Consider the following 57,671-nt stretch of genomic DNA (forward strand, 5'->3'; position numbering starts at 1 on the left):
CCGAAGGTCGAGCTTTAGTTTTGTCGCTTTGGAACATCGGAACGACGATGCAAAATATCTCCTTTGAAAATTTTTTAACTTTGTCAACAAACTGAAAGGCCATCTTACGGCCTTTTTTATATTATAGGAAGATATATGCCGTTTTCATTAGATTCTCCTTCTAAAACCTCTTTCAGTATATTTATCCCTTTTTCTATCTCCTCCAGCTCACAAGAGGCAAAACTTAACCTTATAAAATTGTTTTCTTTTTTTATTGCAAAAAACATATCCCCTGGAACTATAAGTAAATTTCTCTCTAAACATTTAGAATACAAATTTTTAGCAGAAATATTGTTTTTAAGCCCTAACCAGTAGTAAAGGCCTCCTTTAGGATATTCAAACTCTACATAATTTTTTAATGTTTGAAGCCCTTTACCCATCTTTTCAAATCTTTTTTTCATCACTTGTTTTATTTCCCCAATATGGCTTTCCCAAATATTTTCTCTAAGATATAAATCAAAGGCTCTTTGCATTAAACCTGAAGTAGATAAATCTGTCACATATTTTGCTTTTAAAAAACTACTTACTAACCTTTCAGGAGCAATTATAAACCCTAACCTCAAGCCAGGCATGTATATCTTTGAGAAACTTCTTATATAAATGACTCTGTCATATTTATCATAGGCTTTAAGTGGCAATATCTTTTCTTCTGTAAAACTTAAATCACTGGCAAAATCATCCTCTAATACATAAGTCTCGTATTTTTCCGCCAGCTCTATCAGTTTCTTTTTTTTATCCTCACTATAGACAATGCCGGTCGGATTGTGAAAATTAGGTATAGTATATATGAACTTAGGCTTAAACTTCTTTAACTTATCCTCTAATTCCTCTAAATTTATGCCATCTTTTTGCAAATCTACTTCTAAAATCTCTGCTCCTCTCGATTCAAAAGAGGCTAAAGCCCACGAATAGGTGGGTCTTTCAACAATTATGCTATCTTCAAAATTTATTAGCGCTTTCGATACTACATCTATACCTTGCTGTCCCCCAGAAATTACCTGTATATTTTCAACATAAGTAAATATTTCATCTTTCTTTACAAATTCTTTTATAGATTCTCTTAATGGTTTATATCCTCTTGTGTCTTGATACTCAAATGCATATCCTCCATCTCTTCTCAATACTCTATTGATTAAATCTCCAAAATCCTCCACTGGAAAAAGCTCTGGATTTAAAGATGAAGAAGCAAAATTTATAATTCCTTTCCTTAAGGGAATTTCTCCTTGGTCTGTTAATTTAAAGGTTTCATCAAGGTCCTCTTCTTTTTTTATATCTTCACAGACATAAGTACCACTTCCTACCTTAGTATGTACATATCCATTTTGTTCTAGAAGCTTATAAGCGTTTATCACTGTAATATTGTTTATTCCCAACTCCTTTGCAAGACTTCTTATAGTAGGGAGTTTATAACCGCCTGGCAGGCTGCCATTCTCTATAAATCTTTTTATTTGGCTGTACAACTGAATATACAAAGGTACATTTTTACTTTTATCAATTGTTATTTTATTCATATCCATCCCTCACAAAATTGTATCGCTACAATTATTATACCATTATCATGGCAAAAATTCTTTTTAATTTTAAAATGTATTATAATGGATATGGAAGAAAAAATAATATAAAGAACAAAATGAGGTGAGATTATGTTTTTACTTTTAAAAGGAGGAGAAGTTTACTCTCCTCAGACTTTAGGTAGAAAAGATATTTTAATTTGCAATGGAAAAATAATAAAGATTGCTAATGAAATAAAACCCATTAAAGAATTTGGAAATGTAGAAATTGTAGATTTGCAGGGTTTTATCGTAGTTCCAGGTTTCATTGACCAGCACGTCCACATCGTAGGAGGCGGTGGAGAAGGGGGACCAGTCACAAGGACACCTGAAATAACTCTATCTGATATCACAAAAGGTGGAATAACTACAGTTGTAGGCCTCTTGGGGGCAGATGGAATAACCAGAAGCATGGCTTCTCTTCTTGCAAAAGCGAGGGCTTTAGAGCAGGAAGGCATAACTACCTACATATATACCGGTGCTTATGAACTTCCCACCCGCACTTTAACAGGAAGTGTAAGGTCTGATTTAGTTTTAATAGACAAAGTAATAGGTACTGGAGAAATTGCCATTTCAGATCACAGGTCTGCACAACCAACTACTGAAGATTTAACAAAACTTGCTGCAGAAGCAAGAGTTGGAGCACTTTTGGGTGGTAAACCTGGAATAGTTCACTTACACGTTGGAGATGGAATAAGAGGATTGTCCCCGTTATTTGAAATAGTGGAAAATACTGAAATACCTATTACGCAATTTATTCCTACTCATATAAACAGAATAGGACATTTATTTGAACAAGGATTGAAATTTATAGAAATGGGTGGCGTAATTGACCTTACTTCTGATATAAAGCCGGACGCCCACACAAAAACTGCTTTAACCCCTAAAGAAGCAATTAAAAAAATTATAGAAAATAAATTGCCAATAGAAAAGGTAACTATGAGTTCTGATAGCAATGGCAGCATTCCTGTATTTGATGAAAATAAGCAATTGGTAAAGGTTATGGTTGGAAGTACACAAACTTTATACCGCGATTTAAGAGAAGTTATAGTGGAAGGGATACTGCCAATAGAACAAGCAATTAAAATAATAACAGAAAATGTGGCAAAAATATTGAATTTATATCCAAACAAGGGATGTATCAAGGAAAAATCAGACGGGGATATAGTAGTATTAGATAGCAATTTAAATATTCATTCTGTCATTGCAAAAGGAGTATTTATGATCAAAGATAAAAAAATAGTAAAAAGAAGCATGTTTGAAAAATAAAAGGAGGCGATCTCACGCCTCTCAGTTTGTTGACAAAGTAAAAAAATATTCAAAAGGAGATATTTTGTATCGTAGCTCCGATGTTCCAAAGCGACAAAACTAAGCTCGACCTTCGAATTCCGGCAGGGTACCGGGCACAATCGACATCCTGTCTCAGGTGCCCGCCTTCGCCATCCTTGGCTTCGGCCCTGCCTCCACCCTTGGTCTTGCTAAGTTTTGTTATCGCTTTGTCACAAGTCACTCCTTCTACAAAATATCTCCTTTGCGAAAGTTTGTCTACAGTCTGAGAGGCGATCTCTCTCCTCTTATTCTTTATATTCTTGCAATATCATTTCAGCTATTATTTCCATTGGAATTGACATATCCATGCTCATCTTTCTCATAATTTTATAAGCTTCCTCTTCACTCAATCCCTTAGCTTTCATAATATATCCTTTTGCTTTTTCAATCTTTTTTCTCGCTTCAAGTTCATGCTTTAATTTTTGAATTTCTTCTTTCATGCTCCTAAACTTTTTGTAATTTTCTATAACAAATTCAACTGTCGACAAAAGTACCCCTCTGTCTACTGGCTTTAATAAATAAGAAAATACAGAATATTTTCTTATTTCCTCAAGAAAATCTCTTTGAAGAGTAGAAGTCATCAAAATTACAGGTGCTATATCATCTTCATTTATAATGCGTCCAACTTCAAAACCATTTATATTGGCAAGATTCAAATCCGCTATAGCTAAATCAGGAGCGAGAGCACGACAAAGCCTTATAGCACTTCCGCCATCTCTCGCTTCATAAACCAAGTGCCCATTCGCTAATAACACATTCTTTATGAACTGCCGAGACAAATCGCTACTGTCTGCTAAAACAATTCGCCATTGGCTCATCGAGACACCTCTAATTTAACTTAGAATTTAGAAAGATATTGATCTAATTCCCACTGAGTAACGTATATTTTGTACTCATCCCATTCTGCTCTTTTAGCCTCCAAAAATTTTGTATACACATGATCGCCTAATGCTTCTTTTATAACTTCATCCTTTTCTAACTCGTTTAACGCTTCTTCTAAAGAGCCTGGTAGTCTTTCAATCCCTAAGTTTTCCAATTCTTCTTTATTCATATGGTATATATTTGCATTTACAGGTGGTGGCGGTGTTATATTATTCTTTATACCATCTAACCCTGCTGCCAATGCAACAGCCAAAGCAAGATAAGGATTGCTGGTTGGATCAGGACTTCTAAGCTCTATTCTTGTAGACTCTCCTCTTTTAGCAGGAATTCGTATTAAAGGGCTTCTGTTTCTTGCAGACCAAGCAATATTTACAGGAGCTTCATAGCCTGAAACTAGGCGTTTATAAGAATTAACAATAGGGTTAGTAATAGCTGTCATAGCTTTTGCATGTTTTATAATTCCTCCTATATAGTTATAACATATTTTACTTAGCCCTATAGGGTCAGAAGGGTCATAAAAAGCATTTTTACTATCTTTTGTAAGCGACATGTTCATATGCATTCCAGAGCCTGCGATACCAAAAACTGGTTTTGGCATAAAGGTGGCGTGTAGCCCATGTTTTTGAGCAATTATTCTTACGACCATTTTAAAAGTCATTACATTGTCAGCAGTAGTTAATGCATCGTCATATTTGAAATCTATCTCATGTTGTCCTGGTCCTACTTCATGATGAGAAGCTTCAATTTGAAACCCTAGTTGCTTAAGAGTGGATACCATTTCTTTTCTTGCGTTTTCCCCTAAGTCCACGGGTGCCATGTCAAAATAACTTGCATCGTCTTGAGTTATTGTTGTAAGATTACCCTTTTCATCCGTCAAAAAGAGATAAAACTCGCATTCAGGTCCTACATTAAATTGATAACCTAATTTCTTTGCCTCTTCTAAATTTCTTTTTAAAACATAGCGAGGGTCTCCTTCAAAGGGAGTTCCATCGTAATTGTAAATATCACATATGAGTCTTGCCTCTACACCAGAGTTTGTCCTCCATGGGAAGATCACAAACGTATCAGGATCCGGCCTTAAATACATGTCTGATTCTTCAATTCTCACAAATCCGTCAATTGAAGATCCGTCAAACATAATTTCATTATTGAGAGCCTTACTTAATTCTTCTACTGGAATAGAAACATTTTTCATTACTCCAAAGATGTCACTAAATTGAAGATGTACATATTCTACTCCATACTCATTTGCCAGTTTTAAGACATCCTCTTTGCTATATTTTTTTCCCATAATCTTCCTCCTTTAATTAATTAAGGGCGCACTCAAATAGGATACCACCACCCCATTTGAAGACGCCCTTGCCTTCCTTAGAAAATATTATTAAATTTTAACTAAGAAATATTATATCACTTTTTTCCCACATTGCAATATAGTTTTAATAATTTTTTATTATTTTTTCTCTACAAGTATGTCAATGCCATCAATCCAGCCAGAAACTACATTGAAAAGCCACGCTCCAAAAGCACTAACTATAGAAAAAATTATGCCATAAACTATTCCGCCAATGAGACCGCCAACTACACCTACACCAAAAACTCCAAAACTATTTGCAAAAAGTCCACCAAATAAACCACCAATGAGTCCCAGAATTAGGCCTATCACAATCCCGTAAATCAAAGTAAATTTAAAAACCGACAAAACAGATATTTTTTTGAGTTTATAATTCCACATCTTAACACCTCCTTCCTTTTTGAAATTTTAAAGGTTTACGTTATAATTATATTATATCCAAAAATAATTATGCCTGTCTGTAGTTTCAGGGGGGGTTTTATGAAAAGTTTTACAACAGTTATTCCATTTATAAAAAAGCACAAATGGGATTACATAATAGGTATAATTTTTTTATTAGCAGTAGACTTGCTTCAAATGATAGTTCCCCATTTATTAGGTTCAGTAACTGATTTATTTAAAAATAAAGACTTAACTCCAAAGGTATTGTTAACGTATTCTTTATGGATAATAGGTATAGCTATTTTGGTATTTGCTTTTAGATTTATTTGGCGTATGAAAATAATGGGGATGTCAAGGTTTTTGGAAAAAGAACTAAGGGAACAACTTTTTGCTAAGTTTCTTGAACTTTCGCCACAATATTACAATGAACACAAAACAGGTGATTTAATGGCTCATGCCACCAATGACGTAAACGCCGTCAGAATGGCAGTAGGACCTGGAATTATAATGTCTGTAGATGCATTATTTTTAGGTATTTCTATAATACTTATAATGGTACTTACAATTGATCCGAAACTTACTATTTTAGCTTTACTTCCTTTGCCCGTTATTGCACTGGTAGTCAGCCGTTTTGGCAAAGTCATTCACTCAAGATTTTTAAAAGTTCAAGAAGCATTTGCCTCTTTAACAGATAAAGTTCAAGAAAGCATATCTGGTATAAGAGTGATTAAAGCTTTTGTTCAAGAAAAAGAGGAAATAGAAAATTTTAGAGGAGAAAATCTAAAAAACTTTAAAGCAAATATGGATATGATTAAAATCTGGGGATTATTTGACCCTACTGTTCAATTTTTAGCAGCATTAAGTTTTACAATAGCTTTGCTTTATGGCGGAATACAAGTTATAAAAGGAATAATCACTTTAGGCAATTTTGTAGCATTTACCAGCTACTTGGGAATGCTTATCTGGCCTATGATGGCATTTGGCTGGGTAATAAATATTTTTCAGAGAGGTTCTGCCTCTATGGAAAGGCTAAATATAATTTTCAGTGAAGTACCCGAAATAACAGATAACTATGCCGATCCAAATATTACAGTAATTGACGGAAATATAGAAATAAAAAATCTCACATTTTCTTATAAAAAAGGCCTACCTCCTGTGTTAAAAAATATAAATATAAGTCTTCCAAAGGGAAAAATTTTAGCAATAATAGGTAAAACCGGCAGTGGTAAAAGTACTCTTGTAAATTTACTTGCAAGACTTTATAAAGTACCACAAGATACCATATTTATTGATGGGTATGATATCAATGAAATACCATTAAAAGTTCTAAGACAAAACATTGGTTTTGTACCTCAGGACAATTTTGTATTTTCAGATACTATAGCCAATAATATAGCCTTTGTCAATGGAGAGCCTTTAGAAAAAATACAAGAATTTGCTACAATAGCAAATGTCCATAAAGATATAATGGACTTTCCAAAACAATATCAAACAATTGTAGGTGAAAGAGGAGTAACTCTCTCAGGAGGTCAAAAGCAGAGGATAGCTATCGCAAGGGCTTTAATAAAAGAACCAAAAATCCTCATTTTGGACGATAGTCTCTCTGCTGTAGATACAAACACAGAAGAAACCATACTAAACAATTTACGCGAATATATGAAAGATAGAACAACTATAATCGTCTCTCATAGAATCTCTACCATAAAAAACGCTGATGAAATTATAGTATTAGATAATGGCGAAATAGTTGAAAGGGGAACCCATGAAGAACTTATTAAGCTAAAAGGTCTTTATAACAGCATATATGAAAAACAACAATTAGAAGATGCAATATTAAAAGAGGTTTAAGGCGGTGATAAAATGGAATACCAACAAGAAGAAGTAATGACCAAACCTTTTGACATTAAAATAATGAAGAGGCTTTTAGCATATGCCAAACCTTATAGATTTTACATATTTACAGCAGCAGTAGCTATACTTCTGATAACAGCAGCAAACCTCTTAAGACCATATCTTGTCAAAATTGCTATTGACAGCTACATAAACAACAGTAAAATACCAAAAAGCGAAGCGATAGATGGTGTGTTACATATAGGAATTATATACCTTATAATAATAACTACAGCTTTTATCATAAATTATGGTCAAGTTTATCTAATTCAATACACAGGGCAAAAAATAATATTTAATTTAAGACAACAAATATTTGAACACATACAAAGTTTGTCATTGTCATTTTTTGATAAAAATCCTGTCGGAAGATTAGTGACGCGTGTCACAAATGATACTGACACTTTAAATGAAATGTATACTAGCGTTATAGTTAATCTTTTCAATGACATTTTTATAATCTTAGGCATAATAATTGTCATGCTAAGTCTTAATGTAAAACTGACTTTAGTAAGCCTTTCTACTGTCCCTCTAATTATTGGAGGAATGTATATATATAGAAAATTAGCTTCACAAGCTTATAGGCTTGTAAGAGTTCGCCTCGCCAGAATAAATGCTTTTCTTTCAGAACACATAAGTGGGATGAAAATTGTACAACTTTTTGTAACAGAGCATAAAAAAAGCAAAGAATTTGAAAAAATAAATAAAGATTATTATGATGCTAACATGAGGCAACTTACAATTTTTGCAATATTTCGTCCTTCGATGGACGTAATATATTCTTTAACTTTGGCTCTTTTAATCTGGTATGGTGGTAAAGACATAATATCTCACAAAATTGAATTTGGCGTACTTTACGCTTTTGTAAATTATTTACAACAACTGTTTCAACCAATTTTTGATATATCAGAAAAATATGACATACTTCAATCGGCAATGGCTTCAGCAGAAAGAATTTTCATACTTTTAGATACAAAAGAACAAATAAAGGACCCTGAAAAACCTATTCCTTTAGAAGACATCCAAGGAAAAATAGAATTTAAAAATGTTTGGTTTTCTTACAGCGGAAAAGAGTGGGTATTAAAAGATATAAGTTTTGTGGTCAATCCTGGCGAGACAGTAGCTTTTGTAGGGGCAACCGGTGCAGGAAAAAGCTCGATAATAAGCCTTTTGAGTCGATTTTATGACATACAAAAAGGAGAAATTTTAATTGACGGAATTGACATAAGAAAAGTAAGGCAACAAGATTTAAGAAAACATATAGGTGTTGTATTACAAGATGTCTTTCTTTTTACGGGAGATATTAAATCAAACATAAGACTAAACAACAAAAACATAACAGACAACGATATTTATATGGTGGCAAAATATGTAAATGCTCATCACTTTATAAAAAAACTTCCAGAAGGCTATGATTCAAAAGTAACCGAAAGAGGCTCCACTTTGTCAGCCGGTCAGAGACAGCTTTTAGCCTTTGCAAGAGCTTTAGCTTTTAATCCAAAAATATTAGTATTAGATGAAGCAACGGCGAATATTGATACAGAAACAGAAAAACTTATACAAGATGCATTAAAAAAACTAACAAAAGGCCGTACTACCCTTGTAATAGCCCATAGACTATCTACAATACAGCACGCAGATAAAATAATTGTAATTCACAAGGGACGCATAAGAGAAATGGGTACTCACAACGAGCTTTTGCAAAAGAAAGGTCTGTATTATAACTTATATATGTTGCAGTACAAAGATCAATTAATAGAAAAAGAAGCATAAGTAGCATACTAAGATTTAAGATGGACATACTATTTTTGAGGTGATAGTATGAGAAAATACTCTAAAATAGTATGTGCCATTTTTATTTTCTTGCTTTTATTCAACTTATCAGGCTGTAAAAATAAACAACAAAATAAACATCAAAAAAAGCCTCAAACAAGTCAAAAAACAGAAGTACCAAAAGAACTATCTAAAATAGAAAAAGATATAGAAAAAATAATAAAAGAAGCTCAGAAAATAAAGGAAAAACCGCAAAGTGATCAGGAAAAACAAAGTGATAAAGAAAAAAAAGATAAAAAGGAAGAGGATAAAAAATCACCAAAGAAAACTCCTGAAGATAAATCTTGGGAAGAAATTAACAAAGCAATAAAAAATATTCATACAGATTGGAACTCATTAACTCCTTTAGTTACTAAAGAAGGTGCAAAATTAAATCTAATAAATAGTATGGGTGCCGCTATAAATGACCTTACTATTATAGCAAATAAAAAATCAAAAATTGATGTTTTGATATATGCAAATAATGTGTATAAATATATTCCTGATTTAGAAGACCTTTTTCAATCAGAGGCACCTACTGACATAAAAAGATTAAAATTTTACGCTCAAGATATTGCTTTTAAAAGTGAAGTGCAAAAGTGGGAAGAAATTTCAAAAGATTTGATAGATATAAATTCTGTGTGGCAAACTTTGAAGCCAAAACTTCCTAAAGAAGCAAAAAATTCAGCTGACAAATTTGAGGCAGGAGTTGCTGAATTACAAAAAGCAATAAAATCTCAAAATAAAGTTTTAACTAAAATAAAATCAGACGTACTTTTACAAGATATAAAATCTCTTGAACAAACTGCAAAGCCTAAAAAGTAAAAATTTACTTTTTAGGCTTTTTGTTCATCTGTAATCCTTATTTTATTGACTTCATATAATAATAATGATATATTTTAAATTAAATAAACCTGCTTTAATGCAGTGTATAATTGAAATATCGTCATAATTTTAGAACTTTAGAGGAGGATAATAATGGGAGTTAATGTGGCAATTGTAGGAGCTACCGGAATGGTAGGTAGGACTTTTCTTAAAGTAATGGAAGATAGAAATTTCCCAGTTGACAAACTTTATTTATTTGCTTCTTCAAAATCTGCAGGTCAAAAAATCACATTTAGAGGTAATGAATACATTGTAGAAGAACTTACTGACGAAAGTTTTAAAAGAGACATTCAAATCGCTCTTTTTTCTGCCGGTGCAACTATAAGCAAGCAATTCGCTCCAATAGCTGCTTCTCATGGCGTAGTCGTAATTGACAATTCCAGCGCTTGGAGAATGGATGAAAATGTACCCTTGGTTGTCCCTGAAGTAAATCCTCAAGACATTTCATGGCACAAAGGAATAATAGCAAATCCCAATTGCTCTACCATTCAAATGGTAGTTCCTTTAAAGCCTCTTCACGACAAATATAAAATAAAAAGAATAGTGGTATCCACCTACCAAGCAGTGTCTGGAGCAGGTAAAAAAGGTGTAGATGACCTTGAAAGAAGTTTAAAAGGAGAACCATGCCAAGTATTCCCTCATCCTATTGCAAACAACTGTATTCCTCACATTGATTCTTTCGCACCAAACGGATACACAAAGGAAGAATTAAAGATGATAAACGAAACCAAGAAGATCATGGGAGATAGTTCAATAAAGGTATCTCCAACAACAGTAAGAGTCCCTGTTGCAAACTCTCACAGCGAATCTGTCAATATAGAATTTGCAAGGCCTTATGAAATGGAAGAACTAATAGAAGTCTTAAAACATGCCCCGGGAGTTGTTGTGCAAGACGATCCTCAAAATAATATTTATCCTCTCGCAACTTATGCTTCAGGAAAAGATGAAGTTTTTGTAGGTAGAATAAGAAGAGATGAGACAGTTTACAGCGGTCTTAACATGTGGATTGTAGCCGACAACATAAGAAAAGGAGCGGCAACAAACGCCGTTCAAATAGCAGAACTTTTAATTAATAATATGTGAAAGGAGAATAATTATGCCTGTTTTTAAAGGATCAGGTGTCGCTATTGTTACTCCATTTAACGAAGAGGGCGTAAATTTTGAAAAACTTGCTGAGCTTATTGAATGGCACATCAAAGAAGGAACTGATGCTATCATCATATGTGGTACCACTGGTGAAGCCTCTACAATGACACAAGAAGAGCAACAAGCGGCAATTAAATTTGCAGTAGAGAAAGTCGCCGAAAGAATTCCAGTAATTGCAGGGACCGGTTCTAACAACACTGCCCATGCTGTTGAAATGAGTGAATATGCTCAATCTGCAGGTGCTGATGCTCTTTTAGTTATAACACCCTATTACAACAAAACAACACAAAAGGGATTAGTGGCTCACTTTACTGAAATAGCAAGACACGTAGATATACCCATTATCATCTATAATGTCCCAAGCCGGACATCTCTCAACATGCTGCCAGAAACTTATCTTGAATTGAGTAAACATGTAGACAACGTAGTTGGAGTAAAAGAAGCCAGTGGTGATATCGTACAGGTAGCTGAAATTGCCCGCATTATGGGTAAATCTTTTGAAATATACTCAGGAAATGACGACCAAGTAATACCAATAATGTCTTTAGGTGGCTTAGGCGTAATATCCGTTACGGCAAATATAATCCCGGCAAAAATACATGAAATGACAACCGCTTATTTAAATGGAGATATTGAAAAGGCAAGAGACATGCAGTTAGAACTTAATCCTCTAAATAAAGCCCTTTTTATAGAAACAAACCCTATTCCAGTAAAGACTGCTATGAATTTAATGGGATTTAATGTAGGACCTTTGCGTCTCCCACTGGTTGAAATGAGCGATAAAAACTTAGAATATCTGAAATCTGTTCTCTCAAAGTATGGTTTATTGAAGGAGGCAAATTAATGATTAGAATAATAATTCATGGCTGTAACGGAAAAATGGGAAAAGTCGTAGCAAAGTTAGCAGCAGAAAGTTATGATTTTAAAATAGTAGCAGGAGTAGATAAAAATATCTCTCCTCTCGACTTTCCTGTTTACAGCGACTTAAAAGATGTAAAAGAAGAAGCGGATGTAGTAATTGACTTTTCATACCATGAAGCTGTACCTAATTTAGTGAAAGCCGCTCTAAAAAAGAAGCTTCCAGTAGTCATTGCCACGACAGGACTCAGTGAAGAAGAATTAAAGGTCATAGGAGAAGCATCAAAAGAAATACCGATTTTTAAATCTGCTAATATGTCCCTTGGAGTGAATATTCTTATAAACCTTGTAAAAGAAGCTGCAAAAATCTTACAGCAGGATTTTGACATAGAAATAATAGAAAAGCATCACAATATGAAAAAAGACGCTCCAAGTGGCACTGCGTTAATGATTGCAGATAGCATAAACCAAGTGCTAAATGACAAAAAGGAATACGTGTATGGACGCCATACTAAAACTGAACAGAGAAAGCCAAACGAGTTAGGAATACACGCAGTAAGGGGCGGCACAATTGTGGGTGAACATCAAGTAATTTTTGCTGGTCACGATGAAGTAATCACCATAAGTCACTCTGCCCAATCCCGTGAAATTTTTGGCTATGGTGCCCTACAAGCTGCAAAATTCATAATAAATCAAAAACCTGGCTTATATACGATGGAAGACCTTGTGAAGAAAGGATGATAGTATTTGAGTACAAATGATAATTTGACAAATCCTTATGAAATTGCAAGATACATTAAAGAGGCAAAAAAGTCAACACCCGTTAGAGCTTACATACAAGGGAATATAGAAATTGAAGAAACCGAAGAATTAGGAGTATATGGCTGTGACAACTTTAAAATCGTCTTTGGAGAACTAGATGTCGTTGAAAAATTGATTGAAGCAAATAAAGACAAAATAAAACATTATCGCTTAGAGTACGACCGCAGAAATTCTGCAATTCCTTTGCTGGATATTAAGCATCTTGACGCGAGAATAGAACCAGGTGCAATAATTAGAGATAAAGTCAAAATAGGCAAAAACGCTGTGATAATGATGGGGGCAGTAATAAACATAGGTGCAGAAATTGGTGAAAATTCTATGATAGACATGAATGCGGTGATAGGAGCAAGGGGAATTATAGGTAAAAACGTCCATGTAGGAGCAGGAGCTGTCATAGCAGGAGTGTTAGAACCACCAAGTAGTGTACCAGTTGTAATTGAAGATAATGTACTTATTGGTGCAAATGCAGTAATATTAGAAGGAGTAAGAGTAGGTCATGGGGCTGTTATAGCAGCAGGATCAGTTGTAATAGAAGATGTACCTCCTAACACTGTAGTCGCAGGAGTTCCGGCAAAAATTGTAAAAGTAGCTGATGACAAAACTCGTGAAAAAACAAAACTCATGGAGGACTTGAGAGGTTAAATAAAGCACCCGATTTTTCGGGTGCTTTAGTATTCTATACCGTATCTTGCTGGTATCCCCTTTTCAAAGGGATGTTTAATTGCTTTCATTTCTGTAACCAAATCCGCCCTTTCCATAATTTCTTGAGGAGCACTTCTACCTGTCAAAACGAGTTCCATCTCTTTAGGTTTCATATCTATTAATTTTAACACATCTTCTACAGTATACACTTTACTATGTATTGCAGCCATTATCTCATCTAAAATTAAAATATCGCACTTTTTGTTTTGGAGGACATCTACAACAAATTCATAGGCTTTCTTCATATCCTCAGCAAGAATCTTCTTTTCCTCTTCATTTAAATTCCAAAAAAACTTTTCTGTTGATTGAAACCTAAAAACTTTAAAATTTTCAATATTCTTAAGTGTATGAAGTTCTCCTGTATCTGTTCCTTTCAGAAATTGTACCATGTATACTTTAAATCCTCTTCCCACTGCCCTTATGCCAAGACCAATAGAAGCCGTAGTCTTTCCTTTGCCATCTCCAGTATAAACTTGTATAAGCCCTCTCTCCAAAACTTATTCCCCCTTTGTCCTCTGTTACTTCCATTCTAACTCTTTTGTAATTCTTTTTCAACCACTTCCATCCTTGTAATAGAAACCTCATAAGCTACCTTCGTAACTACTCCATTTCCTAATTTTTTTTGGTATTCCCTACTCTGTACTCTTCCCCACAAACGTATACGATCTCCTATTTCCAACTTCTCAGAAAACCTCGCATTTCTCCCCCACGCTATGACAGGTATGTAATCAGATTTGTTATAAGGCCTATTTACAGCAATTAATAAATCAGTTATTTCTCTGCCAAAAGGAGTAGTTCTATAAACAGGTTTTTTACAAATAAAGCCGTCCAAAAAAATTTCATTCGGATTTTTCACTACTTCATCTTCCGACAATACCATCATGTCTCGAGCAAATATGGTCAAAATCAACTTATTTTTCCCCTCTTCTGGAGATTTTCTATTGTATGACCTCAATTGTCCTTCAATCTTTACCCTTGTGCCTACCTGTAAATTCATACCTTCAAATAAACGGTTAGAAATAGTAACAGGAAGATAATCTTTCGTTTCACTCAATCTTGGAACTTCCAAAATAAAATTAAAAAATTCTTCTCCATATAGTTCATGACTGTACTCTAAATCAGTAAAAATTTTCCCTACCACTACAACTACGTTGTTCTCCAAAAAGTTGCCTGCCATGTGTTCACTCTCCCCTTCCCCTTATGTGTCCTTCTAAAAATATATATTAAAATTAGCAAGCAATTATGACAGGTGGCAAAAGTAATCGTTAAAAATTATCTTTAAAATTTATCACTGTTCACTACTCTCAAAGGTTTTAACCACATTTTGTATATCTTTTATTTCATACCCCAAAATTAATAATACAGTTATTACAAATAATGAGTTATATATATTATACTGTCCAGGAACTTTTATTTCAACAGGTATTTCCAATGGCTCTATTAATTTGCCTTTTAAATTAAAAAAAGACCTTTGTACGCAATAATTAAATTCATAACCTTCTTCTTCATAAGATATTGAAGAAGCAGTAATGGAGGACTTTGGATTTAAACCACATGTTATAAGGGTAGAATTTATTCCCTGTGCAAAGAGTTTATTTGATAGCTCATCATCTGCATTTGTTATCATAATACCGCTCGGAAAATTATAAATATAATTTTTTAACTTGCGAAAATCCTCATCACATAGAATATCAGAGATAATTAAAATATCCGCTCTCTCTTTATAATTCTTTAACTCTTCTATCACTATTTCTTTAGAATGTACACAGTAGGATAAAAATTTTATAATTGAACTTTTTTCTGAACTTCCTCCTACAAATATATATACCATATAATCAGCTCCTATTTTTAATGCTATTCTTATTCTTTTACAAAAGTAAAATTTTATAATGTAAAATATATGCAATATAGGAAGGCTTATGCCTTCCTATATTGCAAACCAGTGGTGTCCTATCACATTTGTAATTGTCCTTGTCCATATCCACCAAGAAGTTGAAGTAGCTGGATTGAAGAAGTATAGGGCTCCTCCTGTTGGGTCCCATCCGGCTAAAGCTGCATCTGCTGCTTTAAAAGCTGTAAGGTCAGGTTCATGATTGAAAAATTCTCCGTTTGCCACAGACTCAAAAGCATCTGGCTGATATATAACTCCTGCTACAGTATTTGGGAAAATACCGCTTTTTACTCTATTCAAAATCACCGCACCTACAGCGACCTGACCCTCAAAGCTTTCTCCACGCGCTTCAGCATAAATCATTTTTGCGATTAAATATCTGTCAACAAGATAATTGTAATAAGCACTATTTTCATCTACTGGCACCACTAATTCTTCACCAGGATATATCAAATCGCTCCAATTCCCATTTGCCTGTTTTATGTTATTTACATCACTACCATACCATTTCGCTATTAAATACAATGATTCACCTTTTGAAACAACGTGGATTTTGTCGTAAGCGTATGCCGAAGTAATTCCTCCGACTAGCATTATAAATATCATTAAATATGCTACAGAAATTTTCAAAATTTTATTCTTCATCATGAGTTTCCTCCTTTCTATTGTTGCGCAATAGCAGGAGTTAATTCGATTACAATTATAAACTCTTCTCTTAATATTGTCATCCTTCGTATTTCCCGATAATCCACCATTAATTAAAAATATCTCCGTGATGATATATTATAGTGATATATTCTTAGATATACTAATCTATGGAAAATTCCCATTTTTTCTAAAATTATCCTCCAAAATGCTTTCTAAAAAGTTATTAATACAATCGATTATTCCCTTTTCAAGTAACATCCCCTTAATTCCCCTTTCTTTTAATTCATGATATTTCATAGCGATAAATTCATAAAAATCATATCTATCTATTTTCTTTTCTTTTTCAGGAGAAATGATTAAAAATTTATCAAAAACTACTCTATCATTTAGCCCTAGTTTTAAATAATTCTGAGGTAACAAAGTAAGATCAATTTTTAAAAAATTCCTATTTGTCCCATAGTTCATTAAAAAAGCTTTAGAGCAAATTAATTGAAGGAGGGATTTCAATTCCCCAATATTTCCCTCATATTGCAAAGACAAAAGCAAAGAAATTACTTCCGGATGTACAACAATATTTAAGTTTAGGCGTTTGGCTTCTTCTTTAAAAAGATAAATAATCATTTCAATTTTTTCTTCAAGAGGTCTCTCCTCAAAGGAAGGAAGTTGAATGACAACGGGTATTCTCCTCATAAAAGTCTTTAAAAGAAAGGAACCTGGTTTCTCTGTAGTAGCTGCTATAATCATTAAGTTAGCCCTTCTTTCAACAGTATCTCCTAATCTTTTATACACTCCTTTGTCAATAAGGTAAAAGAGCATCTCCTGGCCCTCTGGAGGTAGGCGGTGAACCTCGTCAAGGAATAATATCCCTTTATCGGCTTTTTCGACTAAACCTATCTTATCTACATCAGCTCCAGTATAAGCCCCTTTAACATGTCCAAACAAATGAGACATAAGAAGTTGAGGATTGTTATAGTAATCCGCGCAGTTTAACACTTCCAGAGGTCCTACCCTACCATTTTGAAGACTGAATTTGTACATCATCTCCGCGAAAAAAGATTTACCAGAGCCAGGCGGTCCTATGATAAGAGTGTGGAGCCCATAAGGAGGATATAATACAGCTGCTTTGGCCTGTTCTATTTGTCCTTTGAGGCTGCCATCATGTCCTATTATATTTTCAAAAGCACATTCTTTTCCTTTTCTTAAGTGTAAAAAATCAATTAAGTCTTTTAGAAGCATTTCTTCTTTAACCTTATTCCCTAAAAAATAAGCTAATCTATCTTTTTCAATATAATACACGGGTTTTGAAATAATTTTAACTATTTTCCCTTCTCTTACAAGATGATTTAAAATAAAAGACACATTGGGTCGAGCCATTTTTAAGAGTTGTGCTACTTCTTCTGTAGTGATTCCACCTTTTCTACTTATCAAAAAATTTTGAATATCAAATTCTTTACTTTTTTCTACAATAATATTATAAATTTTTTCCTTATTAGTCATATAAAACACCACTTCCTTAATTTATAAACCTCCTACCAAAAGGCAGGAGGTCATATATAAATGTTGGTAGCCCGGCTATCATAGCAAAACTATTGCATTAGACCCGTAGCTTTGCGTCCCCGCCTTTCGACGAGTTTGCCTTTTTCAACAAAAATTTATTTAATTTCCCTATATTACTATTTCGACATAAATATGAATTTTCCTTCTATTTTTAAAAAAGATTTTTTCTACATAATTCGTTAAATTTATACTAATTTCTAAATGTATGTGTTTATCCATTCTTTTGTGTATAAAAATGTGTATAAAAAATTATACATTTTAAAAACTTTTATACATTTTGTCCATATACAGTGAACTGGCATAAAAATTGCTTGAGTTTTATTATAGAAAATAAATCTTACAGAAAGGAGATGATAAATAGAAGAAAGAAACAGTTTCACTTAGCGACTAGAAGGGCTGACTTAAATTTAAAAAAATATTAAATTTTTAAGGAGGTAAGAAAAAATGAAGAGCCGACAAACATTAAAAGCTTTACTGGCCTTTGTGTTAATTGTAGCTTTAATGTCGCTAAGTGGAGTATTAGTCCAAGCTCAACCCAACTTAACAAACTTATCTGGCGACTTTCCAGCAAAAAATTACCCTCCTCAAATTCAAAAAGTTTTGATGCAAGATTCTAACAAAAACAAAATCTTTGATAACCTGGAAGCAAAGCTTACTGATAAGCCTGACAGTGCGGAATTCCCTGTCGTAATAACCTTCAACAAAAACATAGATGATAACGAACTATTGAATATTTCTAAATCCATTGGAAAGTTTAATATAAAGCACAAATACAAAATTATTCCAGGAATTGCTGCTACTTTAACTAAAGGACAAATAAACGCTTTGTCAAAATTGGATATAGTAAAGCAAATTGAGTATGATGAGCCTGTATATGCGACATTAGACACCGCAACAAAATGGTTTGGCGTTACAAAAGCGAGAAGTGACTTTGGCGTAACTGGAAACAGAGATGGTAATCCTTCCTCTTACTCCAAAAATGATATAGTAATAGCAATTATTGATACAGGCATTGATGGTTCCCATGTTGACCTTGCTGGTGGCAAAATAATAGGATGGCGAGATTTTGTAAACGGTAAAACTACCCCTTACGATGATAATGGACATGGGACTCATGTAGCAAGCATTGCAGCAGGAACTGGGGCGGGTAACAGCCTTTATACAGGTGTTGCACCTGGTGCGGCTTTGGTAGGAATAAAAGTACTTGATTCGAATGGAAGCGGAAGTATGAGTACCGTAACGGCAGGAATTGATTGGGCTGTTCAAAACAAAGATGTATACGGAATCAAAGTCATAAATTTAAGCCTTGGAACTTCTACAAGTTCTGATGGAACTGACTCTACCTCATTAGCAGTAAACAGCGCCGTAGATAACGGAATTGTAGTAGTAGTTGCAGCTGGAAATTCAGGTCCTGCAAGGTACACCATAGGATCACCTGGTGCAGCGGAAAAAGCCATAACTGTTGCAGCAATGGCAGATGTAGGAGAACTTGGATTCAACCTTGCAAGCTTCTCTAGCCGTGGTCCCACAGCTGACGGAAGGATAAAACCTGACATTGCAGCACCTGGATATAATATAACTGCCGCAAAAGCAAATTCTATAAATGGCTATGTGACATACAGTGGTACAAGCATGGCTACACCTTTTGTAGCAGGTACAGTAGCCCTTATGCTTAGTGCAAATATAAACCTTGCACCAATTGATGTAAAAAATATAATAATGACTACTGCAAAAAGTTGGGGGCCTCCAAGCAAAAACATTGACTATGGTGCAGGAAGATTGGATGCATATGAAGCAATTAAAACAGCTGGAAATTTCACAGGAACTAATATATCTGTGCCAAACCATTATTATGCTAAAGATTCGCTCCCTGGGTCTGGTTACAGTGACATTTGGACATTTAACGTGACAAACACATCATATCCTATCGCAATAACTTTCATAATACCTGATTGGGCAAACTATAACCCTGATTTCGATATATACCTCTATGGCCCAACTGGTACTCTTATTAAAAGTTCAACTGGAACACAAAGGCAGGAAACAATAACATATATTCCAACACAAACGGGAACCTATTACATCAAAGTATATTCATACAGAGGCAGTGGAAATTATTACTTTGATTTAAGTACGGGCGGCGGTTCACTCACCCTTTCAAATAACGACATATAAAAATTAAAGAAGTATGGTGCCGATTGGCTCCATACTTCTTTAATTTTTACGACTTTCTACTTTATTTTCTCTTTTTTCAAGTAAAATTTTTTCGTCAAAGCAGTAGATTTCTATAGGTTCTCCTTTTAATAGTGCAAACACAACACTTTCTTTGGTTAATTTGATATTTATTTTTCTACCTTTGTATCTCACATTAAAAGAGAGCAAATTCCATTCTTTAGGTAGTCTCGGCTCAAAATGAAGTTCATTTGTATAAACCCTCATTCCACCAAAGCCATTCACAACTGCACTCCATGTTCCTGCCATAGAAGCAGCATGAATTCCATCCTTAACATTGTCATTGTAGTCGTCCAAATCCATTCTTGCAGTCATCATAAAGTATTTATAAGCTTTGTCAGTATATCCTATTTCATTGGCTAGTATGCTAAATATAGCTGGCGACAAGGAAGAGTCGTGAGTGGTAATAGGTTCATAATAATCGTAATTCTTTTTAAGTTCATCTTTAGTAAATTTTTCTCTCTGTAAAAACATCAAAAGCAACACATCAGGCTGTTTGCATATTTGATATCTATAAATATTTAGGTAATGCCAGTGCAACAAAAGTGGAAATTGATCTTGTGGTATTTGATCTACTGTTATCCTTTCTTTATATAAAAAACTGTCATCCTGTGGTATAATGTCAAGTTCATTTGAATAAGGAAGGTACATATTGTCAGCAGCTTTTTTCCACGCATTAATTTCTTGATCTTTTAGATTTAACTTAGAAGTAATTTTTTGGTATTTCTCAGGCACTTCTTTTTTCATTTTATTTGCAATATTATAGGCATATTCCAAATTCATTTTTGCCATGTAATTGGTATAAGCGTTATTATCAACCAATGCAGTATACTCATCTGGACCAGTGACACAGTTTATGCAGAATTTATTGCCCTTAAGAGGAATATACGCTCCTAAATTTTCCCAAAATCTTGCAGTTTCAAATAATATTTCACATCCATAGTCATAAAGAAAGTCCAAATCATTTGTAGCCTCCACATATCTTTTTAAAGCATAAACTATATCAGCATTTATGTGATACTGTGCCGTACCAGCCGGAAAGTATGCAGAACATTCAGGCCCATCTATCGTTCTCCAAGGATACAAAGCTCCTTTGTGACCTAATTCCTTTGCCCTGGATCTTGCTGCATCTAAAAGATTATACCTGTACATTACCAAAGCTTTTGCAATTTCGGGCTTTGTATAAAGAAAGAAAGGCATTATATAAATATCAGAATCCCAAAAATAATGGCCTTCATAACCTTCTCCCGTCAGCCCTTTTGCTGCAATATTTGTCTTCCCATCTCTTCCGACAGATTGAAGTAAATGAAATTCATTAAAGCGTATGCCTTGCTGCAGAGCTTTATCTCCTTCTATGATTACATCAGCATCTTCCCAAAAAGAATTCAAAAATTCTTCCTGCTCTTTTTCTATCGTTTCAAAGCCGTCATTTTTGGCTTTTTCTATTTCTTCTAAAGCAAGAGCAACCAATTTATATTCATCAAAATCCTTTGAAGTGTAATAGGAAATAAATTTATTCAATGTGTATGAGGTGCCTTTTTCAGCCTCTAGATCTACAATTACTTTTACTCCATCTTCTTCTAAACTATTTGAGACTTCATATTTACTATCTCCCACTAATGCATTGTCTATCGCGCAAACATAGGAGAAATTGCTCTTTTGCGTTTTTTGAACAATCCATCCTTTTAAATCCTCTACACCTTTATCTATAGTCTTTAAAACTTTTCCTTTTAAATTTGAACCTACTCTTACATCTTTACTATCATTTATATTTGAAACATTTCCGTCAATAGCGGAAATAAATCTAATTTTCCCACTAAAATTTACAGGTTCCACAGTAAAAGAAATTGCCGCTAAATGTTGCCTATTTAATGATACAATTCTCTTTATTTTTACCTCTAAAACTTTTCCTGTAGGGGATTCCCATTTTACTTTTCTTTCTACAAAACCTTTCTTCATGTCAAGTACTCTCTCATAAAATAGGATTTTCCCTTTTAGTAAATCAAACTGTTCCCCATCTACATACAATTTTATTATTTTACTATCTGCCACATTTAACATTGTCTGACCTATTTTTGCAAAACCATATCCCCCTTCAGGGTAAACTATATCGTGTATTTCATAAAACCCATTGATATAAGTCCCATTAAAAGAGGTATTTTTAGGCCCTGAATATCCTTCTTCAAAAGTTCCTCTTATTCCAATATATCCATTTGCTAAAGCAAAAATAGTTTCATTTCTGTAGTTAGTGTCTATACTAAACTGCGTCTCTCTTATAACCCAATCTTCAAAAGGGTAAATTGGTTTCTTCGTTTTGTTGGCCATATCCATCCTCCACTCTTACTTTAATTCAAAATTTTGGTCGGAAACAAAGTCGTTTCCGACCAAAATCAATTTAAAGCATTTACTTGCTTTCTGCGGCTTTTTTAGCTTCTTCTATCATGTTGTGATATTTATCAAGAGTAGGTTTAATAGGTTTATTTTCAAAGATTATCTCTCTTAGTGCTCCATTTATAGCCTTGTCTACATCAGCCCAGTATACAAGGTTTGGCCTCGGTTCTGCATGTTTTAATGCTTCATTTATAGCTTCAAAATATGGTTTCTGCCAATCTGCAACTTTACCATAAGCATCGCTTCTCATTGATGGCCATCCCAATTTAGCCACAAGTTTTTCTTGAACTTCTTTACTCATGAGATACTGCATAAACTTTATTGCCATCTCTTTATTAGGTGCACCAGTTGGTATTCCTATAACTTCTCCTCCTAAAACGTGGGACTCTTTAACCGGACCTGCCCAACCGTGATATGCCAAAATGTTCTTTTTACCATACTGCTCTACAAGAACGTTTGCGGTGTAAGGCCAATTTTCAACTAAATATACACTATCTTTTGCGAGATATTCTACAGGTGTATTCCAGTCAGCTTTCTTTGAGTCAGGAGAGAGGTATGGCTGTAATTCTTTCAAGAATGTAAATGCTTTTATTGAACCTTCATCGTTCAATACTGTTGGGTCACCACCAGCAGACCTTATAAGGTCAAACATTTGAACTGTGCTGTCAGGCCCCAAATTTTCTTTAATTATAACTCTGCCTATACCCTCTTTTTCTTTAAAAGTCTTTGCAACCTGTAAAAGCTCATCCCAATTTGTAGGTAGTTTCAAACCATATTCTTTGAATTTATCTGCGTTGTAAAAAGCTATCTCTACATTTGGTCTATAAGGCATAAAGTACAATTTTCCATTAAACTCTCCAACTGGAACAAGACTTGGTATTACTTCCTTGGGTATCATGTCTCTATACTGAGACAAATCTTCCACAAGCCCTTTTGCCACAAGCGGAGCAAGTTGCATGTTATCTTGAGTTATAATATCTATATCCATCGCATTTGCTTTGTGCATAGCATCTAACTTTTTAATAAGGTCTCCTGCTTCAATTTGAAGAGGCTCAATTTTTACACCATACTTTTGCTCAAATGGTGGAAAAATATCTTCCTTCATCACTTTCCACTCTGCTTCTCCAAGTCCCATTGAAACTTTTAAGACTTTTTTCCTCGCATCTGACACATTTTTACTCCCGCATCCTGCGATAAGGGTACCCAAAAGGGAAAGAACCACTAATACTGCTATTACCTTAGCATAAAACTTCCTCATAACTTCAGAAAACCTCCTTAAAATTTAATTTTTTATTTATATACAGTATCCGAAAAATTCGGATACGTATATACTAACCTTTAACAGCACCTGCAAGATATCCACTCTTCATATACTTTTGTAAGAAGAATGTCACAAGCATTACAGGGATTGTGAGTACTGCTGCATATGTGGCAGAATCAAAAATTCCTCCTCTTTGAACATAATAGTAAGTTTGAAGAGGCAAAGTCCTGTCTGAAATAGTCAAATAAAGTGCATAAGTAAATTCATTCCAGGAATTCAGCCATACAAATATAGCAGTAACAGCTATGCCAGGAAGTGCAATTGGCATTATAATCCTCATCAATGCCGTCAATTTACTTGTTCCATCAACTAATGCAGCTTCTTCTAGGTCCTTTGGTATTGTCTCAAAAGTTCCAACCAATATCCATGCTGCAAAAGGTAAATTTACAATAAGGTGTGCCATAACCAATCCTAGATAAGTGTCCATTAAATTTAATTTTATAAACTCAACTGCTATCGGAAGAGCAATACCTACATCAGGAAACATCCTTGTAAAAAATAGTGATAATACTACTGCGTATTTTATTTTTGATGGCATCTTCGCTATAACATAAGCCGCTGGAGCAGCTATTATAATTGCAATGATGGTAGTCATTGTTGCCACTACAAAACTTTTCTTAAAAGGAGGCCATATATTTCCTGAAAGAAATACATCTTTCCAATGGTCCAAAGTGAAGCGAGTAATAAAAAAATCTGGATGAGGCTTTAATATATCACTTGGCACTGCAAAAGAAGTTATAAAAAGTATATATACTGGTATAATCATTAATATTGCTGCTATTATAGCTATTGGAATATACGCTGTATTTGAAATCTTTTCACTAATATCTATTTTTCTCATCATTATTCCTCCTTAGTACCAGCTATTTTTAAGTAGCTTACTATAAATACTGCTATTATTAGGAGCAATATTGTAGATGCTGCCGCAGATGTATAGGCATTTGCATAATTGTTATACTCATCATATGCAAAGGTAGAAATAACAGGAGTAGCACGACCGGCAAGAACAAGTACAAGTTCAAATATTCTAAAAGCATCTATCGCTCTTAATATCAAGGCCATCGTTATAGAGGGTTTTAAAAGTGGCAATGTCACATATTTAAAAGTTTGCCACGCAGTTGCCCCGTCAATATTGGAAGCTTCATAAACTTCATCTGCTATACTTTCAAGACCAGCCAAAAGCAATAGTATAACCAGTGGGGTAACTTTCCACATATCAGCTACAGAAACCATAAGCAATGTCTTAAAACCACCGCTCGCCCAATCCACAGGAAGTTTAATTAAGTGTAATTTTTCTAAAAGTTCATTAAAATAACCATTCAATCCGAAAATATATGTCATAGCGACACCTGATACAAGGGTAGGAACTCCCATAGGAACCAACATCAAAGACCTCAAAAGCCCTTTCCCTTTGAAACTTCTTCTTAAAATAAGCGCAATTACAAGTCCTGCTGTCATTTCCAAAGTAAGGCTTATAAATGTAAGAGCTACTGTGTTAAAAAAAGCCTGTTTAAATTCTGTTTTACCTATAATCTCTTTATAATTTGCCAATGTGAATGCTTTAGTATACTGGTCTTGAAAGCTTAAAGTAATAGTTTGAATGATAGGGTATACAGTAAAACCTAAAATATACAATAATAATGGTAAAAGCATGGCAATTTCAAGTTTGTATTTCTTTACGAAGTTTACATAAGACATGCCATATTCTCCTTTCGTAAGCTTAAAATCTTCACTGCGCTTTTCATATTAAAATTGTAAGCGCTTACAATTTAAAAAAAATAAAACAAAGATTATTCTTTTGGAAATTTACAAGAATTTCTTACTACAATTTTGTGCTCTAAAATTGTCTGATACTCATCAATATTTTCCCCATTTAACATTTTTATAAGCATTCTAGCTGCAACAGCCCCTATTTCATACATAGGCTGTGATACAGTCGTAAGAGAAGGCCTTGTAGCTTCTGACAAGTCAATATTATCAAAGCCCATCACAGAAATATCTTCAGGACATGAAAGTCCACTGTCAAACACTGCATTTATTACCCCCATTGCCATAATATCACTTATCGCAAAAATAGCAGTAGGTCTCATTTCGCCTTTTAACATTTCCATCGCCGCATTATATCCGCCTTTATACTTAAAATTTGCTTCTTTAATAAATTTGTCATAAATTGGTAAGTCATTATCAATAAGAGCTTGCTTATATCCCCTTAACCTATCCACACTATCTATGGTTTCCTTCATATCGTCTAAAGGACCATGAATAATTCCAATCCTCTCGTGGCCTAATGATATCAAATAATTCACTGCATCATAAGCCGCTTTAAAATTATCAATTCCTACATAAGGCACATCAAACTTTGTTGTTCTTCCTGCAAGTACCACCTTTATATTGTCATTTTTAAAGACTTCATAATGCTCTTTTGAAAAATAGTCACAATGAAATATTATTCCATCAACCCACCGATTTTTTAGCATTTCTATATATTGAAATTCTTTTTCTCTTTTATTGTCTGCATTGCACAAAGTAATATTGTATTTATAAATATTGCAGACATCTTCAATACCTCTTACTACTTCTGCATAGTAAGGGTTTGATATATCAGGCACAATTAACCCTATAGTGTTTGTCTTCTTCATCGCCAGGCTTCTGGCGGGCATACTGGGTTTGTATCCCAGCTCTTCTGCTGCTTTTAAAACTTTTTGCCTGGCTTTTTCACTTACTAAAGGGCTATTATTAAAAACTCTCGAAACAGTTGCAATAGAAACACCTGCTAATTTTGCTACATCATCTATTGTCGCCATTTTGACACCCTTTTCTTAATTTACTGTAACCGCTTACAGTTTATATTATATTATGATTCTTTTAAAAATGCAAGAGTTTTTTATAAAAAATATTCCCCAAATACAGGGGAATATTTTCACACTACAGCAATTCTAATATTTTATCCGCTTCACTTAAATCCTTTAAAATTAAGTCTGCTTCTTTCACCGTTTCAGGATTGCCTACTCCTACTGCATACATCCCTGCTTTTTTTATTGCAGTGATGCCCGCAGCAGAATCTTCTATTCCAATACACTTTTCAGGAGAAATGCCAAGATGGTCTGCTGCATTTAAAAATATCTCAGGGTCAGGTTTTCCATGCTTAATTTCATTTGCATCCACTATATAGTCAAATTTATCTTTTATTTTTAAATTTTCAACAACAGTAAAAGCGTTTTTACTGACAGAGGCAATTGCTGTTTTAATGCCTCTTTTCTTAAGCTCTTCAATGAATTTCTCCACTCCCGGCAATAGATCCTTAGGTGTAATTCTCTTTATCATCTCTTTATAGTACTCATTCTTTTTATTTGCATAATATTCTTTTTCTTCTTGAGAATATTTTTTATCACTTTTCTCTAAAATTATCTCTAAAGACTGTAAGCGGCTTACACCTTTTAATCTCTCGTTTATAACTTCATCAAAATATATCCCCAACTCATCAGCGAGTTTCTTCCATGCTAAATAGTGGTATCTTGCAGTATCTGTAATAACACCATCTAAATCAAAAATTACTCCTTGATACCTTGCCATTTTATTCCTCCTTCGTTGCTTATTTTAATCCCGTTGTAGATATTCCTTTTACAAAATATCTCTGGAATATTAAGAATATCACTATAGTCGGTAATGTCAAAAGTATAGCTCCTGCCATTACCTGGTTCCAAAATTGATAATACTGCCCGTAGAAAGAATTAAGGCCTACAGGTAGTGTATACATATTATCACTGGATGTCAAGAGGCTAGGCCACAAGAAACTATTCCAATTGCCAGTAAACATAAAAATGAATTGAGTTGCAAGAGCAGGTTTAGACAAAGGCAAAACTATTTTAAAGAAAATCCCAAATCGTGACAAACCGTCAATTGTAGCTGCTTCTTCTAACTCTTTGGGAAGAGATAAGAAAAATTGCCTCATTAAAAATATTCCAAAATTGCTGGTCAAAAATGGAATTGTAAGGCCCATGTAAGTGTTCACCCAGCCTAATTTGCTGAGAAGGATATAAGTTGGCACCATCACTACCTGTCCTGGTACCATCATGAGAGCAAGCACAACCATAAACAATAAATTTCTTCCAGGAAAATTTATTCTTGCAAGTGCATACCCTGTCATAGAATTAAACAGGATATTGCCAAACGTCACTATAGCTGCAACTATAGCGCTATTTATAAACCACCTTAAAAAAGGAAATTTTGTAATTATCATTTTATAGTTATCTAAAGTTAAATGTTTTATATTTACAGCAAAAGTATTTAAATCACTGGTGGGTTTTAGAGATGTTATTATAGACCAAATAAAAGGACCAAGTGTAATTACTGCATATCCTACTACAACGATATAAAATAAAAGTCGCAACACCTTTTTCATCTATTGCCACCTCCTAATAGGTTTCTTCTTTGAAAAGCTTTCGCTGTATAAGAGTCAATATCAAGATTATTACAAATAATGCAAAAGCCATAGCTGAAGCGTAACCCATGTTAAAATCTCTAAAGCCTGCCCTATATATATCCAGCACGACTGTCATTGTAGCATCAAGAGGTCCACCAGTCCCTTGCGATACTACATAGGCTTGGTCAAAAACCTGAAAAGTACCAATTAATGACATTACTAGATTAAAAAACACTATTGGCCTCAACATTGGAAGGGTAATTTTGAAAAACCTTTGAAATTTATTAGCTCCATCAACTTCTGCAGCCTCGTACAATTCTGACGGTATATCCTGTAGCCCAGCAAGAAAAATCACCATGTAATTACCTACAGAAGACCATATCGCCATCATCATGATAGAAGGAAGCGCAAACCTTACATCATTAAACCAAGCAGGTCCTTGTATGCCAAATTTAGCTAACAAAGCATTAACTAAACCATCTGCTTTAAATAGATATAAAAATATTACAGAAACTGCAACTGTGGAGGTAACAGTTGGTATATAATAGGCAACTCTAAAAAATGTCTTACCTTTAATATTCGAATTTACAATTAATGCTAGTATTAAGGCAATAATTAGCTGTGTTGGCACTACTCCTAAAGAATAAAGTGTTGTATTTAAAAGAGCCCTTTTAAATGTCGGGTCGCTAAATAACTTTATATAATTTGCAAATCCAACCCATCGGCTTGCTTCAGGATTTAAAAAAGAAAATTCTTTAAAACTTATAATAAAAGCATAAATTAATGGTCCTATCAAAAAAATAGATATTGAAGCAATAAAAGGTAACACAAAAGCATACCCTGACAAAGCTTCGTATAAATACCTCTTTTTCATAGTCATTTTAGCTTCCATAAATACATCCTTCCCTTCAACCTTAAAAAATCATAATTACAGCACCTTATTTTAGTAAGGTGCTGCTTGTTTAAATTATTGTCCAACTTCCTTTTGTGTATTGTCAAGAGCTTGTTGAGCACTACTTATTTGCTTCATTATTAATGCTTCACAGGCTTTATTAGCCGCATCTACTACCTTTGTGCCATACAAGCCAAACTGCCATGGTACTGCATAGGAAGCACCATCTACAAAAGCAGCTCTTTCAGGATATTTCTCCTTAAATCCTTCTTGCATAGACTTTCTCGATGGAAGTGCAAGACCTGAATCTACTACAAATTGCTGTCCTTCTTTACCGGTTAAAAATTCAATAAGCTTAAATGCTTCATCTTTATGTTGGCTGTTTTTATTCATCACATATGCAACAGTGAAAGCCATTGTAGATTTTTGCTTTCCTGCTGGAAGCTCTGCTATACCATAGTTTAAATCAGAAGCTTTTTCTTTCAGGAATGGTATCATCCAGCCACCTTCTATTGCCATTGCAGCTTTTTTAGCAGCAAAAGCATCTCCATTCCAGCCTTCTCCCATGTTTTGTGGTGTGTCAGCAACTTTGTCTTTTGTAATGAGGCCTACATAAAAATCAAGAGCTTGTGCATTCTCTGGCAGATTTAAAGTAACTTTTCCATCTTGATATACTGAACCGCCATTTTGATTTATAAAAGCATCAAATCTTGCAAGGTCTGCTGATAAAACCAAACCTTTGACACCGTCTTTTGTCAACTTTTTAGCTACATCTCTTAATTCCTCCCATGTTTTTGGAGACTCATTTATTCCAGCCGCTTTAAACATGTCTTTGTTGTAAAACAAAGCTAGAGTATTGAAATCCTTTGGCAAACCATAAGTTTTTCCTTCCCACTGAAAAGCGGAAAGCAAAGCAGGTTCGAAATCATTTACATCCACATTGTATTTCTTAATATAATCATCTAATGGCTCTAAAACTCCTGAAGACATAAGCTGTGGTGCAGGCATGCTGTCAAGATAGAATATGTCTGGTGCTGTATTTGACGCCAGTTCTGTTTGTAATTTTTGCATGTAATCTCCCACAATTGTCTCAATTTGCACATCTATATTTGGATATTTTTCTTTAAACTTAGCTATTTGGTCATCCACTATCTTCTTTTCTGCTGGAGATGAAGACCACATACCTAATTTTATAGTAACTGGTTCCACCGTCTCTTGTTTTTGTGTATTTGTCTCATTGGCACTGGAGGTATTATTTTTACTGGATGAACAACCAGCTAAAACAGTAGCTAATACAAAGATCGTCAAAACAAAGATGCTTAAAAGTTTTTTACTCATTACCACTTTCCCCTTTCATAATTTTATAGTAAAATATCTGATTGAGGATTTAAAATTTTACTTCAACTTCACTTATCCCCCCTTAAAACTTAATCATTTTATTTTAAGGTATAGCGGGTTACCACCTGCCTGTACCTTTTTGACTATTTTAACGTAATCTCTTTCCCTTTTACCTTTACTTTTATATTTCCTTTTCCTTCTAATTTTTTTACTGACACGTCCTCTTTTGTAACAATTACCTCAATTAAATTGCCTTTCCAGAATACTTTATAGGAAAGTTTGTCCCATTTTTGTGGCAGCCACGGATTTATATTTAATATCTCTTCTTTGTCAATTTCCATTCCGCCAAATCCAAAAACAGCTACTTGCCATGTACCACCAGCAGATGCAGCATGCAAACCTTCTTTAGTGTTACCCTGATTGTCCACAAGGTCCACGTTAGCACTTCTCATAAAAGATTGGTATGCGTTTTTGTGGTCTCCCACTTTTAACCCCATAATAGCATACATGCTGGGACCTAATGAAGATTTGTGCATAGTTCGCTTTTCATAATATTCGTAATTGATTCTTTTCGTCTCTTCGTCAAATTCCTCGCCTAACAAAAGCATTAACATAACAACGTCAGCCTGTTTAATAAGCTGGGTATCACCTAATTTTGTTATATCAACACCTTCAGGCCATATAGGCATATTGTTTTCATCAAATTTATCAATGACATAATCTTTTTTATCAAAATAGCCTTCAAATTGTTCTATTAGCTTTTTGTTATTGTCATAAGGCATATATATTTTTTCTTCAACTTCTTTCCACTTTTCCATTTCTTCATTTGTCAAACATATCTTGTTTGATATAGCATGATAATGTTCGTGGTATTTTTCTTTTAACATATTGATTAGTTCAAGTCCCTTTTTAATATTCCATTTTGCAAGGTAATTAGTATAAGCATTATTATCAACATGTTCATGAAATTCGTCAGGACCTATGACATTGTTTATTTCATACCTATCTAATTCTTTTACATATTCACATCTAGATACCCAAAACCTTGCAGTCTCAAAAATGATTTCTGCACCATAATTCAACATAAACTCAATATCCTCTGTCGCTCTAAAATACTCCCACACTGCAAAAGCTATATCAGCAGTTATATGATGCTCTAAATCTCCTGTCCATATCCTTACAGGGTTTCCCATGTAATCAAATCCCCATTTAGGTGTCTCTTCCTCTCCTGTATCTGCAGATTCCCAAGGATATTGTGCTCCCTTATACCCATTTAAAGTCGCATTTTTTCTTGCTGCATCAAGCATATTGTACCTGTACATTAGAAGTGCCTTTGCCGCTTTTGGATGCACATATATGAAAAAGGGAAGCATAAATATCTCCGTATCCCAAAAGATATGACCTTTGTATCCCTCACCATGAAGAGCTTTCGCAGCAATACTTACCAGGAAGTCATTTTCATTGACAGAACTCATGAGATGAAAAATATTAAAACGCAAAGCTTTATCTGCTTCTTCATCCCCTTCAATATTTATATCTGCAACAGACCATAGTTCATCATATACTTTAATATTCCTTTTAAGCTCTTTGTCAATACCTTCTTCAGCAAAAACAAAGAGTTCTCTTTCCACCGTCGTCTTTAACAGATCTTTTCTTACGTCTCTTGAGGTATAAGTTATTACAAATTTGTCAATTACTACCGTTTTGTTCTCTGTAGCATCAAACTCAAAGTACTCAACACTAATTTCACCCAATGACAAAAATCTTCTAAATTTAGCTATGTTATTTTTTTCTTTATCTTCATAACGATATATCCTCACAGTACTGCCTGTGGCAATGCGAATATCATCGTCAACAGTTGCTGTTTCAAGATAAACTCCATTTTTACTTAGACTACTATTGTTAATCACTTTCAAATGCTTTACTCTATACTTTGGGCTATCTGCTGAATTTAAAACAGTCCCATCAATAATGCTCTCTATACCTACAACACCACTGTAATTTACAGGTGTTACAAATAGCTTAATTGCAGAACGATGAAGGTCGCTACGGCTTATAAACCTGTATCCCTCAATTCGAGTAATTCTATCTTTGTTGTCTTTTATCAACATACTCCTAAATAGAATACCTTTTTTCATATCAAGAATTCTTTTAAATTCTATCAACTGGCATTTATCCAAACTTAATTCTTCACCTTCAACATACAACTTTATTCTCAACCAATTTTGAGCATTTACTATTTCTCTAACCTGCGCATCTGACTTATCAAAAATTCCTGCAATAAAATTTCCCGGTTTTTCTCCCTCGCTTCCTTCCTCAAAAGTACCTCTTACGCCCATGTAACCATTTGTAAGTGTAAAAAGGGTCTCATATCGAGGATTTACCTCCGTATTATACTCATTTTGGAAAATAAGCCATTTGTCATCACTTATTAAATTGTTTACATCCTCTAAAAACATGTGCTTTATCACTTATATACCTCCATCCTTACCAAAAATTTTATCCGAAACGTTTTGGGTACTTTTTAAAAAAAATTATATCTTTCTAGCTGAATCTCTAATTACAAGCTTATGAGGTATTAATATATGCTGAGGCTTTTCCCCTTTTATAATAGATAAAAGATGTTTTGCTGCATTATATCCCATCTTAAAAGTATCTTGTCTTATAGTAGTAAGTCCAGGAGTAATAAGGGATGCAAGTTCAATATCGTCAAAACCTACAATAGAGATGTCATCAGGCACTTTCATTCCTAAGTCTTTTGCTGCTTTAAAAGACCCTATTGCCATCAAATCAGAAGCATGAAATACAGCAGTTATTTTCGGATGTTCAAAAACCAACGTCTTAAAAGAATTATATCCACCTTCTTGAGTAAAATCATTAAAAACTACATATTCCTCTTTATAAGGTATATTATTTTTTTCAAGAGCTTTTTTATAACCTTCTAACCTTTCAAAACTTACAGCCGCATCACCATGCCCATTTATAAATCCAATATTTCTATGTCCTAACTTTATAAGATAGCTGGTAGCTTCAAAAGCCGCCTGAACATTATCCGAACTTACATATCCCACTTTATCAGTCAGTATTGGTATATCAATCAAAACAGTGGGAATTTGTGTTTTCTCTATTTCTTTAATATAAGGATCACTCAATCTTAAGCCTTCTACAATAGCCCCTTCAACCTTTCTGTCATTGCAAAGCTTCTCATAGGAAGTGGCATCTTGGCTTTCGGGGTCTACAGTAAAAAGTATAAGGTCGTATTTATCTTTCCTTAATCCTGCTTTTATACCCGCAAGCACTTCGAGAAAGAAAGGATGATACGCCCCCGGTTTTATTAACTCAGAAACAACCAATCCAACTGTATGGGTTTTATTTGTAACAAGCCCTCTTGCAATGGAATTAGGAGTATAATTTAATTGCTCTGCTATTTTTTTAATTCTTTCACGGGTTTCCTCGCTTACATCCGGGTATCCGTTTAAAGCTCTTGAAACCGTTGTAACAGATACACCCGCATATTTCGCTATATCCTTTATTGTAACCGCCATTTAATATCCACCTTTTCCAAAACGTTTTGGTTGTTTAATTTCATTTTATCAAAAACCTATTCACCTGTCAACAGATTTTTTCTTTCCGTAAGGACACACTTTCATACAAATACCACATACATAGCCTCTTCCAATGTGTTTAAAATTTTTATTCATATATTCGCTACAGGCTCTCGCATCAACTATTTCTTCTCTCGGCATCCCTTCTTTCCATAAAGTACCATAAAGTGCTATAGCAGGACAGGCATCTACACATAATTTACAGCTGCCACATTTACTTTCAGTAATAGGGGTTCCTGTTTCAAAAAACATGTTAGTAAGAACAGTCCCCAACCTTACCCTGGGACCATATTCTTCAGTCACAAGAAGACCATTCTTTCCTATCCAGCCAAGCCCTGCTCTTGTAGCAGCAGTTTTATGTGGAAAAAGTCCTCTGTATTCTCCCAAATCAGCAATCGATTGAGATGCAGGAACAGCTAATGCTTTATAGCCCCATTTTTCAAGAAGAAGAACCGTCTTTAAGGTTATCTGGTCAATTAGCGTATTTACAGAACGGTAATGGTGATAATAAGTGTGAGTCGGCTTATTCTCAATTTCATCCACTATTCTATCTGCTAATTTTATTACAACTGTAATGGCATACGGAATATCTGAAAGAGTATCGGGAAGGATACCTGTAAGATTTGAAAAACCCACTAAAGACGCTCCCCACTCTTTGATTTTTTGCTCTAAAATTTTTTGTTTTTCCATCTTTATCAACCCTTTTAGTAAAATTTATGCACATAAATATTTTAACACAATAAAATATATTTTTTAAAATTTTTCAAAGTATATTTTTTATCTACCTACACAAATTAAGTATGAGAAAGAGTAAGGAGGGATTTAAATGGCAAGAGGTAGTTGGAATGATCGTCCAAAAATGGTACAAGAGGCTCACAAAGCCCTTGATAATATGAAATACGAAATCGCATCAGAGCTTGGCCTTCCAGTTAAACAAGGTTCTGAAGATTATTGGGGATATGTAAGTAGCCGAGATTGCGGCAAAGTAGGAGGACAAATGTTAAGACGAATGGTTCATTTTGCTGAATCTGCCATGGCAAGGGGCATCAGTATATATGGTTCTATTCCTGCACAGGGTGGCCCACAAGGTGCTGCAGGAAGTGAATCAGAATATATGCAAAGATAGAAAGAGAAAAAGAGAGTATTTCGTATACTCTCTTCAGTTTGTTGACAAAGTTAAAAAATATTCAAAGGAGATATTTTGCATCATCGCTCCGATGTTCCAAAGCGACAAAACATAAGCTTCCCCTTCGGGCTCCGGCAGGGTACCGGGCACAATCGGCCTCCTTGCCTCAGGTGCCCGCCTTCGCCATCCATGGCTTCGGCCCTGCCTCTACCCTCGGTCTTGCTAAGTTTTGTTGCCGCTTTGTCACAAGTCACTCCTTATGCAAAATATCTCCTTTACGAAAGTTTGTCTACAGTCTGAAGAGAGTATTTCGTATACTCTCTTTTATTATTGCATATTTTGTGATAGAATTAATTTAAACATACCACATATAGTAATAATGCGAGGTGGTAACTTGGCTTACGAAATACAGGAATTAGCAGAAAACAAGTTAATTATACTATACATCTTAAACAGAATAAATATGCCTATTACAGACGAGCAAATAAGCAAAATTATCTTAGATAACAAACTTATGAACTATTTCTATTTAAGACAGTACCTTGACGAATTAATAGAAACTGGCTTTATAAAATTAGAAGAAGAAAAATATTTTATTACTGGAGAAGGTATAAACATTTTAAAACTATTTTTCACAAGAATCCCCTTTGAAACACGGCAAAAAATAGACGAATACATCCTTTTAAACAAAGAAAAAATAAAACAGGAATCTCAATATATAGCCACTTATTACAAAAAAGGCGAAAATCAATATATAGCTAATTGTAAAGTCGTAGAAAATGATATAGTTTTGATTGAGCTAAATATAAATGTAGTAAACAGCGAGCAGGCAAAACTCATATGCGATAATTGGAAACAAAAATCTCAAGACGTATATGCATACATAATAAAAGTCCTCACGGGTCAATAACAAGGCCTTGGGGCTCTTTTCTTGTTTCAATAAACTTTACTACCCTCATTTCATCAATGTCAATTATATTCACTTTGTTTTCTTCTGCAGAAGAAACATAAGCATATTTATCTAAAATACATAAATACCCAGGTGCATATCCGCAATAAACTTCTTTTTTCTGTTTTGTAAATAAATCTATTTTGCATAGCGTATTAGAGCAAGAATTAAGCACATACAAAAAGTTTTCCTTTTTTCGTACTATTGTAGGAACTTTTCCCACTTCTATCTCATCAGTCACTTTAAAACTTTGCAGGTTTATCACAGAAATTTTCCCATTTATCCCCGTTTCAAAATAACTGTTTATTACATACAAACAGTCCCAATCTTCAGAGAAAGTCATCCCTATAGGTCTTGCCCCTGTTCCAATAAAATCTACAATACTATAACTAAAAGGGTCGATTAATAAAATTTCATCAGAGTTCATATTGCTCACAAAAATCAAATCATACTTTTCATTGTAAATTATGTCCTGGGGAAAACTTCCTACTTTAACTTGCCCTATCACTTTTTTCTCTCCAATATCAAAAATACTTATAGAGTCTGAGTCCCCATTAACCACCAATATATAATCTCCATGCATAATGCCATTATTAGGATAATTACCTACATACAGAGAAGTTTCTGAAGTAAAATCTTTTAGGTTTATTATACTAATTGAATTATCATAAGCATTTAAAGAATACAGTTTCTGCCTTTGTTTATCTAAAATTAATCGATGAGGACCACATAAATATTTAGAATAGACATTTAAGGGCAGATGCTTATTATTATATGATTTAATCTTTGCAAAATCTCTATGATTTGTCTCCAAATTAACTCGCTCTATAACATCTTCTCCCATATTGGCAATGTAAATGTACAAAACACATCCCCCCACATATTAGCATAATTCCATAATATGCAGGAGGATATATTTGAGAAACCAATAACTCCATAAAAAATCGCTCACTTAAATTGTGAGCGTATTGTAATATTTTTGTAAATTTACCACCAAAGTAATCATATATCATACCAATATATTGTGGTCGTTATCCTAATATTTGAGTTACTTCGCAACCACACGTTTTTTTAGCCTGTTGATAAGTCCGAAAACCTGCACAATTACTGTCATGGTCGGGGCAACAGGATTTGAACCTGCGACCTCACGGTCCCGAACCGCGCGCGCTACCGCTGCGCCATGCCCCGACACATTATTCATTTTATCATACTCCTTTCCTTTTTTCAATAAACAAAATAAAATTAAGCCCTATCCAAAGTTAAAAATATTAAACCATTTTTCAAAAACCGTTAACTTATAGCAAATTCTTCGAGAAATTCGGCCATAAAATGAATTTCTAAATTTTATAATTGCAATTGACAGATAAATGAATTAAGTGTATAATAAAATTATCAAATTGGAAAGGGCGATTGATATGACTTATTTAGAGTTAGAATTTATGCGCTCTTCAAAACAAGCAAATGCACCAATTAGAACGTTGAAGAAATGTAATGCAATTACATGTATCCATAATTGCAACAATTTTTGTGTGACCTATAAAGATTTTAAGTGCGATTTTCAAGAAGAAATTAAAATACCTGAACAATAAATCAGGCGGTCGAAAGACCGCTTCAGTTTGTTGACAAAGTCAAAAAATTTTAAAATAGGATATTTTGCATCGTCACTCCGATGTTCCAAAGCGACAAAACTAAACTCGACCTTCGGGTTCCGGCAGGGTACCGGGCACATTCGACATCCCTGTCTTAGTGCCCGCCTCCGCCATCCGTGGCTACGGCCCTGCCTCCACCCTCGGTCTTGTTAAGTTTTGTTGACGCTTTGTCACAAGTCGCACCGATTGCAAAATATCCTATTTTCGAAAGTTTGTCTACAGTCTGAGGCGGTCGAAAGACCGCTTTTATCATACGTCTATTATTTTTTCCATCAATTCATTCATGTTATATTTAATTTTTTGTTCTTTAGCAATCCTCAAGAGCCTCAAATATTCTTGTCTTGCAAAATCGTACTTCAGCCTTGCTAACTTTATCTTGAGGTAGTTGTCATTTTCCAGCATTTCTAAATTTCTTTCTGCTTCTTTCATCGCCTTTAGTGCTTTATCTATCTCCCGTAACAACGCAGTCCCTGTCATTTCCATAACAACCACCTTCTCATTACGGCCTTTACACCTTACATTATATTAAAACTATGTCTTAATTATTACCTTTTTAAGCATAGCCCTCACATAACCAATCATGTACAATGACCCACAAAAAAGTACCATATCTTCTTCCTTAGCTATATCTAAGGCGTATTTTACCGCCTTTTCAATATTTTCAATTGGAATTACGTTTTCTTTATCTATCTTTTGTGCAAGTTCACTTGCCTTATAAGCTCTTTCACTTATTGGGGTAGTTGTTATTATAATATCTGCCTCTGACACAATGATATCCAGCATTTTCTGCGTATCTTTGTCTTTAAGCATTCCAATTACTAAAATCAGTCTATCATATTTGAATAATTTTAGAGACTCTTTCAAAACAGTCATTCCTTGAGGATTGTGAGCACCGTCTATCACTAGGTAGGGTTTTTTTCTCATTACTTCCAATCTTCCAGGCCATTTTGCCCTGTAAAGCCCTTCCCTTATATCTTTTTCTGTAATTTCGTATCCATACATTTTTAATTTTTCCACGCTCTCTACTGCCAAAGCAGCATTGTAAATCTGATGTTCTCCCAATAAAGCAACTTTTAAGTCCTTGTATTTTTTGTAGTCAAAAATCTGAAAATCAGGGTTTTGTTCTTTTATAATTACGTTACTTTTTTGAAGTACAGTCAAATAAGCATTTCTTACCTCACATGCTTCTGTGATGACCTTCATCGCTTCTGGCTGTTGATAAAAACTTACCACCACTCCATTTCGCTTGATAATGCCTGCCTTTTCATATGCAATCTCGCCTAAAGTATGTCCCAATCTTTCTGTATGGTCATAATCAATAGTGGTTATAACAGAAACTAATGAAAAATCAATAGCATTTGTTGCGTCAAATCTACCTCCAAGTCCTACCTCTAAAACTACAAAATCCACTTTTTCATCATAAAAATATTTAAAAGCAATTGCAGTTACCACTTCAAATTCCGTCGGATGATTGTATCCTTCCTCGACCATACGAGATATTATAGGCTTTATATATTCAACATAATAAATCAACTTTTCCTTGGAAATATTTTCTCCATTTATTCTCATTCTCTCTTCAAATTCTTCGAGGTAGGGAGAAGTATATAAAGCTACTTTATATCCAGCCTGCTGCAAAATGTTGCTTATAAAAGCTGATGTAGAGCCTTTTCCATTCGTACCAGCAACGTGGATATTTTTAAGGTTTTTTTGAGGATTCCCCATATAATTTAATAATCTTCTTATATTTTCCAATCCCAATTTTATGCCAAATTTGTATGTATCATGTATGTAGCTAATTGCTTCTTCATAGTTCATTTAATCCCATCTCCCATATAAACGGATTTTACAAAAACAATCCCATCAAAACCTCATCTACGTATTCATCACCAATTTTAAACTGTTTTTTCCTTCTACCCTCTTCTTCAAAACCAAATTTTTTATAAAGGTGTATTGCTACCTTATTAGTACTAAAAACACTGAGGCAAAGTTTTTCATAACCTTTGCTTTTTGCCCAATTAATAGCTTCCGTAAACAACTTTGTTCCGATTCCTATATTCCTAAATCGAGCGTCTATACTTATACCTATTTCTCCTACATGTTGTACTTTAGGAGACCTTCCTCCATAATAACGAAAGAGAGTAAGGCAGCCTACGATTTCACCACCGTAGTCTGCCACTAGGATCAAATCTTTGTTGCGGTCTAAATTTTTAATAAGCTGTTTTTCTTCCTCCTCAGACCAATTAAATGTCTCTGACACCATATACAATTTTTCTCTTCCAACACTGTTTAAAAGCTTTATTATCCCCCTCGCATCTTTTATCTTGGCCTCTCTTATAACCAGTTGAGACTCTTTTTTGGGCCTTTTAAACAAAGATAACATACAAATCCCCCTAGAGGTTAACTCTTTAATAACTTAAGTCTCTCCTCTATGTTTTTAAGCATTGTAGTATATTTTTCTAATTTCTCTCTTTCCGCACTGACTACTTTTTCTGGCGCTTTTTTAACGAAATTTTCATTATTTAAAAGCCCTTGTGCTCTTTCAATTTCGCTTATCACTTTTTGTCTTTCTTCATTAAGCCTCTTTATCTCTTCTTCTAAGTCTATTAAATCTTCAAGTGGAAGTACCACCAATCCTCCTTCTATTGCTCCACTCAAAGCTTTATGAGGAATTTTACTTTTATCTGTTTCAATTACAACTTCGCTAGCACCTGCAAGTTTCATTATATAATTTGTACCCACTTCAAACATTTTTACATAATTTTCATTTTCAATAGCCACAATAACTTTTGCTTTTTTAGAAGGGGAAACATTTGCTTCTGCCCTTAAATTTCTAATGGTCCTAATAGCTTCCATTATAATCTCAGCATTTTTCGCTTCTTCAGTGAAATCAAGTTCTTCTTTGTATTTCGGCCATTCAGCAATCATTATGCTCTCGCCCTCATGAGGTAAATTCTGCCATATTTCTTCAGTTATAAAAGGCATAAAGGGGTGCAAAAGCCTCAAAGTATTATCAAGCACATATCTTAAAACAGACTTTGTAACCTTTTTAGCTTCAAGGTTATCACTGTATAACACAGGTTTACTAAGTTCTATATACCAATCGCAAAATTCGCTCCACACAAAGTCATAAAGTTTTGTCGCAGCTATTCCTAACTCAAATTTTTCTAAATTCTCTGTCACTTCTTTTACTATATTGTTATACCTTGTCAAAATCCACTTATCAGCAATAGTTAACCCCTCTGTATAAAGGTTAGTATCATTATTAGTTAAATTCAGCAACACATATCTTGAAGCGTTCCACAATTTATTTGCAAAGTTTCTGCTGAGTTCAACTTTATCTTGACTAAACCTCATATCGTTTCCTGGAGCATTTCCTATGACTAATGTAAACCTTAAAGTGTCTGCTCCATACTTTTCAATAACCTCTAACGGGTCTATTCCATTGCCAAGAGATTTGCTCATTTTTCTACCTTGAGCATCCCTGACTAAGCCATGTATCAAGACATGCTTAAATGGCACTTCTTTCATAAATTCCAAACTCATAAAAATCATTCTTGCAACCCAGAAGAAAATTATGTCGTATCCCGTAACAAGTACATCTGTCGGATAGAAATATCTTAAATCTTCTGTTTCTTCTGGCCAACCCATAGTAGAGAAAGGCCAAAGTGCAGAACTAAACCAAGTATCTAATACATCTTCGTCTTGATGTATGTGTATGCTTCCGCACGCTTCACATTTTTCTGGGTCTTTACGCGATACAGTTATATGACCACAGTCATCGCAATACCAGGCAGGAATTCTATGTCCCCACCATAATTGCCTTGAAATACACCAATCCTTTATGTTTTCTAACCAATTAGTGTATATTTTTTCGAATCTTTCAGGCACAAACTTAATTTTTCCTTCTTTTACAACTTCTAAAGCAGGTTTCGCTAAAGGCTCCATCTTTACAAACCACTGTTTGGAAAGTAGAGGCTCAACTACTGTATCGCACCTGTAACAATGTCCCACATTGTGAACGTGGTCTTCAACTTTTAGAAGTAGTCCGAGATTTTTGAGGTCTTCAACTATTCTTTCTCTCGCCTCATACCTATCAAGACCTTTATATTTTCCTCCGTTTTCATTAATCGTCGCATTCTCATTCATTATATTAATAAATGGAAGATTGTGTCTTGTCCCCATCTCAAAGTCATTTGGATCGTGAGCAGGTGTAACTTTAACAGCACCTGTTCCAAATGAAGGGTCAACGTAACTGTCAGCAATTACAGGTATCTCCCTTCCTACAAGTGGCAGTATCAAAGTCTTACCTACCAGGTCCTTATACCTTTGATCATCAGGATTTACAGCAACTGCTACATCCCCCAGCATCGTCTCAGGCCTTGTAGTAGCTATAACTACATATCCATCTTCACCTTTTATGGGGTATTTGATGTACCACAAATGCCCTTTTTGCTCTTTATGTTCCACTTCCGCATCAGATAAAGCAGTGTTGCAGTCTGGGCACCAATTTATTATCCTGTCACCTCTGTATATAAGCCCTTTTTCATAGAGAGAAACAAAAACTTCTCTTACCGCCCTTGAACATACTTCATCCATAGTAAAGCGTGTCCTTGTCCAATCACAAGAAGAACCCAACTTTTTTAATTGGCTTAAAATACGGTTTTCGTATTTGTCCTTCCATGCCCATGCCCTTTTCAAAAACTCTTCTCTTCCTATTTCTTTCTTCGTGAGCCCCGTTTCTTCTCTTATCGTGTCTAAAACTTTTATCTCCGTTGCAATGCTGGCATGGTCTGAGCCAGGTATCCACAAAGCTGCATAACCCTGCATTCTTTTCCATCTTATCAATATGTCCTGCAAAGTATTATCAAGTGCATGTCCCATATGTAATTGCCCTGTTATGTTTGGAGGTGGTATAACAATAGTAAATGGCTGTTGTTCAGGGTCTATTTTAGGAGTAAAATATCCTTTTTCCATCCAAAAAGCATAAATTCTATCTTCAAATTCCTTTGGATTGTAGGTTTTAGCTATCTCTTTCATGCCTTACACTCCCTCCGTAAAATTTTAAAACCCTTTCACCTATAAAGGGCGAAAGGGCATTTCGCGGTACCACCTTCATTTATCACTCAAGCTATAACGGGCAGACCCGTTTAAACCTACTGGACGTCGGTTTACAGGCTCCAGAGCTACCTTCAGTGTACCTTTGGCGGGAATCCTTTCAGCCCGTGGGATACCCCTCTCTTTAGCCAGTATACACTTACTCTTCTCTTTCATAGCCTCATATTCCATTTGATATATAATATATATAAAATCTCACCAATTGTCAACAGTTAATTCCCTACAGGTTAAAGGAACTCAACTAATCTTTCAAATTGAGTTGTTCTAAAAGATAGTAAAGCATTTTTTCCTATGGCCAATAACATGGGCTTCTACTATCATGCCTACTCTTATGTTTTTCTCTTCTCTTTTACGATTGTACAAAGGTTTATTGTCAATAGTTGCCTCTGCTTCATAGTAATTAAGCCCACTTTGTTTGTCTAATCTCGAGTCTATACTTAATTTTACTATTTCACCTGACAGCTCCCCATACTCTTGATAAGGCAAAGCTAAAATATGATATTTTATTTTTTGACCAACTTTTACGTTTGCAATATCTTTGTTAGGAATATAAAGTTTTACTATATATTCTGGATTATCTGGAATAATCTTAACCATTTCTAATCCACTTTGTACTAAATCCCCTTCTTTTATACTCGTTATCATATCAATTTTCCCATCTACTGGAGATTTTATAATATAATCCTCAATTGCAAGATTTACATTCTGAAGGTCTCCTTTTAATTTCTCTATTTCTTTTTCATCGGAGTATATATTATCTTCTATTTGAGTTATGGTATCTGCTGTGAATTTTTCTACATTTACATTATTCAAACTAGCTTTAATTTCTTTAAGTTTTGCTTCATTTTGTTCGATATTTGACTTGAGGCTAAGCATGTATTGATTTTGATAGTTTATAAAGTCATCTTTTGCATTTTGAACTATCTTTTCTGCATCATAATATTTTTCTGTTAAGGCATTTTGCAATTGTTGAATTTTATCTTCTCTTTGTCTTATATTCATCTGGTAATCAATAAATTGATTGTAATAAGAGCTATCAGAAGAAAAATAATTATGATTATCGTTTATGGATTTTTGTAATAATTTTAAGTTATCTATATTATTTTGAATGGTTTGTATTTGTTGAGGTAAGTTTTGTAATTGATGTAATTTTGTTTCATTTTCTTCTATACTTGCCGTAACACTCATAAGATATTGATTTTTATAAATTTCAAATTCCTGTTTAGCATTGTTTAAAGCAACTAACGCATCCTCAATTTGACTGGGTAACGCATCTGGATTTTGCAAAATAGAATCATATGTTTTCTGCAGTTGGGCAATTTTGTTTTGGTATTGTTGAACATTCATTTGATAATCTAAGAATTTATAATAGTAGGAGTTATAAGTTGGAAAATAGTTTTTATTATCGTAAATAGATCGCTGAAGAAGTCTTAAATTATTGATTGCATCTTGTATATCTTGAATTTGAGAATATTGACTCTTTAATTGATTTAATTGTTGATAATTCTGTTCTATATTGCTTTTGATGTTTAGCGTATATCCATTTTTATAATTTGCAAGTTCTCCTTTTGCATTGTCAATTGCTTCCTGGGCCTCTTCAATTTGCCTCAACAGTTCGCGTTGTAATTGCTCAATTTTATCCTGTCTCTGATTAATATTCATTTGATAATCAACAAACTGGTTGTAATAAGAAGTGTCATTGTTTATTTTATTTTCATTTTGGTCTATGGATTTTTTTAAATTTTTTAAATTTGCCAATATGTTATCTACATTCTGTGCCTGAACATTAATACCGTAAAGTTGGCTTTCTAAGGCTTTTTTATTTATATAAAAATCTAAATACTTGTAGTAATAATACATTTCATTCTCAGAACTTTTATCAAAATAGTTCTTCCCATCCTGAATACTATTTTTTAATTTTTTTAAATTTTCCACTTCACTAATCTTATTAGCAAGTTGTTTTTCTAATATGGATTTTTGTAATTCTAAGTTTTTATGCTCTATTACGTATAAAGCATCTCCTTTTTTCACTTTTTGACCATCTGTAACATATATTCTCTCCATATTGCCTGTCACTTTGTTTGAAATGATAAATTCATTTTTGTAAGGTCTTATAATTCCGTTTGCTTTAACAACTATTTCTTTCTCACTAAAATAAGACCATATCAAGAAAGATATAATGAGAAGTAATAAAATATAAACAGAAACACTCGCAATAGGATGCGGTTTGAATTCTAAAAGTTCTCTGCTGTCTGTAAGTTCTTCTATATTTTGTACTATCTCTCTCACAAAAGTCACGCTCCTATCAAATTAGAGGCTGCTGCTTCTTCATCTCCAAGTTCGTAATTAGATATTGGAATTTGATCCTTCCATAATTCATAATACTTTCCACCTAATCTCATTAATTCTTCATGACTACCACTCTCTACAATCTTTCCTTTATCCATAACATATATGGTATCACTTCTCATGATAGTACTTAATCTATGAGCAATTATTATAGCAGTAATATCTTTACTAAATTCATATATCATATTATGTATTGTTTTTTCGGTAGTACTATCCAAATTACTAGTAGCTTCATCCATTATTAATATATCAGGCTTTTTCAAGATTGCTCTTGCTATTGCAAGTCTTTGTTTTTGCCCACCAGATAAATTTGCACCATTTTCTTCTATCATAGTTTCATATCGTAAAGGTAGACTGTTAATAAAATCATGAATCTGGGCTTTTTTACAAGCCTCTATTATTTCTTCTAATTCTATATTATCTGCTCCAAGAGTAAGATTTTCTCTGATAGTGCCATTAAAGAAAAAAGCACTCTGTGCTATGTATGCAATTTTTTCTCTTAAAACTTCTAAATTTATATCTTTTATGTTATATCCATTTATAAGTATTTCACCTTTCTCCGGTTGATAAAAACTCATTAGGAGTTTTACCAGAGTCGTTTTACCCGAACCGCTTTCACCAACAAGTGCTATTTTTTTCCCTGAAGAGATGTGTAAAGTTATATCCTCTAAAACCTTCTGCCTTGTTCCATACCTAAAAGTTACATTTATAAAGTCTATATCTCCTCTTAATGATGCAGGATTGATCTTTTTATCTTCATTTTTGCTCTTTTCTATTTCTAAATCTAGTATTTCACCTAATCGGCTTGCTGCAACTAAGGCTGTCTGTACTTGGGGCTGAAGATTTATAAGATTTTCTATAGGCTCTAAAAAGTAAGCAAGTAAAGCATTAAAGGTTAAAAGTTCACCTATGGACAACCTGCCATGTATTACTTCATTGGCTCCAACCCATAGCAAAACAAGTCCAAATACACTTTTTACTACACTTTTTAATGAAGATTGTAAATTATTTATCCACCCATTTTTAAAAGCACTTTTGACAAATTTTATGAATCTTTTTTCTGTTTCAAAATTTACCTTTTTCTCTGCATTGAATGCTTTTACAGTTTCAATTCCGTTTAATGATTCTACAAGATAAGACGTTAGTTTTGCGTTATTTTCCATCATTGTTCTATTTATGTTTTTTAAAGGATTGTTAAACACCCAGACAATAATAGCATATAAAACAACAGGAATAAGAGTTATACCGAATAACATATGATTTTGACTATATAATATAGCACCACCTACTATAACCATTAATGTATCTATCATTATAGTAAGCGTCGCTCCTGATATAGCCTCCCTTATTCTTGCCGCATCATTAAAACGAGATATTATTTCTCCTACTTCCCGCGTATCAAAGAAATTCATAGGCAGTTCAATGACATGATTGTAGTATCCAAGCATCAATGGTATATCAATATTTTGGCTTAAATATAGAAGTAACTGCGTTCTAAAGGCGTTTAATAAAACTTTAAAAACATATAATACAATGATTCCTATTGAGAACATATTGAGAGTTTTCACTAATCCATTTGGAAGTATAGAATCCATTAAAAATTTAAAATAAAATGAACTTATAATTCCTAAGACAGTAAATATTAGGGATACAAAAAATATGTGTACTATCAGTCTTTTTTGAGGTTTTAATAATGCAAAGAATCTTGAAAATAGTCCTTGTGTCTCATCCCCCTTTTTAAATTGAAACGTTGGCACCATAAGAATGAGTACGCCCGTCCATATTTTAAAAAATTCTTCGGGAGTATATCTTACGATTCCATTTGCAGGATCAGCAATAACTAATTCTTTTTTTGTTATCTTATGTATTACCACATAATGAAGTAATCTCCCGTCAATAATCACATGGGCTATTGCAGGAAGCGGAAATTCATTAAAAATATCTTCGGGTTTGTTTGCTCTAACTCCTTTAGCTGTAAAACCAAGTTTTTCTGCTGCTTTTATTAAACCGTATGCACTTGTTCCCTGTTTATCTGTTCCTGCAACTTCTCTTATTTTCGATATTGGTATTTTTAATCCATACTGTTTCGATATCGTCGCAAGACAAGCAGCACCACAATCTTTTATGTCATGTTGTTTAATGCATACATAGCGCTTAAATATGTTCATAATCTCTCACCTTTTATAAAATTATCAGTAACATCATTAAATCAATCATAAGATTACAAGTTAAATATTAACGTATTTCTATTGGTAATTATGAAGAGCAGTACATCTATTATATTGTAAATACTAGGAATAGATAAAACAATCGCAAATGAACTTAACGTTTTATTTCTATAAATCAAATATGAATAATTTAAAATTACTACCGCTAAAAAAGTTGAAATCATGTAAAATAAGCTATAGCTATGTAATATCCTAAAGATTATTGAAGCCACAATTATAAGTAAGGCCTTGTGATTATTTAAACTCTGCCTGCCCTATAAAGCATCATAAATATTTTAATGACAAAAAGCATAGAGGCTGTACTAAGTATGTTATTATATCTTCCGATTATAGGTCTTCTATTAATAGAGACTCCATATATTTTAAGGCTGTCTATAGACTAAGAGTAGAATCAGAAAGATAAATTTAGATTTAAATCTCTGGATTTTGAAAAGGCTTATGTTAGAAATATTAATTCTGTCAGCAGCCTTAATACTTTTGGCCATATTACTTTGCTTACTGTCGCTATTTTAGCTATTAAACTGGGTAAATTTGATGAGTTTAAATCTCTTAGTGGTCTGATGCAATCGGCTTAATTTTCAATGAATCTAGTTCAGGCCATTTTTTAACATTTGACCTCTACAGGATATTTATGTCCTTCTTTGGCACCTCTTTCGTTCTTTTCTTTTCACTTGTCACTTTCTTTCTGCTTGATTGGTCATTCCAATTACTATATATTGTATGTTATACATATTTTAGCTTTTGATCGTAATTATTTTTATTAATTTTTCACATCCCTACACAATTATTATAGATTTAACTCTGTCTTTCTTTATATCATTCATTCTGGATATTTATATAGCCTATAACTGGCTAAAATCTTTTTTGGGCGGATTCTTAAAATCTATATATGATCCGTAAAAAATCAAAAATAAACCAACACTTAATAAAATAATATATATTGTACTAATAAAAGAATATCTCTCAAATATTACTGGAAATACATATGACATAATATGAGTTATATTAATTATAGAAGCAAAAATTGCACCTGCAGTTGAAGAAAACTTCATTTTAAATTTATACCGTAAAACATAAGAAGCAAAAAGTATCCAAAGTGATACAATATAAGGAAACAAATCATTTTTCTTTAAAATGCTTTTATAAATATTTATTATAATTAAAATAAATACCAGTAATAGTATGATATTAAAAATATAATTTTTGTTTAATTTTAACATGAAATATCTCTCCTTTGCATTAATAGAAGGGGGGTAAAAAATCCCCCTCTTTTGAATTATCTAAAAAGATCTACGACACCATATCCCATTAAATAAACACCAGACAATATTGCACCAATGCCACCTACAACTTCTCCAACTCTTCTAACCCCATTTTTTTCTTTTACTGAAGCCCCAATCATCTCTACACCTAATACTACTCCAGCAAGGCCTTCAAGATAGTGTTCAGCTGCAGCTTTTATATCTCCACCATCAACAACTATTAAATCATCTTCTGTCAATTCCATAAATTCATTCATTGGTATTACAGCTTCCATTCCTTTCCCTCCTCTCCTTTCTGACTCCAATCGCGTGATTTTCATCTATTTTTAACATGCCATGCATGGCAAATTTTTTATCACTTACGATATATGTAAAACACTCGCTTTTCTTTCTTAATTTTCTCTAAGCTCACATCTATTTCTATATCCTACCTTTAATTTAATATAAAATTTTTTCCTTGTCTACTACATTTTTCTGTAGTTTCACGTTCTTTTAATCTAAGCTAAAAAAGTAGGATTCTCTCTCCCATCTTATTTTCCCCTTATCTTTAGGTTCTATTGGTTCTATCAAGAGCTAACACCAACTGAGACAGACCATTTACCGTTGATGGAGGTAACTTTTTATTATTTTAGATCTGCTGTCCTATTTTATTCCTGCATATTTTAAAATATTTAATTTATTCAGTAGATTAACTAATTTACCAAGTTTCTTTCATATTCACCATTTCTTTATAACTATTTTAATACTTAATAATATAAAAATAAGCTGCATCGCAATTTTTTATTTTAGGTTGTTTTGTGTATATGTAACGTTTTAATGTACACCTTTTATTCTTAAATTTACTTTATGTTTATCGAGTGTATTATACTACTCATTACATTTTTTAAGTTTGCTAATTAAAATTAAATTCCCATTATAGAAAAACATATAGTCAATAAAACTGATATGGAAATACCCCATATAAATCCTATAATTATTTTTTCTTTCACTTCATCAGGTTGTTTCAATGGGGAATACTTGTAATTCTTAGTGTATACTATATAATTAAGTATTAAAATTACACATGGGTCAAATATCAAAGCTATTACTACTATAATATTTGTATTAGCAATATTACCTGAAATCAATAAGTTCATTAAAAATACCAAAGAAGATAAAACTGAAATTATAGAAATTAAAAAAGTCAAAAAAAACAATAGTTTTTTCATTTTCTTAGAACGCATTTTATCGTACCTCATTTCTTTAGTTTCGAGTTATCAGCAAGTAAACTTGCTGATAACTCGAAGTTTCAATTAGATTAATGACTAAAACCATAGCCAATTGTTGCACCGCCTATACCAGATGCAGCAACTGTCAAACCTGCAAGTGCAATTTCACCTGATGTTCCAGCTCCTAAGATAACAGCTACAGGTACAAAAGCAAGTCCAGCACTAACCGCTAAAGCCGCAGCTCCTAATACAATGCCTGTACCTGCTGCAACAACAGCCCAATTAACTCCACCATCAATAACCATTAAATCATCTTCTGTCAATTCCATAAATTCATTCATTGGTATTACAGCTTCCATTCCTTCCCCCCCTCATTTCTGACTCCAATCGCGCGATTTTCATCTATTTTTAACATGCCATGCATGGCAAATTTTTTATCACTTACGATATATGTAAAACACTCGCTTTTCTTTCTTGATTTTCTCTAAGCTCACATCTATTTCTATATCCTACCTTTAATTTAATATAAAATTTTTTCCTTGTCTACTACATTTTTCTGTAGTTTCACGTTCTTTTAATCTAAGCTAAAAAAGTAGGATTCTCTCTCCCATCTGTATTGTAAATTAATATGTACCGCATGAAAATATTTTTAAGGATGGATGTCATTTTTATCATACAATGGTAAAACTTTTATTGTTATGAAAGCTTTAAGATTCGTTACAATTTCTAACCTTTAGATATATCTTCTAATTACATGTTATCTACTAATAAAAAATTTTTTGTAATTTAAGGTTTCCTATAAATGAAGATTAAATCAGAAAGATAAATTTAGATTTAAAACTCTGAATTCCGAAAAGCTATTGTCTGATTGTTGGTGTTAATTACTATGTGCTATATAACATATTTATACAATTATACAGGCTTAACTAATCGCTCCTATGCCTATTAATCTTGTTGATTATAAGTATAAATAGTTATAACTAAAAACCCAAATAAATGGTATGAAAAGTTTTAATTAAAAATTATCAATAATAATGCATTTATTATATTATGAATACTATGAATAGATAAAACAATTTTAAATGGTGTCAAAGTTTTATTTTTATAGAATACATATGAATAATTCAAAATCAATCCTGCCAAAAATGTTGAAAAAATATAAATATAACTATAACAATGCGATATACCAAAAATTATTGAAGCTACAATTATAAGTAATATTTTATGATTATTTAAATAATTTATTTTTTTTAATAAATAAATCAAAACAACCTGATACAAGTACGTTTCAAATACTGGACTAATAATTCCAACTAAAATCAGCATTAATATTGGTGACATGTCAAATTTAGGACCATTAAAATTTATATTTGAAATGTTCGTATATATTGCTATTACATTATCTATTAGAAAGGAAAATACCACCATTGTTAAGATATAACCAAAGTCAGAAACATTATTTATGTAATTATAAAATATTTTATTAATCTTCATTAAGATACTCCTTATCTTTGTTGTATACTATTTAAATGGAAAAATTTAACTTTTCAATAAAAATTGTTATTACAGATAATAAATTAGTTAACATATATATTAACAATATTACTGATTCTGAAGACATTTTTTTGTTATTATACAAAATATATGAATATGACAAAATAATGCCAAATAAAAACATTGGAATAAAACTATTATAATACGTAATAGCTAAAAGTAAAGACGAGAAAAGTATTAATAGCAGGTTGTTTTTCACATTAACTCTCCTTAAAATATTTATTACTATATGCTGGTACAAATAAGTGTTAATTATAGGATAAACAATTAGTAATTTCCCTAACACTTCTACGGTATTTAAAATTCCTTTATAAGGAATTATATTTGTTACATCTTGCGCAACAATTTTATTATTGAATATTATTGTCACTAAAAAATACGATAAAAATGATATTATAACAATATATTCTAAATCATTTAGATCATTTAATAAATTTGCTAATTCATTTAATCTTTTCATATTTAATGCTCCTTTTACAATTATTTTTTTATATAACTTACACATATTTTATTGCTCTCTTAAAACCTTATATATTGGCATTACTTTTCCCATATTCAGAATCGTAATATTATTTATCTTTTCATTTGTAGACGTTTTACTGCTAGACTTACCATATTTGAGTATATTGAATCTTGGTATAATAGAAAAAGACTACATAGTAGTATAGGATATACTATGCAACAATTTGAGGATTTAATTAAAAAGTCAGCATAAAAATTTCGAGTTTTTGTGTCTACTATATTGACATAAATCCACATGATTCACTGTATCATACTTTTATTAGTCCTTTCGCCTATAAATTTTGCTAATTATAATATAAATAGTTACAACCAGGAAACCTGTAATAAATGGTATGAAAAGTTTCAATTAAATCACCTCCAAAAATATTAATCCTCACGAATAATTATTCACATGTAAAATATCGAACAAAAAAGCTATTACACTAATTTCTAAGCTTTTTATCTATAATCTCTTTTGATACTCTTTTGAGATACTCTATACGTTTATCAATAGGTGGATGTGATTGTAGCTTTTCTCCTAATTTGCTAATTCGTTTTACAGTATTATTTAATTCAGCGATTTTTAATAGTGCTGAAATATAAATTGTTACATCTATTCCGCTCCTAATTACATATTCGTCTGCAGATTGCTCTTGATTACGAATAATTGCAAGAATTAAATACATATATAAAATCAATCCAGAAAATGCTACCAAAATTCCAAAAGGGATTGAAATATGAATATACTTTTCTATATAATCCATAATACTCCCTAATAAAACCATAAGTGGATATATAAATAAAATTAATATTATTCTTATTAAAAGATGCCATTTCTTCCAATGTCCAATTTCATGAGCAAGGACAGCTTTAATCTCATCAACATTCAAATTCTTAATTAAATAATCTGAAATGAAAATATACTTCCCTCTTAAACCAGTAACAAATGCATTTGCTTCTCTACCTTTCATAGCCGGCCATTCATAAATTTTTACTTTGTGTATACTATATTCAGCCAAAAATTTACTTAGCTCTCTATTTAATTCATGATCTTTTAAAGGTTTTGCTTTTAACAGAAGTTTAACAATGTATGGATAAAACATACCCGCCAATATAACAAAACCCACCCATACAAAATACTGCAACAATTCATTTTCTTTATATTCTCCTATAATAATAGCTCTACCAATAATAACTATAGAGGCCGGAATAAAAATCGTTAATAATTGTCTTATTGTACTATCAACTTCATCCCAATAAGTCAACTGAACATCCCTTATCTTTTTATATGTATTATGTGAAATAATTTGATCTAATATTACCAGCAAAGCAATTAATGCCCATACCAATATTAGTGATAATATTCTGTTTTTATGAACATCTATATATCCCATTATCTTTGCGATAGCAAATGCCGATATAAACAAAGATATTATTACAATTACTCCCTGTAAATATTGGTGTAAAAAATTAAATTTATAAAGCACATATTCTCGTAACATTTTTTTGTTATAATACATATCTAATATTCTTTTGTTTATCCATATAGAAGTTATTATATTTAATAAAATTGCAGCACATATTAGTAATATATATATAATCATAATATGCCTCCACAGAATCTTTGTTTTATTTCACTTAATTAAAAAAAATATAGCATATGGCGGAATTAAATAATTCCGCCATATTTCATTATGTTTACCACCAGCCAAAAAGTGCATATGATGCAGCTCCGCCAAGTGCACCAAGAATTCCTCCACCTACAACGCCAGATACAGTTCCAACAACTGGAAGAGTCACGCTCCCTCCAGCAGCACCCGCTATTGCACCTGAAACTGCGCCTGTACCAATAGATTTCCCAAATTCCTTCCAAAACCAAGCTCCACCATTAATCATCATCAAACTTTCATCTGTCAATTCTAGAAACTCTAGATTTTGAAAAGGCTATAATACATTTACACAATTATACAGAGTTAACTTATATTATAGTAATACTGAAATATTTTACATAAAATTTTTCACTTAATTTGGCTTCAGATGGTCTATTTAGGCATTTCATAATTCATTTTCCAGATACAAGATCAATTATCTGCCTTTACGGATAAATAAGAAAAGTAGTATATTTTTTAAAAATAAAAGATAATTATGATATATATTTTTATTTTTTGCAAAATAAAGAATAATAATTATATTAAATATAATTATTGGTAACAAACAAATAAAATTTAATAAATCCGAAAAATTAAATATATTTCTTAAAACTTGAACTAAACTTAAATAAGTTATAATAATTATAGCCATCACAAATATATTTTTTGAAGAAAAAAGATACGCATAAAAAGCCATGAATGTTACAAGTATCATAAAAAGAAATAAAATATTATATTTCTGCCTACTATAAGTAAAAAGCCAGAAATTAGCAAAAATAGTAATAAGCAACAAAATATCAATTATTATTTTATTTGAAAACAGTTTTGTCAAATTTCTCATCCTCCTATATTTTCTAGGCCTCCTATATTCACCAGAGGCTGCCTATTTATATACAAATAAACAGCCTCTAGAAGTTTAATTTTCAGTTTGTAGCTAATCCATAACCAACGTATGCACCTGAAGCAGCACTTCCAATTAAACCAGCAATCAATATCGGAACGGTTATTTCAGGTGCTGCTGCAACTGCAATAATTATGCCCACTTCTCCCATTACCCCTGTATAAACTCTATCCCAATTAACTCCACCATCAACACCCATCAAATCATCTTCTGTCAATTCTACAAACCTATTCATTGGTATTACGACTTCCATTTCTTTCCCTCCTCTCCTTTCTGACTCCAATCGCGCGATTTTCATTTATTTTAATCTGCCATGCATGGCAAATTTTTTATCGCTTACGATATATGTAAGAAACTTGCTTTTCTTTCTTAATTTTTCTTGAATTCACATCCATTTCTATATCTTACCTCTAATTTAGCATAAAATTTTTTTCGTTGTCTACTACATTTTTCTGTAGTCTTCACGCTCTTTAATCAAAACTACAATAGTTAAAAATACTTCTCCTAACAAGACAAATCCGTCATTAACTCAAACTAAAGAAAATGTAATAAATACAATTTACTCTATTAGACCCGTTAGAATTGCTTTAGCAATTGCCTCTCTTGTACTCCGAACATCTAATTTTCTGAAAATATTTCTTTTATGATAATTTATGGTATTTATGCTTATTCCAAGTTCTTCTGCAATTGCGATATCTTTGTATCCTTTCATAGCTAATTTTAGAACCTCTAACTGTTTCTCGGTAAGCTTAACTTTACTATTGTTTACTTTATTTCCAACCATACTTACATAGTCACTAACAATTTTATATGCTAATAATTCAACAACCACCATCATTTCATCAACCATACTATCTTTTATTGTTGATAAATCTAAATATCCTATTATCTCATCATCAACAATAAGAGGTATAGCAATGCAATACCACTCTTTAAAAATATTGCAATAATGTTGTTCAGGTTTTAAATAAACCAGTTGGTTTAGTCTCATCGCTAATGAAATCGCATTTGTACCACAACTCTCTTCCTTAAAAGAAGTTCCTCTTTTAAATCCTGTTTTATCAATATTATTATAGATTCCCTTTTCATATACCATTTCCAAAAGGTAACCCTCAGTATCGGTTAATAAAAACACGTATCTCTCTTTGATTTGCTTGAAAATACTATTAACGTTTTTTCTAAAAACATTTATAAGTTCGTTATTTTCTCTTATTTTTAACTGCAACTCCTGTTTTCCCAAAAATATCAAAGGATTATCTATAGTCTGTGTAAGTTCCATTTTTAAACATCTTTTATGAGAATAAAGCACTTCATCAAATATTAATTTATTCATAGGGCATCACCTTAGTAATTCTCACTTTCTGTAATTTTATGGATTTTGCAAACACCTTATCAAACCTACTATTTTCTAATTTAAATCAAAATTTAACATACTTTTCGACCATTTTTTATATTATATCACTTAATTTATAAAATTTGTTGATTTTGGAACGAAAGTGTCGATTTTGGGAGCGAAAATGCATTTTTCACCTAATATTTCCCAATTTACATTGCGTTCTCGGACTGTGTAAAAACAATCAGATTAAATTTGCATAAGTATGATATAATGATAATAAGAAGATGTTTTAAATCGAGGTGTAAAAAATGTTAAAATTTCGTGTTAAGGCAATTACGATGGACGTAGAAGGAAATTTCTCCGTCCTATTGACAGATGAAGAGGAAAAGAAAGTTTTACCTATAGTTATAGGTCCACTAGAAGCTCAAAACATAGCAATACCTCTTCAGGGAATTACACCGCCTCGTCCTTTAACTCCCGACCTTTTAAAATCTGCTATTGAACAACTTGGAGGAAAACCCGAAAAAGTTGTGATTACTGATTTAAAAGATGACACTTATTATGCGGAGCTTTATATAAAACAAGGGGATAGAGTTATAAAATTAGACTCAAGACCCAGTGATGCGATAGCTTTGGCAATGCGCACTGATATACCAATTTTCATAAATGTTCGTTTAGCGGAATTCACCTATGATATGACAGATTTAAAATTTGATGATGGCGATAATTAAAATTCTACTGACCCTTTTAAAAATTTAAGAGGGTCAGTAGAATTTTATATAAAAACTTTTTAAAAAATTCAACCATCACTACTAAATCATGAAGATTAACTATGCCATTTGGCAGTAAAAGCTTCTAAACAAAAAAGATTTTTTGTATAGAAACCTTTTAAATTCAATTGTAAACCTATTTGAAATTTAGATTCATATTATATATTTGATTATATTGTCAGGAAATATTGACTTTATTTCATTCGTAAAAAATTCCTTCATTTCATATATCTCATTATTTTTGTACACAAATTTTTTGTATCCAAATTGACCGACTTTACAGACCCTTTCTTCATCATTCATAGGTAGTGTATTTTCAGGAAAAATCTCTGATATAGTACTTTTTGCTTTTGCTGTGTATCTATGTGAAATAATTTCAAATGTTATTGGATATGCAGTTTTTTCAGGTATACTTTCTTTTATTTTTAATAATAGTTCCTTATAATCTTTTTTCCAACTATCGTATAAAAAAACAGGTGCGATCAAAAAACCCATAGGATAGCCTGATTCAATTATTTTCCTGCTGGCTTCCAACCTTTTATCTAGTGACGGAGTCTTTTTCTCATATTCGTTTATGATTTTTTCGGTATTTAAACTGAATCTCACCTCTGTATGACCATTATGTTCAATATCAAGTAGTGTATCTATGTCCGTAAACTTTGTTACAAATCTAAACCTCCCCTTTTCACTTTTGCTAAAAAATTCTATCGCGGATTTTAAAATGTTTGTATATGGTTCTACTGGCACTGGATCTGACGTTGCCGAACCTTCAAAGACTGTCATTTCCGGTTTCCTTGCTTCAATATAACCATTTGCCCAAATAAATATGTCATCTATGTTAACATTGACCTTTATGTATGGTCTCTCGCTTAAATTTGTATTAAGATAGCAATATTGGCATTGACCTGCACATCCAGATAGCAGAGGTAGCTGATAATTAGCCGATGGCTTACAAGATTGAAAGTCTATCTTTTTCTTGACACCCACAACTAAAGTATTTTTCCCTTCTTTATAGTAATCTCGTAGATTGTCTCCTGGTATATGTCCTTTTATCCTATTCCCTTTCATTTCTATAATCTCAACTTCTTTTTTGTCTTTAAAAAAATTGTATATGTTATGTCCTATTTTA

Annotated in this window: 50 protein-coding genes, 1 tRNA gene, 2 pseudogenes, 1 riboswitch and 1 other annotated feature (1 of these 55 running past the window's edge); of the genes and pseudogenes, 14 read left to right on the forward strand and 39 right to left on the reverse strand. The window is 32.9% G+C overall.

What is annotated here, in order from left to right:
- Positions 1–116: 116 nt before the first annotated feature.
- Positions 117–1,550, reverse strand: a complete 1,434-nt coding sequence (pdxR, locus tag BUB32_RS09705) for a MocR-like pyridoxine biosynthesis transcription factor PdxR (protein WP_072969208.1) — start codon at positions 1,548–1,550, stop codon at positions 117–119.
- Between the two features lie 132 nt (positions 1,551–1,682).
- Between pdxR and iadA the strand changes: the two genes are divergently transcribed.
- Positions 1,683–2,858 carry a beta-aspartyl-peptidase gene (gene iadA, locus BUB32_RS09710; protein WP_072969209.1) on the forward strand — a complete coding sequence of 392 codons (1,176 nt, stop codon included), beginning with the start codon at positions 1,683–1,685 and terminating at the stop codon, positions 2,856–2,858.
- Positions 2,859–3,163: 305 nt separating this feature from the next.
- Here iadA and BUB32_RS09715 read toward each other — a convergent pair whose 3' ends face one another.
- From BUB32_RS09715 to BUB32_RS09725, 3 genes are all read right to left on the reverse strand, one after another.
- Positions 3,164–3,736, reverse strand: coding sequence for an ANTAR domain-containing response regulator (locus tag BUB32_RS09715; RefSeq protein ID WP_042832703.1), 573 nt, complete (start codon positions 3,734–3,736; stop codon positions 3,164–3,166).
- Positions 3,737–3,756: 20 nt separating this feature from the next.
- The gene (gene glnA / locus BUB32_RS09720; RefSeq protein ID WP_072969210.1) at positions 3,757–5,091 is read right to left on the reverse strand and encodes a type I glutamate--ammonia ligase; all 1,335 of its coding nucleotides are present in this window, start codon (positions 5,089–5,091) and stop codon (positions 3,757–3,759) included.
- A 159-nt stretch (positions 5,092–5,250) separates the two neighbouring features.
- Complete coding sequence (locus BUB32_RS09725) at positions 5,251–5,532, reverse strand: hypothetical protein (RefSeq protein ID WP_042832701.1); 282 nt, start codon at positions 5,530–5,532, stop codon at positions 5,251–5,253.
- 99 nt (positions 5,533–5,631) lie between these two features.
- On the opposite strand from BUB32_RS09725, the gene BUB32_RS09730 reads away from it, so the two are divergent.
- From BUB32_RS09730 to dapD, 7 genes are all read left to right on the forward strand, one after another.
- On the forward strand, positions 5,632–7,380 hold the full coding sequence (locus tag BUB32_RS09730; RefSeq protein ID WP_072969211.1) for an ABC transporter ATP-binding protein: 1,749 nt from the start codon (positions 5,632–5,634) through the stop codon (positions 7,378–7,380).
- Positions 7,381–7,392: 12 nt separating this feature from the next.
- Complete coding sequence (locus tag BUB32_RS09735; RefSeq protein ID WP_072969212.1) at positions 7,393–9,195, forward strand: ABC transporter ATP-binding protein; 1,803 nt, start codon at positions 7,393–7,395, stop codon at positions 9,193–9,195.
- A 48-nt stretch (positions 9,196–9,243) separates the two neighbouring features.
- A complete protein-coding gene (locus BUB32_RS09740) occupies positions 9,244–10,059 on the forward strand; it encodes a hypothetical protein (RefSeq protein ID WP_072969213.1) in 816 nt (271 codons plus the stop codon).
- Between the two features lie 153 nt (positions 10,060–10,212).
- A complete protein-coding gene (locus BUB32_RS09745; protein WP_072969214.1) occupies positions 10,213–11,202 on the forward strand; it encodes an aspartate-semialdehyde dehydrogenase in 990 nt (329 codons plus the stop codon).
- Positions 11,203–11,215: 13 nt separating this feature from the next.
- Positions 11,216–12,109 carry a 4-hydroxy-tetrahydrodipicolinate synthase gene (dapA, locus tag BUB32_RS09750; protein WP_072969215.1) on the forward strand — a complete coding sequence of 298 codons (894 nt, stop codon included), beginning with the start codon at positions 11,216–11,218 and terminating at the stop codon, positions 12,107–12,109.
- Positions 12,109–12,864, forward strand: a complete 756-nt coding sequence (gene dapB / locus BUB32_RS09755; RefSeq protein WP_072969216.1) for a 4-hydroxy-tetrahydrodipicolinate reductase — start codon at positions 12,109–12,111, stop codon at positions 12,862–12,864. Before dapA ends, dapB begins: the two co-directional genes overlap by 1 nt.
- Before the next feature lie 6 nt (positions 12,865–12,870).
- Positions 12,871–13,587: a 2,3,4,5-tetrahydropyridine-2,6-dicarboxylate N-acetyltransferase gene (gene dapD, locus BUB32_RS09760; RefSeq protein ID WP_072969217.1), complete on the forward strand. Its 717-nt coding sequence runs from the start codon at positions 12,871–12,873 to the stop codon at positions 13,585–13,587.
- A 26-nt stretch (positions 13,588–13,613) separates the two neighbouring features.
- Here dapD and BUB32_RS09765 read toward each other — a convergent pair whose 3' ends face one another.
- The 5 genes from BUB32_RS09765 to BUB32_RS09785 all read right to left on the reverse strand — a co-directional run bounded on the left by BUB32_RS09765 (position 13,614) and on the right by BUB32_RS09785 (position 17,683).
- Positions 13,614–14,141, reverse strand: coding sequence for a cob(I)yrinic acid a,c-diamide adenosyltransferase (locus BUB32_RS09765; protein WP_072969218.1), 528 nt, complete (start codon positions 14,139–14,141; stop codon positions 13,614–13,616).
- A gap of 35 nt (positions 14,142–14,176) precedes the next feature.
- The gene (locus BUB32_RS09770) at positions 14,177–14,824 is read right to left on the reverse strand and encodes a single-stranded DNA-binding protein (RefSeq protein WP_042832691.1); all 648 of its coding nucleotides are present in this window, start codon (positions 14,822–14,824) and stop codon (positions 14,177–14,179) included.
- A gap of 111 nt (positions 14,825–14,935) precedes the next feature.
- Positions 14,936–15,478 carry a Mur ligase family protein gene (locus BUB32_RS09775; RefSeq protein ID WP_072969219.1) on the reverse strand — a complete coding sequence of 181 codons (543 nt, stop codon included), beginning with the start codon at positions 15,476–15,478 and terminating at the stop codon, positions 14,936–14,938.
- A gap of 96 nt (positions 15,479–15,574) precedes the next feature.
- Positions 15,575–16,183, reverse strand: coding sequence for a cell wall hydrolase (locus BUB32_RS09780; protein WP_072969277.1), 609 nt, complete (start codon positions 16,181–16,183; stop codon positions 15,575–15,577).
- A gap of 168 nt (positions 16,184–16,351) precedes the next feature.
- Positions 16,352–17,683, reverse strand: coding sequence for a sigma-54-dependent transcriptional regulator (locus tag BUB32_RS09785; protein WP_200773876.1), 1,332 nt, complete (start codon positions 17,681–17,683; stop codon positions 16,352–16,354).
- Between the two features lie 62 nt (positions 17,684–17,745).
- Positions 17,746–17,833, reverse strand: a riboswitch (cyclic di-GMP riboswitch).
- Positions 17,834–18,187: 354 nt separating this feature from the next.
- On the opposite strand from BUB32_RS09785, the gene BUB32_RS09790 reads away from it, so the two are divergent.
- On the forward strand, positions 18,188–19,918 hold the full coding sequence (locus tag BUB32_RS09790) for a S8 family serine peptidase (protein ID WP_072969220.1): 1,731 nt from the start codon (positions 18,188–18,190) through the stop codon (positions 19,916–19,918).
- Positions 19,919–19,957: 39 nt separating this feature from the next.
- Here BUB32_RS09790 and BUB32_RS09795 read toward each other — a convergent pair whose 3' ends face one another.
- The 12 genes from BUB32_RS09795 to BUB32_RS09850 form a co-directional block, all read right to left on the reverse strand.
- Positions 19,958–22,300 carry a glycoside hydrolase family 65 protein gene (locus BUB32_RS09795; RefSeq protein WP_072969221.1) on the reverse strand — a complete coding sequence of 781 codons (2,343 nt, stop codon included), beginning with the start codon at positions 22,298–22,300 and terminating at the stop codon, positions 19,958–19,960.
- 79 nt (positions 22,301–22,379) lie between these two features.
- Positions 22,380–23,624 carry an ABC transporter substrate-binding protein gene (locus BUB32_RS09800; RefSeq protein WP_072969222.1) on the reverse strand — a complete coding sequence of 415 codons (1,245 nt, stop codon included), beginning with the start codon at positions 23,622–23,624 and terminating at the stop codon, positions 22,380–22,382.
- 73 nt (positions 23,625–23,697) lie between these two features.
- Entirely contained in the window at positions 23,698–24,528 is an 831-nt protein-coding gene (locus BUB32_RS09805; protein WP_072969223.1) for a carbohydrate ABC transporter permease, read from the reverse strand.
- Between the two features lie 2 nt (positions 24,529–24,530).
- The gene (locus BUB32_RS09810) at positions 24,531–25,385 is read right to left on the reverse strand and encodes a carbohydrate ABC transporter permease (RefSeq protein ID WP_072969224.1); all 855 of its coding nucleotides are present in this window, start codon (positions 25,383–25,385) and stop codon (positions 24,531–24,533) included.
- A 92-nt stretch (positions 25,386–25,477) separates the two neighbouring features.
- A complete protein-coding gene (locus BUB32_RS09815; RefSeq protein WP_072969225.1) occupies positions 25,478–26,491 on the reverse strand; it encodes a LacI family DNA-binding transcriptional regulator in 1,014 nt (337 codons plus the stop codon).
- Between the two features lie 121 nt (positions 26,492–26,612).
- Positions 26,613–27,260 (reverse strand): beta-phosphoglucomutase, encoded by a 648-nt coding sequence (gene pgmB, locus BUB32_RS09820; protein ID WP_072969226.1) that lies wholly within the window; start codon positions 27,258–27,260, stop codon positions 26,613–26,615.
- 19 nt (positions 27,261–27,279) lie between these two features.
- The gene (locus tag BUB32_RS09825; protein ID WP_072969227.1) at positions 27,280–28,089 is read right to left on the reverse strand and encodes a carbohydrate ABC transporter permease; all 810 of its coding nucleotides are present in this window, start codon (positions 28,087–28,089) and stop codon (positions 27,280–27,282) included.
- Between the two features lie 13 nt (positions 28,090–28,102).
- On the reverse strand, positions 28,103–29,002 hold the full coding sequence (locus BUB32_RS09830; protein WP_072969228.1) for a carbohydrate ABC transporter permease: 900 nt from the start codon (positions 29,000–29,002) through the stop codon (positions 28,103–28,105).
- A 75-nt stretch (positions 29,003–29,077) separates the two neighbouring features.
- Complete coding sequence (locus tag BUB32_RS09835; RefSeq protein WP_072969229.1) at positions 29,078–30,340, reverse strand: ABC transporter substrate-binding protein; 1,263 nt, start codon at positions 30,338–30,340, stop codon at positions 29,078–29,080.
- A gap of 143 nt (positions 30,341–30,483) precedes the next feature.
- The gene (locus BUB32_RS09840; protein ID WP_072969230.1) at positions 30,484–32,811 is read right to left on the reverse strand and encodes a kojibiose phosphorylase; all 2,328 of its coding nucleotides are present in this window, start codon (positions 32,809–32,811) and stop codon (positions 30,484–30,486) included.
- Between the two features lie 63 nt (positions 32,812–32,874).
- Positions 32,875–33,885, reverse strand: coding sequence for a LacI family DNA-binding transcriptional regulator (locus BUB32_RS09845; RefSeq protein WP_072969231.1), 1,011 nt, complete (start codon positions 33,883–33,885; stop codon positions 32,875–32,877).
- A 60-nt stretch (positions 33,886–33,945) separates the two neighbouring features.
- Positions 33,946–34,635, reverse strand: a complete 690-nt coding sequence (locus tag BUB32_RS09850; RefSeq protein WP_072969232.1) for a 4Fe-4S double cluster binding domain-containing protein — start codon at positions 34,633–34,635, stop codon at positions 33,946–33,948.
- A 136-nt stretch (positions 34,636–34,771) separates the two neighbouring features.
- Here BUB32_RS09850 and BUB32_RS09855 point away from each other — a divergent pair, with 136 nt between their 5' ends.
- Positions 34,772–35,071 carry an alpha/beta-type small acid-soluble spore protein gene (locus tag BUB32_RS09855; protein ID WP_072969233.1) on the forward strand — a complete coding sequence of 100 codons (300 nt, stop codon included), beginning with the start codon at positions 34,772–34,774 and terminating at the stop codon, positions 35,069–35,071.
- 394 nt (positions 35,072–35,465) lie between these two features.
- The gene (locus BUB32_RS09860) at positions 35,466–35,981 is read left to right on the forward strand and encodes a DUF4364 family protein (RefSeq protein ID WP_072969234.1); all 516 of its coding nucleotides are present in this window, start codon (positions 35,466–35,468) and stop codon (positions 35,979–35,981) included.
- Here the strand turns inward: BUB32_RS09860 and BUB32_RS09865 are convergent.
- The 8 genes from BUB32_RS09865 to BUB32_RS09910 all read right to left on the reverse strand — a co-directional run bounded on the left by BUB32_RS09865 (position 35,968) and on the right by BUB32_RS09910 (position 47,301).
- The gene (locus BUB32_RS09865) at positions 35,968–36,885 is read right to left on the reverse strand and encodes a YncE family protein (protein WP_072969235.1); all 918 of its coding nucleotides are present in this window, start codon (positions 36,883–36,885) and stop codon (positions 35,968–35,970) included. The two genes, BUB32_RS09860 and BUB32_RS09865, sit on opposite strands and share 14 nt — an antisense overlap.
- 248 nt (positions 36,886–37,133) lie before the next feature.
- A tRNA-Pro gene (locus BUB32_RS09875) sits at positions 37,134–37,208 on the reverse strand.
- A gap of 710 nt (positions 37,209–37,918) precedes the next feature.
- A complete protein-coding gene (locus BUB32_RS09885) occupies positions 37,919–38,152 on the reverse strand; it encodes a hypothetical protein (RefSeq protein ID WP_003870333.1) in 234 nt (77 codons plus the stop codon).
- Positions 38,153–38,200: 48 nt separating this feature from the next.
- The gene (locus tag BUB32_RS09890) at positions 38,201–39,484 is read right to left on the reverse strand and encodes a bifunctional folylpolyglutamate synthase/dihydrofolate synthase (RefSeq protein WP_072969236.1); all 1,284 of its coding nucleotides are present in this window, start codon (positions 39,482–39,484) and stop codon (positions 38,201–38,203) included.
- Between the two features lie 28 nt (positions 39,485–39,512).
- Positions 39,513–40,049: a GNAT family N-acetyltransferase gene (locus BUB32_RS09895; protein ID WP_072969237.1), complete on the reverse strand. Its 537-nt coding sequence runs from the start codon at positions 40,047–40,049 to the stop codon at positions 39,513–39,515.
- A gap of 17 nt (positions 40,050–40,066) precedes the next feature.
- Positions 40,067–42,706 carry a valine--tRNA ligase gene (locus BUB32_RS09900; RefSeq protein WP_072969238.1) on the reverse strand — a complete coding sequence of 880 codons (2,640 nt, stop codon included), beginning with the start codon at positions 42,704–42,706 and terminating at the stop codon, positions 40,067–40,069.
- Positions 42,707–42,747: 41 nt separating this feature from the next.
- Positions 42,748–42,949: a binding site (T-box leader), on the reverse strand.
- A gap of 99 nt (positions 42,950–43,048) precedes the next feature.
- Positions 43,049–45,073, reverse strand: coding sequence for a beta-barrel domain-containing protein (locus BUB32_RS09905; protein ID WP_072969239.1), 2,025 nt, complete (start codon positions 45,071–45,073; stop codon positions 43,049–43,051).
- Positions 45,074–45,078: 5 nt separating this feature from the next.
- Complete coding sequence (locus BUB32_RS09910) at positions 45,079–47,301, reverse strand: peptidase domain-containing ABC transporter (RefSeq protein ID WP_072969240.1); 2,223 nt, start codon at positions 47,299–47,301, stop codon at positions 45,079–45,081.
- A gap of 301 nt (positions 47,302–47,602) precedes the next feature.
- Here BUB32_RS09910 and BUB32_RS09915 point away from each other — a divergent pair.
- A pseudogene (locus BUB32_RS09915) lies at positions 47,603–47,936 on the forward strand (transposase); the annotation flags it as partial.
- 701 nt (positions 47,937–48,637) lie between these two features.
- Here the strand turns inward: BUB32_RS09915 and BUB32_RS09925 are convergent.
- The 5 genes from BUB32_RS09925 to BUB32_RS09945 all read right to left on the reverse strand — a co-directional run bounded on the left by BUB32_RS09925 (position 48,638) and on the right by BUB32_RS09945 (position 51,845).
- Positions 48,638–48,898 (reverse strand): hypothetical protein, encoded by a 261-nt coding sequence (locus BUB32_RS09925; RefSeq protein WP_072969242.1) that lies wholly within the window; start codon positions 48,896–48,898, stop codon positions 48,638–48,640.
- A 627-nt stretch (positions 48,899–49,525) separates the two neighbouring features.
- Positions 49,526–49,846 carry a hypothetical protein gene (locus BUB32_RS09930; protein ID WP_072969243.1) on the reverse strand — a complete coding sequence of 107 codons (321 nt, stop codon included), beginning with the start codon at positions 49,844–49,846 and terminating at the stop codon, positions 49,526–49,528.
- A 74-nt stretch (positions 49,847–49,920) separates the two neighbouring features.
- A complete protein-coding gene (locus BUB32_RS09935; RefSeq protein WP_072969244.1) occupies positions 49,921–50,190 on the reverse strand; it encodes a hypothetical protein in 270 nt (89 codons plus the stop codon).
- A gap of 652 nt (positions 50,191–50,842) precedes the next feature.
- Positions 50,843–51,325, reverse strand: coding sequence for a CPBP family glutamic-type intramembrane protease (locus BUB32_RS09940; RefSeq protein ID WP_072969245.1), 483 nt, complete (start codon positions 51,323–51,325; stop codon positions 50,843–50,845).
- Between the two features lie 31 nt (positions 51,326–51,356).
- Positions 51,357–51,845: a hypothetical protein gene (locus tag BUB32_RS09945; RefSeq protein ID WP_143152806.1), complete on the reverse strand. Its 489-nt coding sequence runs from the start codon at positions 51,843–51,845 to the stop codon at positions 51,357–51,359.
- 138 nt (positions 51,846–51,983) lie between these two features.
- On the opposite strand from BUB32_RS09945, the pseudogene BUB32_RS13135 reads away from it, so the two are divergent.
- Positions 51,984–52,100 (forward strand): annotated as a pseudogene (locus BUB32_RS13135) (IS3 family transposase); the annotation flags it as partial.
- A gap of 229 nt (positions 52,101–52,329) precedes the next feature.
- On the opposite strand, the gene BUB32_RS09955 reads toward BUB32_RS13135, so the two are convergent.
- From BUB32_RS09955 to BUB32_RS09975, 4 genes are all read right to left on the reverse strand, one after another.
- Positions 52,330–53,490 carry a M48 family metalloprotease gene (locus BUB32_RS09955; RefSeq protein WP_072969247.1) on the reverse strand — a complete coding sequence of 387 codons (1,161 nt, stop codon included), beginning with the start codon at positions 53,488–53,490 and terminating at the stop codon, positions 52,330–52,332.
- Positions 53,491–53,584: 94 nt separating this feature from the next.
- A complete protein-coding gene (locus BUB32_RS09960; RefSeq protein WP_200773877.1) occupies positions 53,585–53,803 on the reverse strand; it encodes a Blp family class II bacteriocin in 219 nt (72 codons plus the stop codon).
- A 655-nt stretch (positions 53,804–54,458) separates the two neighbouring features.
- Complete coding sequence (locus BUB32_RS09970; RefSeq protein ID WP_072969249.1) at positions 54,459–54,689, reverse strand: hypothetical protein; 231 nt, start codon at positions 54,687–54,689, stop codon at positions 54,459–54,461.
- 306 nt (positions 54,690–54,995) lie between these two features.
- Positions 54,996–55,715 carry a helix-turn-helix domain-containing protein gene (locus BUB32_RS09975; RefSeq protein WP_234949268.1) on the reverse strand — a complete coding sequence of 240 codons (720 nt, stop codon included), beginning with the start codon at positions 55,713–55,715 and terminating at the stop codon, positions 54,996–54,998.
- 365 nt (positions 55,716–56,080) lie between these two features.
- Between BUB32_RS09975 and BUB32_RS09980 the strand changes: the two genes are divergently transcribed.
- Positions 56,081–56,503, forward strand: a complete 423-nt coding sequence (locus BUB32_RS09980) for a bifunctional nuclease family protein (protein ID WP_072969251.1) — start codon at positions 56,081–56,083, stop codon at positions 56,501–56,503.
- A 192-nt stretch (positions 56,504–56,695) separates the two neighbouring features.
- Here BUB32_RS09980 and splB read toward each other — a convergent pair whose 3' ends face one another.
- On the reverse strand, positions 56,696–57,671 hold the 3' portion of the coding sequence (gene splB / locus BUB32_RS09985) for a spore photoproduct lyase (RefSeq protein ID WP_072969252.1). It continues 47 nt past the right edge of the window; 976 of the gene's 1,023 nt are visible here — the last part of the coding sequence; its start codon lies beyond the right edge, outside the window — the gene reads right to left on this strand; it ends in the stop codon at positions 56,696–56,698.

The sequence above is a fragment of the Thermoanaerobacter uzonensis DSM 18761 genome, assembly GCF_900129115.1.
GTDB lineage: Bacteria > Bacillota > Thermoanaerobacteria > Thermoanaerobacterales > Thermoanaerobacteraceae > Thermoanaerobacter > Thermoanaerobacter uzonensis.

Excerpts from the sequence above, each read along its gene's own strand:
- pdxR (WP_072969208.1), bottom strand. The coding sequence starts at position 1,550 with ATGAATAAAATAACAATTGATAAAAGTAAAAATGTACCTTTGTATATT.
- iadA (WP_072969209.1), top strand. The coding sequence starts at position 1,683 with ATGTTTTTACTTTTAAAAGGAGGAGAAGTTTACTCTCCTCAGACTTTA.
- BUB32_RS09715 (WP_042832703.1), bottom strand. The coding sequence starts at position 3,736 with ATGAGCCAATGGCGAATTGTTTTAGCAGACAGTAGCGATTTGTCTCGG.
- glnA (WP_072969210.1), bottom strand. The coding sequence starts at position 5,091 with ATGGGAAAAAAATATAGCAAAGAGGATGTCTTAAAACTGGCAAATGAG.
- BUB32_RS09725 (WP_042832701.1), bottom strand. The coding sequence starts at position 5,532 with ATGTGGAATTATAAACTCAAAAAAATATCTGTTTTGTCGGTTTTTAAA.
- BUB32_RS09730 (WP_072969211.1), top strand. The coding sequence starts at position 5,632 with ATGAAAAGTTTTACAACAGTTATTCCATTTATAAAAAAGCACAAATGG.
- BUB32_RS09735 (WP_072969212.1), top strand. The coding sequence starts at position 7,393 with ATGGAATACCAACAAGAAGAAGTAATGACCAAACCTTTTGACATTAAA.
- BUB32_RS09740 (WP_072969213.1), top strand. The coding sequence starts at position 9,244 with ATGAGAAAATACTCTAAAATAGTATGTGCCATTTTTATTTTCTTGCTT.
- BUB32_RS09745 (WP_072969214.1), top strand. The coding sequence starts at position 10,213 with ATGGGAGTTAATGTGGCAATTGTAGGAGCTACCGGAATGGTAGGTAGG.
- dapA (WP_072969215.1), top strand. The coding sequence starts at position 11,216 with ATGCCTGTTTTTAAAGGATCAGGTGTCGCTATTGTTACTCCATTTAAC.
- dapB (WP_072969216.1), top strand. The coding sequence starts at position 12,109 with ATGATTAGAATAATAATTCATGGCTGTAACGGAAAAATGGGAAAAGTC.
- BUB32_RS09770 (WP_042832691.1), bottom strand. The coding sequence starts at position 14,824 with ATGGCAGGCAACTTTTTGGAGAACAACGTAGTTGTAGTGGTAGGGAAA.
- BUB32_RS09775 (WP_072969219.1), bottom strand. The coding sequence starts at position 15,478 with ATGGTATATATATTTGTAGGAGGAAGTTCAGAAAAAAGTTCAATTATA.
- BUB32_RS09780 (WP_072969277.1), bottom strand. The coding sequence starts at position 16,183 with ATGAAGAATAAAATTTTGAAAATTTCTGTAGCATATTTAATGATATTT.
- BUB32_RS09785 (WP_200773876.1), bottom strand. The coding sequence starts at position 17,683 with ATGACTAATAAGGAAAAAATTTATAATATTATTGTAGAAAAAAGTAAA.
- BUB32_RS09790 (WP_072969220.1), top strand. The coding sequence starts at position 18,188 with ATGAAGAGCCGACAAACATTAAAAGCTTTACTGGCCTTTGTGTTAATT.
- BUB32_RS09795 (WP_072969221.1), bottom strand. The coding sequence starts at position 22,300 with ATGGCCAACAAAACGAAGAAACCAATTTACCCTTTTGAAGATTGGGTT.
- BUB32_RS09800 (WP_072969222.1), bottom strand. The coding sequence starts at position 23,624 with ATGAGGAAGTTTTATGCTAAGGTAATAGCAGTATTAGTGGTTCTTTCC.
- BUB32_RS09805 (WP_072969223.1), bottom strand. The coding sequence starts at position 24,528 with ATGAGAAAAATAGATATTAGTGAAAAGATTTCAAATACAGCGTATATT.
- BUB32_RS09810 (WP_072969224.1), bottom strand. The coding sequence starts at position 25,385 with ATGTCTTATGTAAACTTCGTAAAGAAATACAAACTTGAAATTGCCATG.
- BUB32_RS09815 (WP_072969225.1), bottom strand. The coding sequence starts at position 26,491 with ATGGCGACAATAGATGATGTAGCAAAATTAGCAGGTGTTTCTATTGCA.
- pgmB (WP_072969226.1), bottom strand. The coding sequence starts at position 27,260 with ATGGCAAGGTATCAAGGAGTAATTTTTGATTTAGATGGTGTTATTACA.
- BUB32_RS09825 (WP_072969227.1), bottom strand. The coding sequence starts at position 28,089 with ATGAAAAAGGTGTTGCGACTTTTATTTTATATCGTTGTAGTAGGATAT.
- BUB32_RS09830 (WP_072969228.1), bottom strand. The coding sequence starts at position 29,002 with ATGGAAGCTAAAATGACTATGAAAAAGAGGTATTTATACGAAGCTTTG.
- BUB32_RS09835 (WP_072969229.1), bottom strand. The coding sequence starts at position 30,340 with ATGAGTAAAAAACTTTTAAGCATCTTTGTTTTGACGATCTTTGTATTA.
- BUB32_RS09845 (WP_072969231.1), bottom strand. The coding sequence starts at position 33,885 with ATGGCGGTTACAATAAAGGATATAGCGAAATATGCGGGTGTATCTGTT.
- BUB32_RS09850 (WP_072969232.1), bottom strand. The coding sequence starts at position 34,635 with ATGGAAAAACAAAAAATTTTAGAGCAAAAAATCAAAGAGTGGGGAGCG.
- BUB32_RS09855 (WP_072969233.1), top strand. The coding sequence starts at position 34,772 with ATGGCAAGAGGTAGTTGGAATGATCGTCCAAAAATGGTACAAGAGGCT.
- BUB32_RS09885 (WP_003870333.1), bottom strand. The coding sequence starts at position 38,152 with ATGGAAATGACAGGGACTGCGTTGTTACGGGAGATAGATAAAGCACTA.
- BUB32_RS09890 (WP_072969236.1), bottom strand. The coding sequence starts at position 39,484 with ATGAACTATGAAGAAGCAATTAGCTACATACATGATACATACAAATTT.
- BUB32_RS09895 (WP_072969237.1), bottom strand. The coding sequence starts at position 40,049 with ATGTTATCTTTGTTTAAAAGGCCCAAAAAAGAGTCTCAACTGGTTATA.
- BUB32_RS09900 (WP_072969238.1), bottom strand. The coding sequence starts at position 42,706 with ATGAAAGAGATAGCTAAAACCTACAATCCAAAGGAATTTGAAGATAGA.
- BUB32_RS09910 (WP_072969240.1), bottom strand. The coding sequence starts at position 47,301 with ATGAACATATTTAAGCGCTATGTATGCATTAAACAACATGACATAAAA.
- BUB32_RS09925 (WP_072969242.1), bottom strand. The coding sequence starts at position 48,898 with ATGGAAGCTGTAATACCAATGAATGAATTTATGGAATTGACAGAAGAT.
- BUB32_RS09930 (WP_072969243.1), bottom strand. The coding sequence starts at position 49,846 with ATGCGTTCTAAGAAAATGAAAAAACTATTGTTTTTTTTGACTTTTTTA.
- BUB32_RS09935 (WP_072969244.1), bottom strand. The coding sequence starts at position 50,190 with ATGGAAGCTGTAATACCAATGAATGAATTTATGGAATTGACAGAAGAT.
- BUB32_RS09940 (WP_072969245.1), bottom strand. The coding sequence starts at position 51,325 with ATGAAGATTAATAAAATATTTTATAATTACATAAATAATGTTTCTGAC.
- BUB32_RS09945 (WP_143152806.1), bottom strand. The coding sequence starts at position 51,845 with ATGAAAAGATTAAATGAATTAGCAAATTTATTAAATGATCTAAATGAT.
- BUB32_RS09955 (WP_072969247.1), bottom strand. The coding sequence starts at position 53,490 with ATGATTATATATATATTACTAATATGTGCTGCAATTTTATTAAATATA.
- BUB32_RS09970 (WP_072969249.1), bottom strand. The coding sequence starts at position 54,689 with ATGGAAGTCGTAATACCAATGAATAGGTTTGTAGAATTGACAGAAGAT.
- BUB32_RS09975 (WP_234949268.1), bottom strand. The coding sequence starts at position 55,715 with ATGGAACTTACACAGACTATAGATAATCCTTTGATATTTTTGGGAAAA.
- BUB32_RS09980 (WP_072969251.1), top strand. The coding sequence starts at position 56,081 with ATGTTAAAATTTCGTGTTAAGGCAATTACGATGGACGTAGAAGGAAAT.